Origin of the sequence: Pigmentiphaga sp. NML030171, from assembly GCF_002188635.1 — a bacterium.
Lineage (GTDB): Bacteria > Pseudomonadota > Gammaproteobacteria > Burkholderiales > Burkholderiaceae_B > Pigmentiphaga > Pigmentiphaga daeguensis.
Genome location: NZ_NINX01000046.1, coordinates 55,038 through 112,300 on the forward strand (window position 1 = coordinate 55,038; position 57,263 = coordinate 112,300).

Consider the following 57,263-nt stretch of genomic DNA (forward strand, 5'->3'; position numbering starts at 1 on the left):
CGTGCACGACCAGTGGGCCGTGGAATCGCAAGGCAAGATCCAGGACCGTACCCGCGAGCACCTGGGCTCCACCGACAAGGGCATCGTCGCCTATCGTCGCCTGCTGCTCGAGGCCATCGACCAGGCCGAGCGTGGCGAAAAGGCCCTAATGATGATCGATGAGTCGCAGGCGGGCGAATTCACCGGCCCGCCGTCCATCGACGGCATCGGCCCGGACGATACCTGGAGCGATTACTGGAAGGTCGCGGACGAGAAGCGCCGCAAGAGTTCCGAGTGGGCCGCGTAGGGGGCGACATGTCTTTCGTTGATCGGTTCGGCCTGTGGTCCGAGGTCCAGCAGCAAGCCGCGCGCGACGTCATCGCCGCCCTCGAGAGCGGCAAGCTGGATGTCGTGCGTTTTTCCTTCCCCGACCAGCACGGGATCCTGCGCGGCAAGACGCTGGTGGCCCAGGAGGCGGTGCGCGCGCTCAAGAGCGGCGTCACCATCACCACCACCATGTACGCCAAGGATACGTCGCACCGGACGGTGTTCCCGGTGTTCACGTCCGGCGGCGGCTTCAGCCGCCCCGAGATGCAGGGCGCCGCCGACGTGCTGATGGTGGCCGATCCCACCACGTTCAAGGTCCTGCCCTGGGCGCCCAATACCGGCTGGCTGTTGTGCGACACGTACTTCCAGACCGGCGTACCCGTGCCGTTCGATACCCGCCAGCTGTTCCGCAAGACGCTGGCGAACCTGAACGAAGCCGGGTATGGCCTGATCACGGGGCTGGAGGTCGAGTGCCACGTCTTCAGGGTGGCGCAGCATCACATGCGCCCGGAAGACGCGGGCCAGCCCGGCCAGCCAGGCGTGCCCCCGGATGTCGAACTGATGTCGCACGGCTACCAGTACCTGACCGAGCTGCGCTATGACGCGGTCGACGCGGTCATGGAACTGGTGCGCAAGACCACGCAGCAACTGGACCTCCCGCTGCGTTCGCTGGAAGTGGAGTTCGGTCCCAGCCAGTTCGAGTTCACCTTCGCGCCGGGCGATGCGCTCAAGACCGCCGACGACATGATCCTGTTCCGCAACGCGGTCAAGCAGGTCTGCCGCCGCGAAGGCTTCCATGCCACTTTCATGTGCCGCCCGCGCATCCCGAACGTCGTGTCCAGCGGCTGGCACCTGCATCAATCCCTGCGCCGCCTGTCCGACGGCAGCAATGCCTTCGTGCCCGCCGAGGCGGGCCAGGACCTGTCGCCGGTGGGGCGCCACTACCTGGGCGGGCTGCTCGCCCACGCCTGCGGCGCCACCGCGCTGTCCACGCCGACGCTCAACGGCTACAAGCGCTACCGGCCGTATTCGCTCGCGCCCGATCGGGCGATCTGGGGACGGGACAACCGTGGCGTCATGCTGCGCGTGCTGGGCGGCGTGGGCGACTCCGCGACCCGCATCGAGAACCGGGTGGGCGAACCCGCGGCGAATCCCTACCTGTATTTAGAGGTGGCTCCGGTTGTTTGGACAGTATTTTGAGATTTTAAGTGGAACGCTCCGGGCACATCATGCTGCCGTTTTAATCGCAGGCAGCATCGCGAAGTATGCCTCATCGGGGGTCTGATCGGCCAAACTGGAGTGAGGGCGCCTCTGGTTGTACAACTGGATATACGCCCCGATGGACTGCCTGGCCTGGCTGACCGATTCGTAGGCCTTCAGATACACCTCCTCGTACTTGATGCTGCGCCATACCCGTTCGACAAACACGTTGTCGCGCCAGCTTCCCTTGCCATCCATGGATAACCGGATGCCTCGGCTTTGTACCGCTTCAGTGAAGGCGCTGGCTGTGAATTGGCTGCCCTGATCGGTATTGACGATATCAGGCAACCCGTAGCGGGTAAAGGCTTCTTCCAAGGCGTCAACGGCATGCACCGCTTCCAGCGTGATGGCCACCCGATGAGCCAGAACCTTGCGACTGGCCCAGTCTACGACTGCGGTCAGATACACAAAGCCCCGAGCCATCGGGATATAGGTCGTATCCAGCGCCCACACCTGATTGGCCCGGTTAATCCGCATATCGCGCAGCAGGTACGGCCAAACTTTGTGCTGGACGTTGCGCCGGCTCGTGTTGGGCTTGCAATACAGCGCCTTAACGCCCATGCGTTTCATCAGGGTGCCCACGTGTCGTCGGCCGACCTCATGGCCGTCACGGCGCAGTAGCCGCGCCAGCATGCGGGCCCCGGCAAACGGAAACTCCAGATGCAGCTCGTCGATCCGGCGCATCAACATCAGATCTCTATCGTTGACAGGCCGGGCCTGATAATACACGCTCGATCGAGCAATCCCCACCAATTTGGCCTGGCGTGACACCGGCAGTGCATGCGTACGGTCTATCATCGCTTTGCGCTCAGCAATCCCGCCTTGGTGAGCGCGCTTTCTAAAAAATCATTCTCCAGCGTGAGCTGGCCGATCTTGGCATGTAGCACCTTCAGATCGGCCGGCGGCTCGTTGTTGCTCTGTCCTGCCGACCCGAATACGTCCGCCGCCTTCTCCTGCAACTGCCGCTTCCATTCCGTGATCTGGTTCGGATGCACATCAAATTGCTGAGCCAGTTCGGCCAGGGTGCGATCCCCCTTGACCGCCGCCAAGGCCACCTTGGCCTTGAACGCCGCTGAGTGTGTTCGTCTCGTTCTCTTGGTCATCTCTCTGGTTCCTTTACCGGCATTATCGCCGGATCAGGCCCAGAGCTCTCCACTTATCGGACTGTCTGAATTTCCGCCGCCACCTCTGTTTGGAGCCGGTGACGGTGCCGGCACCGCCCAGGCTGGTCAATGAGAGCATGTATTTGTCTCCCCTCTTGTTTGTGGGTTGTGAAATCAGGAACCGGCGCGGTCGCCGCGGACCGCGTCAGAACCACTTGAAATTCGCTCGTCGGTCGCGGCCGCAGCAACCTGCGAACTGTTCCGGCCGGTCACTTGCGCAGCGGCATAGATGGCGTCCACCCAGGTGCAGCGGTTGGCGATCAACATTCCAGCCACATCGAGCGTGCCGCCGCGGTTGATGTAGCCCAAAGCCCGCGTCTTCGAGGTGCCGCTGTCAATGCGGCGCAGCACACCCAGCATCGGCTCTGGGCGGGTATGGCTTATTAACACGCGAGGCAAGTGAGGCGGGAAGAGTGCTTGCAGGGCTTCGTCACCGACCACGAAGGTGGCCTCAAGGTCATCTCGCGGAATGCGCAGGCGGCCGGGTTCGATCACTACAGTGACGCACGACGCAAGTCCATGGCGCTCCAGGCGGGCGTGGGCTTTGAACGCTTCCTCCAACTGGTAGGCGCCAATCACCACGAACTGCAGTTGTGCTGTAGCCGGATCGCCGGCTACATGGGCTGCTCCGTGCTCAACCAGCGATTGAGCGGCGGCGGCGTTGAAGTGATTCGGCGTGTCGCGCTTGGAGACCACCACACAGGCCACTTGGCCCCGGCTGGCGTAGACCGCTCGCAGCGCGGCGGACGCCGTGTTGGCATCCACCGGGAACAACACGCGTGCGGTGTCCGACATCTCCCCCAGCAATGCTTCGCCAATGGTCGGGTCCTGGTGTGACTGCTCGTTCTTGCTGTTCTCCCAGGTGTGGGATGTGACGATCAGCGGGACGGAGATCCAGCCTGGCGGCTGGCCCAGTTCCTTCTGCCGACGCGCGAAGATGATCTCCTGGCGCATCAATCCAAGCATCTTGACCGCGAAGGCCTCGTAGCTGACGATCAGGTTCAGCCCCCCTTTGTTGGCGAGGGCGGCGGCCGCAACGGCTTCTTCATTGAGTGCGGTGACCACCGAGCCATCCGTCGATTCCGGGGCGCCGGGTTCGGGCACGTTGACGCGGTGCCTGAGCAGCGCCAGCGTGGCACCCATCTTGTTGCTGGCCAGTTCATCGGGATTGCCGATCCGGATGCGCAACTGTGGATTTGCCTGCACTAGCTCCACGAACCAACGGTCCAGTGCGGACATGGCGCTGCCCGATACCTCAGTTGGCGCCCAGGCCGGCATCGGCAGATGAGGGCTCGCTGGATGGCGTAGGGCCATGGGGTGCTCGCTTTCGCGCGAGCGCTGGCTCTGGCCGTGATTCGCAAGGACGGTGAGCGCGTTTTCCAGTTCGCTCTCGGGCACGAACAGCGCCGCAGCCCCTGCGTTGAAGGCCTCGCGTGCCTGCGCATCCTCGCGCGGATTGCCGTTCAGCGGCAGGTTGTGGGCGGCATTGGTCGCCGCGCCCGGGAAGCCAAAACCTTTCTCCGTCTCGGCGATCACGTAGGGCAGCTTGACCGGATAGCGCCGATCCGAGCGTGCGGCGAAGGCGCTCAGCGTGTCTTCGGCTTCAACAATGGCCCATGCGATCGCCATCGGATCACGTCCATCAACGATGATCGGATCGAAGCCGTTGTGGCGCAGGTCCTCGGCCAGCCAGGTAGCGCCACCTTCCTGCACGATCTGGGTGCGCTGCTCGATGCGCCGTCCGTTGAGAATCATGACCGGGATGGCGAAGCCGCAGTCCTCGGCGCGCCACCAGCGCGGCGCCCAGTCCGAGCCACGTTGTTCCTCGAAAGCGCCATCACTGAGGAATGCCACCAGGCTTTCTCCCGGCAACGGCGTGTGCACATACTGCAGCCCGGCGAACCCCAGATAGCCGCCTTCGGAGATCGCGCCGGCCGTGTTCGGCCCGGCATGGCTACCCAGCGGTACCGCGGGCCGACCCTGCTTATCGATGGCATAGGAGTAGAAGTCCGCGATCAGGAGCGACAGGCCCGCCTCGCTGCGGTCGTAGCGTCCACGCTGGGCGGCGGATACATCGCCGGTCAGTGCGTTCACCGCCTCGATCGCGGCCACGCAGTGCCCCTGCCCCATGAGCCAGCCGCGTGTCGTCCCGGTCAGCGCGTTGGCCAACAGATAACCCACGAAGGCTGGCACCATGTTGAGCGAGCCGCCGGTGTGGCCTTCGGGCGTTTGTTTGAAATCATCGGAGCCCAGTGGGCAGCCGCTTCGGTCGATGCGCCGGGCATAGGTCATATGCGCCACTACGCTCATGGCCGTGCAGGCCACCCGGTCGGCTGCAGCCAGCAGCGCATGGGCCGAGGCTTCGTCTGCTATACGCCTTTGCGCGACCAGACGTTGCACTAGGGCCTGCATACGTTCGATGGTTTCAGACCTGTGCGCGATGGGCCCGTAACCAGCACGCCAATCGGTTGCGAGGTTAGCTTGAGAGGACATTTCAGGTCTCCTTGAAAATAGTTGGATCGATAAAAAGATCAGCCTCGCGGATCGGTTTTCCCGCTAGAGAGAGCGTCGGCAATCAGCGAAGCGAGACCAATCCGGTTGCTCGGATGCGGTACTGCGTCGGTGGACGTAATTCGGGCAAACAACGGTGTCAATTGGGCCCAGGCATCCTCGGCGAACAGGGCATGCACCACTACGCACTCCGGCTTGCGCATTCCTTGCTCGGCGAGCTTGCGCGCCGCGACGGCGAGCGTGCGGCCTGATGATGCGATGTCGTCCACAAGCACCGGCGTTCTGCCGCGCCAGATCGACAGGTCGGGAACATCGATGTCCACGCTGCGATCGCCATGGCGTGTCTTGCGAAGCACAGCGTGCGGTACGCCGATGCGGGACGCGATGGCGCCGGCCCACTGCTCGCTTTCCTCGTCGGGGCCCACGATCAAAGGTTCTTCGACATGATTCGCGATCCAGTCGGCCAGCAGTGGTGCGGCATGCAAGGTGATGGTGGGGATCGTGTAGACCGCTGATAGTGTCGGATAGCGGTGCAGATGCGGATCCACCGTGAGCAGCTTGTCGAAGGTCGATGAGACCAGACGTGCGAAGGACCGCGACGTCACGCTTTCTCCGTCATGGAATCGCTTGTCCTGGCGCATGTAGGCCAGATACGGTGCGATCAGGTTCACCTCTTGCGCGCCAAGTTCGCGCGCCGCGTCAGCGGCAAAAGCCAGAAGCAGGAACTGCGGATCAGGATGGGCCAGCGTGCAAATCACATCCACGATCCGATCGGCAGGTTCGCCATGCAACCGGACATAGCTCTCGCCATCGGGGAATCGGCGCGTTTCGATGCGGCCGGCTTCGCTGCCGCATGCCTGCGCGATGCCGCGGGCCAGATCTTCATTGCCGGGTAGGGCCAGGGTGAGTCGTTGCATCCATTTATCTCCTTATTTGTTGTCCTTGGTCTCTTATCGAGCGCGGGTGCCTTATCGTTCAGCTCGCTGTGTTCACCTTGCCAACTGGCTAATGACGACGGCATTGGCAGTACTGCGTCGACGTGGTAGCTCCACAAGCAACCAGGCTCTTGTCATGAACAGCAACAGAGTGGCTTGCATGGCGTTCAAGGAATCGATCTGCATCAGAATCGCCGTCCTACGGTGATCGTTCCGTAGACCGGGATTTCCTTTTGTCCACGAAATTCGCGGGTGCGGTGGTAGCGGGCTATCGCGATGCGCCAGTTGCCCTGAGTCATCGCGATGCCATAGCCCACATCGGCCACGAATGGCCGTTTATCAACACTATGACTGGACTTGAACGTATTGCCGTCCAACGTGATGTCGTGCAAAACCCAGCGACCGTCGAGTGCCACGAACAGGTGCCCGTTCCAGTTGCTGCCAGCGGTCTTACGCACGGGCGAGGTGTTTTCTCCAGCCGGGCGCAGCGGTGCGGTGCCTAAGTCGTCCGGCAGGCGTAGGCCATAGCGCAGTTCTCCGCCGACATTCGCGTAGGTGGCGAAATTGCCCAAGCTGCCGCCCCAGTGGCGGGTCAGATCCCAACCCCAACCGCTGACGTTTTCTTGCCTGATGACTCGTGTTCGGCGTTCGTGGAGCAACTGCAGCACGGGTTCGTCGCGCAGTTGATGTCTCCAGCCATTGAATCTGTCCACTCCGACGGTGTCATGCCACCAGTTCTGGACTTGCCTGGCCTGGGAGGAGGGCCCCACCACCCCCACGCGGAGTTGCGAAGTGCGCAGCGTATCGCCCCGCCTCGCGTTATAGCCAAGGCTCAACATCAAGGCGCCCGCGAAAGGACGATCATCCTTGATGAGATCGCTGCGCGTTTTGTCGTTCGGGGTGTACATCATCTGCCCGAAGCCGATGGTCATGTTCTGTTCGTCGAAGCCTTGGGGTTGGAGCATCGTGAGAAAGCGATTCAGCCCACGGACGAGACGCGGTAGACAAGGGTCATCGCTATAGTCCACGAGGTTGGGGGAAACCCAACTGGCGAGAAACCCGTTGGAGTACCCTTGATCCTGTCCCATGCCGCCGAACATGTCGTTGTCGATCCGCAGATTGAGCGTTCCGGTCGAGCGCAGCGGATTGTCACGGTGGCAGGACTGTGCCTGCGCGCAGGCACTCAGCGACAGCAGCAGCAAGGTAGCTGCGACTCTAAGCCTCCATTCAGCGAGGTCAGTGGGCTGAACTTTCGTCACGCTGGCATGCCACCGTGCCCAGGGGTTGCAGTAGCAATGACAGAATGGGGCTGGCGTACCAGCATCACGGGAACCGGTGCGATCCGAGCGAGCTGCTCGGCATCGCTTCCCAGCAGCAGCCTGTCCACGCCCCGACGTCCGTGGGTGCCCAGCACCACCAGCTCGCATCCGGTAGCCAGTGCCTGCTGCGCGATAAGTACCGAGACGCGCTCGCCCTTGCTCTCCAGAAGGACGGTCTCTACCGTCAAGCCTTCCTGTCTCAGCCAGAGCGCCGCCTCGTCCAGCAGCTTCTGCCCGGCCGCCAGGAAGCCTGGCCTTACTTCTTCAAGGTAAATTCTCGGCCTCTCGAAGCCGTTGCTGTGCTTCATTTCCTCGATAATGTGCAGCAAGATGATGGTTGCACCGCTTAGGCGTGCCAGCACCGCGGCGTGGTGGAGGGCCAAATTGGCGGTAGAACTTCCGTCGAGCGGAACCAGCAGTCTTGAGTACATGAATGTCTCCAGTTATCAAAGTAGGTGGGGTGTCGAATAGATATTGCGCATAGCGTGTCGCAATAGCGGACGCGGTATGCGCGTATTCAGCTGCGTACATATTTCCCCGGGGCGTCGCAAATAGTGGGATATCCACGGGATTCGGCCCCCATGAGCGGAGGCGCAACACCTTCACCAGAGCGCTCTCGAAGCCATGCTGACCATGCCGGCCACCACGAATCTAGATGCGTCTGTGCAGTGGCTTGCCACTCGTCCGGCGCCATGTACCCCTCATTCACGGCGCGCGTATGGATTTGATACTGGCGCTTGCCTCGGCCAGGCTCGCTCACGATGCCGCCGTTGTGCCCTCCGGTGGTCAATACAAAAGTCAGTTCGGCTGAAGACAGGAGATGCAGCTTGTAGACGGAGCGCCACGGCGCAATATGATCGGAGGCAGTGCCGACGCAAAACATCGGTACGGTGATGTTTCCCACTGAAACCGGACGACCCAGGACGGGATAGCGCCCTGCGCTGAGATCATTATTCAGGTAAAGGCGTCGGAGATATTGCGAATGCATCTTCGCCGGCAGGCGAGTCCCATCGGCATTCCAAGCCATCAGGTCGGTCATTGGCCGACGATCGCCCAACACGTACTCGTCGATCATGCGAGACCATACAAGATCGTAGGCGCGCAGTAGCTGGAAAGCGCCACTCATCTGGCTTGAACTCAAGTAGCCTGTTTGAGCCATACTGGCCTCCAATAGCGCCACCTGGCTCTGGTTGATGAGAAGGCCAAGCTCGCCTGGCTCGCTGAAGTCCGTCTGCGCAGCCAGCAGGCTTACGGACGCCAGCCGCGTATCGCCATCGCGCGCCATGGCCGAGGCCCCAATAGACAGCAATGTCCCGCCCAGGCAATAGCCAGCCGCGTGGATTTCCTGCTCGGGGACGATGGATGTCACGGCGTCCAGCGCCGCACGCAAGCCGAGCTCAAGATACTCATCCATGCCCAAGTCTCGATCACCAGCATCCGGATTTTTCCAGGAGATGCAAAAAACCGTATGGCCTTGTGCAACGAGATACCGTATCAGCGAGTTATGGGGAGATAGATCGAGTACGTAGTACTTCATGATCCAGGCAGGAATGATCAGTATCGGCTCAGGATGGACTTTCTCGGTAGTGGGCGTGTATTGAATCAACTCGATTAATTGATTCCTCAGTACGACTTTTCCTTCCGTCACCGCCACGTCGCGCCCAACGACGAAGTTCTCGGTTCCCGCAGGAGGCTCACCGGATAGTTGTCGGCGCAGGTCATCGAGAAAGTTGGACATGCCACGCGCCAGGTTGGCGCCTTGTTCTTCTATCGTTTTTTTCAGGACAACGGGGTTAAAAAGCGCAGAATTGGTCGGCGATACCATTTCCAGCCATTGCTTTGCGCCAAACGCCAATAGGCGTTCGTGTTGTGGATCAACACCCCATACACCTTGCGTGGCTTGCTCCCACCATTTGGATTGAATAAGAAAGGAACTGCGGAAAAGGTTGTAGGGCCATTGATCCCATGCCGGATCGTTGAAACGACGGTCATTGGTAGGTGACGGTTCAGGAGATGCAACTTCCTGGTCCGGACTGACCAAGCTCTTTTTCAGCAGAGACATCCATTGCTCAGACAAGGAGCCTGCAAAAGACAAAAGCTCCGATTGCTTTCCGGGGCTGTTCGCTAAATGGCTTGCCCAGTCCGTCCAAGCCAACAGCGACGATTCAGGTGAAATTGAGGACCAAGCCTGGGCCCAAGCCATATGCGCTTGCATATCCAGTGCCGGAACGATTGTCGATGAAGTATTACCTTTCTTGTTTTTTGTCAAAACGCATTACCTCAATTGCTATTCAAATAGATGGAGCGCCCTCGTTTGAACACGGGGGTAGTTGTGCTCGCTTGTGTTCATGCACACCGGCACTCATGTCACCAGCGCTTTTGCGATGACACCGTGCCAGCGTGCTAGAGATGTCTCCGCCTGCCGGCGCATTCCGTTAATTCTTTCGTCTTAACCGGCCATCAGGCTGATCACCAGTGCGTTCGCAATGTCGATGACGAACCCGCACACCAGGGGCACCACAATGAACGCCTCGCGCGCAGCGCCATGCTCCCGAGTGACCGCCGTCATGTTGGCGATGGCGGTGGCGGTAGAGCCCAGCGCGATTCCGCCGAAACCGGCACACATCACTGCAGCCTGGTAATCCTTGCCCATTGCCCGAAAAACGATCAGAAAAACGAACGCGATGACCAAGATGATCTGCACCAGCATCGCCACCGTGATGAAGGCAAGCACAGGCTGCAGTTCCCAGAGCCTGAGCCCCATCAGCGCCATGGTCAGAAACAGGCCCAATGACATGTCGGAGACCAGGGCGATGCCTGGCTGCATGCTTGGCCAGTTCCATAAACGCCCGCGCCCACTCGGCCTCATCCAGTCGGCCACCATGCGCAGGAGAATTCCGGCCAGCAGGCAGCCCACAAAGGCGGGCAGCGTGACAGGGGTAAGCGCGACCAAGGCATTGATTCCTGAGCCCAACATCAAGGCTAAGTTGAGCCAGAGCAATGCCAGCAGCACGCCGTAGTAGTCCAGGCGGGCATGCTGCTCATCGCTGTGCAGCGTGCCAATTTCCAGGGCGCTGTCTCCGGAGGCTCGAAGTCGATGCCTGCGCATGAGCAGACCTGCGATCGGGCCGCCGATGGTGCAGGCCGCGATCAGGCCGATCATGTTCGCCGCCAACCCCAGTTCCTGCGCTTGCGCAATGCCGAGGTTTTGAACGAAGTAATCGGACCAGGCCAAGGTGGTGCCCACCCCTCCGGTCAGGGAAATCGAACCGACCATGAGACCGGCGCGCGGATCCAGGCCGAATGCGCGGGCCGTCTCCATCCCGACGAGGTTCTGCAGCACCATGAACCCGATGGCCAACCCCGACAGGATCAGCAAAGGCCGTCCACCATGGCGCAGTGTGCGGGCGTCGGTACTCAGTCCAATGGCGGCAAAGAAGTACAGCAGCAGCGCATCGCGCGCTTCCAGATCGAAACTGACCGTGACCCCCATCCCGTAGTACAGGACGAAGACAACCAAGGCGCAAGCCAAGCCGCCCACCAAGGATTCCGGGATGCTGTATCGACGCAAGATGCCCGAACGCGCTACCAAGCCCTTGCCCACAAACAACAGCAGAATGGCGAGCGTGAATCCATGGAAGGCATCGATCTTCATCGCACCTTCTCCCTGTCCAGGCAGGACAGCGCATGGCTGGCGGCGATCCACTCTTCATTGGTGGGTTCGATCGTCACGATGACCTGGCTGTGGTCGCTGGAAATCGTCGCCGCGTGGCTGGCATTGGCGTCGGTATCCAGGGCAATGTTCAGAAAACCCAGTGCCGCACCGATGCGCTCGCGAATGAACGCATTGTGTTCACCGACACCTGCCGTGAATACCAGCATGTCCAGACCGCCCAGAACAGCAACCAAGGCACCGATCTCGCGCACGATGCGACGCACGTAGAGGTCCAGCGCCAAGCGCGCTCGCTCACCCGTTTCACCTTCATCGTTCTCGTGCCGGACAATGACGCGCGGCTCGGCCGAGATTCCCGAAACGCCGAGCAGACCGGACTCGTGATAGAGGACACGCCCCACTTGTTCCAGTGAAAGCTTCTCGATCTCCATCAGGTAGAGCACGGCGCCTGGATCGAGCGCACCGGTGCGGGTGCCCATCATCAGCCCGTCAAGCGCGGAGAAACCCATGGTGGTGGCCACGCTTTTGAGTCCTTGCATGGCACACAGGCTGGCGCCACTGCCCAGGTGGGCAACGATGGTGCGCCTGCGCGCCGCGTCGCCATGGCGTTCGGGCAAAGCCTCAGCCATGTACTCATACGACAGGCCGTGAAATCCGTACCGGCGCAGACCGCGCTCCCATGCGGCGTAGGGCAACGGCAGGAGCTGCTCGAGCTTGGGGATGGTGTGATGGAAGCCGGTGTCGAAGCAGGCCACCTGAGGCAGCTCCGGCTGTTCGCGCAGCAGGATATCGATGGCCTCCAGCGCGAACGGCTGGTGCAGTGGCGCCAGCGGGATGTATCCCTGCAGATCGGTGAGCACCTGGGCGTCCACCCGCACTGGCTCGAAATACCTGCTGCCACCGTGGACGATCCGATGAGCGACCGCACCTATCCGGCGGCCGTCGAGCCGCTGACTGACGCGATCGCGGATGATGCGCAGCGCGGCACGATAGGGATGTGCCGTGTCCAGTTTGATCGGGAACGGCGCAACCCCGGTCTCTTCGAAATCCGGATCGGCGCCGCCGATTCCCAGCACTTTGCCATTCCACAACGCCTGGCGAGGCAGTGGCGTGGCCGAAGGGTCGAATACCGCAAACTTGATGCTGGATGAACCGCAGTTCAGTACAAGGATCAGTCCGTGCCCGGGGCGTCCGGAGCGGGCCGTGGTCGCATCCATCATGTCGTCCTCTTTTTGCCCGGTCCCGGTGACGTCGCCACGGTGTTCGGATATGCCTGCACGCTCATCGTCGTCAGATTCAGCGTGCCGTATAGCCGCCGTCGGCGATGAGCTGGGTGCCCGCAAAGAAGCTGCTTCCTTCCGATAGCAAAAACGCCACGGCATGGGCGATTTCGTCCGGGGTGCCCAGACGGCCGATCGGATGCAGGCCAACAGCCTCCTGAAGGGCCGATTCGTCGAGGAAATCCAGGATGGGCGTCCGCACGTAACCGGGATGGATCGAGTTGATCCGGACTCCCTTGGCCGCATAGGCCAGCGCTGCCGAGCGGGTCAGCCCGGTAACAGCGTGCTTGGCTGCGACGTACGCTGGGTTTCCTGCATCGCCGACCACCCCCAGGATCGAAGAGACGTTGACGATGGCGCCGCCACCCGAACGCAGGATGGCGGGAATCTGATGGCGCAGGCCATAGAACACGCCGTTCAGGTTGATATCGATTACCCGGCTCCAGGCGGCAGGATCCAGTTCCCCCACTGGGCTCTGGTCGCCACTGATACCGGCGTTGTTGACCGCAAAATGAAGGCCGCCGAACATATCGACTGCGCAGGCCACAGCAGCCTCAACGTCATTGATGCGTGCCACGTCGGCCACATTGGCCACGGCTTGGCCGCCATCGGCGCTGATGAGCTTGGCGACGCGCTGCGCATTGTCGGCGCTGACATCCGAGACGACGACACTCAAGCCGTTGCTCGCAAGAAGTCGCGCGATGGCCTCGCCAATGCCGGATCCTGCACCGGTGACCAGGGCTACGCGGCCAGAAAATGAGTACTTCATAGTGTTTCCTCCAATGGGGTGGATACGTTGCTGATAAGTCGATTCACGGGGGTGACAGCCGATAGTGGTGCGCCAGCATCAGTGCAATCGCGCATGAGGCGATGCGTGTATCGCGCGAGTCGGCGCGGCTGGTCAGAATGACCGGCACTTTCGCTCCGAGGACGATTCCGGCGCTGGCTGCGCCGCCCAGGAATATCAACTGCTTGGCAAGCATGTTGCCGCTCTCCAGGTCAGGCACGACAAGGATGTCGGCCTGCCCGGCGACCTCGGAGACGATCCCCTTGGTGCGCGCAGCGGCGATGGAGATCGCGTTGTCGAAGGCCAACGGCCCGTCGAGCAGGCCGCCAGTGATCTGGCCGCGATCGGCCATCTTGCACAGCGCCGCCGCGTCGAGCGTGGCCGTCATCGTCGGGCTGACCGTCTCGACTGCGGCCAGGATTGCGACCTTGGGTTCGCGCACGCCGATCACCTGCGCCAGCTCGATGGCGTTGCGGATGATGTCTGCCTTCTGTTCCAGAGTCGGGGCGATATTGATCGCTGCATCGGTGACGATGAACGGGCGCGGATAGGCCGGTGTCTGCAACAGGAAGCAATGGCTGACCCGGCGCTTGGTGCGCAACCCCGCTGCTGCCGAAACCAGCGCGGACATCAGTTCGTCGGTGTGCAGGCTCCCTTTCATCAGGGCTTCGACTTCACCTGCGGCTGCCAAGGCGACGGCTTGCTGCGCAGCGGCGTGGCTGTGCGGGACGTCCACAATGGCGACGTCGGCCAGATCCAGCCCGGCCTCGGTGGCGACTGCTTCGAGCCGCCCTCGTGGCCCGACCAGCACCGGCTCGATCAACCCCGCGTGGCGCGCTTCGAGCGCAGCGGACAGGCTGGGGACATCGCAGGGGTGGGCGACGGCTACCCGAATCGGTTGCAAGTGCGCGACATGCGCCAGCAGGTGCTGCAGGCCTGTGCGGCCCTGCGCATCCGGATGGATTTCCGGCAACGCCGTGCGCGTTCTTTCAATGCGCTCAGTGGGCGCTACGACCTCTACCTGGCCCTGGAAAACCGCCACCCCCTCCTGGCTGGTGCAGGTGCAGTCCAGCGTGACGTGATGGGTGGCCGTGTCTTTGCTGCTCACCTGCATCTGCACGGTCAGCCTGTCGCCGGGCCGAACGGCTCCGAGCAAGCGCAGGTTCTGGCTGACATATTGGGTTCCAGGCCCCGGCAGGCGTGTTCCCAGCACAGCCGAGATCAGGACGTTTGCACAAATGGCCTCCGTGGTGTCCCGCGAGGGCGAAGACACCGAAGATTCCGGATCCACATCGCCCGATTGCAGCGCGAACATGTGGATGTCTTGCGGCGAAAACGCGCGTTCGAGGCTGGCGCTGTCGCCGATGGCGATCTCGTCGAAGGTGCGGTTGCGCAGAACCTGCAATGCGTCGGCGGCGCCATCGACCGGTGCGGAGGACGTCGTCATTTGCCTTTCCCTCGCCGTGTTTGACTTGTCCGCGGGGCGGCTGGCGTCTTGGACACAGTTTTCTGCGTAGCAGTTTTCTTCTGAGGCGCCTTAGGCTTTGGAGAGGATGTCTTGGAGGTCGTGTTTATGGCCGGAGCGGAGGTGTCACTGGCGGAGCTCGGCATGGCTGGCGCCGCATTCGCATCCTCGACCGCAGCGGATGTGCCACTGGCAGAGCGTGGCATGGCGGTTGTCGACTTCGCGTCCACGACCGTAGCGGAGGTATCAGTGGCGGGACTTATCACGGCGGGCGCCGAAGCCGCCTGCGCTTGGCGCTCGGCCTGCTCGAACAAGGTAGAAACCTGTTCCAGCCTGGTTTGTTCTTGTGCGGACAGCACACCGCCGCTGCCAATCACTTGCACGATCATTCCCGCCACCTGGCGGATGTCATCAGGCGCTATGCCGTTGAGCAATCCGGGGATGGCGGACACCGTGGCGTCCTCGTCGAGCCTCATGAGCAAAGCCTGCCGACGAACGAGGTGGCGAAAGACCTGCATGTCGAAGTCGTTTGCCAAATGGGGGCGCGCGAGTTCCTCTGCGTGCCGGAAGTGCCGCCCGTCGGCCTCGCCACGCGCGGCCAGCACAAAGAACAGCGCCCGTATGGAGGCTTCGGTGATCCCGCCGCTGTGAATATCCGCTTCGAGCCGTGTCAACTCTTGCGCCAGATACTGGCGATGCTCGGGCGTCTCGCTGGGATGGGGTCGCGGCGGTGCATCGTCGTGCAGGCTCTGTCCAGTCATGGCCTGCACCAGCGGCAGGCTGTACAGCGTGTCAAACGCCTGTGCGTAGATCTGGTCGCGGCAATCACGGAATTGATCCAGCATCTGTTCGACGGCGGTGGAAAACTGCGCCTGCAGTTGCAGGAAAGGGTTGGCCTCGGAGACGGGCTGACGATGGTCGCGCACGTGTTGCGCAGCCTCATGTACTGCGGCGGCGAGCGGATGCCTGTCAGACCACAATTCATAGCCCATGCGCAGCGGATGCAGCGGCTCCAGCCACTTCGCACCCTGGTCCGTGACCAGGGCACGCATCCATGGCTGCACGAAGCTGCGGTAGCAAGCCAGGTTGACCTCGGAGATCCGCGCAACGGCGGCGAACCGGCGATCGTTCTCAGGGTCGGGACGGACGATCTCACGGACTTCATCGATGTTGCTGCGCTGGATCCGAGTCAGGTAGGCGTTCCCGGTCGGCTCGCCTTCCTGCGACCCGTCTGGATTTTCATCGACCAGCATGCGGTGGATACCGGCCGGCAGCACGTCGATGACGTCGATGTTGGCGGCGAACTCCTGGTGCTCTTTACGCCCGACGCTGCCGGAGACGAAGATACCCAGATGCCCGATGCTGTCATGGGTGGCGTAGACGATGGTCTGGTCATGCCCCATCACGTCCAGATCGTTGCGGTACAGATCGGTGATCCAGCCCAGGGCCTGGGGCGGTGGCGTGATGTTGTCCCCATAGGAGCAGAACACCACGATCGGCGAGCGAATATTGCGCAGGTCGATGCGCACGCCATCAGACGTCACCAGCTGCGCCGTACTCAGTTTGTTGCCGATGAACAGGTTATCGACGATGTACTGCATTTCCACGTCATTCAGGAAGACGTGGCCGCCCCAATACTTCTCGAACTGCAGGTGGCGGGGGCCCTCCGTGTCGACCTTGGCGTACAAGTTGTACTGTTTGCTCCACAGCGTATTGGCCGGGTCCAGGTTCTCGAAGTTCTGTACCAGCCAGGCGCCGTCGAAGCGGCCGGCGCCCAGATCGCTGGTCAATGCCGTCAACCAGCTACCGCCGGTCAGACCGCCCGCGTAGCGCATCGGCATGTCGCCCGCCCAGTACGACAGCGGCGCACCGGCCACGATGATCGGTCCGAACAGTTCGGGCCAGACGGCGGCTGCCATCAGGATCTGCCAGCCTGCCTGGCAATTGCCGATGACCGCAGGCTTGCCGCGGCTGTCGGGGTGCAGCTCGCCGACCTTGCGCACGAAGGCCGCTTCGGCGCGCATGACGTCTTCGACGGTCTGGCCGGGAACGGGATCGGGCAGAAAGCCTACGAAGTAGCAGGGATGGCCAGCCTTGAGGGCCGCGCCGACCTCGCTATCGGGTTTGAAGCCGCCGATGCCTGGGCCGTGGCCCGCGCGTGGATCGACCACCACGAACGGTCGCTTGTGGGGATCGCTCGGCGTGTCGGCTGGCGGCAGGATACGTACGAGGCCATAGTTGACCGGCTGCGGAAGGTCCAGCCCGGACATGATGACCTCAGAGGCGAAGTCGAGTACGTTCGGCGTCTGCTCCTGCAAATGCTCCTGGTACTGGTTGCCGCGTTGGCGGCGAACGTCGGCATACAGAATGGACCGCTGCCAGGCATCCACTGCATACTCGTTTGCCATCGCCGATAGTCGCAACGGGTCCCACAGCAACTGCCCCCAAGCGGCCGTTGGTGATGTCGTGGTGTCTTGATTCATGGCGATGGGCACTCCGTCTATGATGAAACTGAAAAATTGAATGAAAAGGGGCCGCAGGCACATCGTCTTGCCGGCCCTTCCTCACTCAGTACATGTGCTGGCCACCATTCATCGACACGTTGCTGCCGGTCATGAACCCCGCAGACTCACTGGCGATGAATGCAACCAGTGCGGCGATTTCCTCAGGCCGTCCCAGACGACCCACGGGAATACCGGCAGTCACTTGCTTGACCACTTCCTCCGACATGCTCGTCACCATCTTCGTATCCAGATACCCCGGCGAGACGGTGTTGACTGTCACACCCTTGCGCGCCACCTCTTGCGCAAGGGCTTTAGTGAAGCCATGCATGCCGGCTTTTGCGGCGGAGTAGTTGGTCTGGCCGAACTGCCCCTTGGAGCCGTTGATGGAGGAGATGTTGATGATCCGGCCCCAGCCCCTGTCGAGCATGCCGTCGATGAATGGCCGGGTCACGTTGAATACGGAATCGAGATTGACGCGCAGGACGGCATCCCAATCGGCGTAGCTCAGCTTGCGGAACGTGGCATCGCGCGTGATGCCCGCGTTGTTGACCAGGATGTCGATGCGATGCCCGTCTGTGTGGATGCGGTCAGCCAGTTCCTGGCAGCGGGCATGGTCGGCCACATCCGCGCCGTAGGCGGCGAAGTCGTAACCTTCGCCGGCTTGGGTTTTCAGCCACGCGCCAATGCTGGCATTGCCCGGCGAATGGACGATGAGCACGGTATGGCCCGCATCGTGCAGGGCCCGGGCAATGGCTTCGCCCAGGCCGCCGCTGCCGCCGGTGACCAGTGCAGTGCGTTGCTCAGCCGGCATTGCGACCACCTGTCTTGGCTGGTGCGTCCTTGTCCTGTGCCTTGGCCCACACCGCTCCCCATTGCTTGAAAATATCCTGGAACGGCAATATCGCATCTGCCTGGCCTACGGCCTGCGTGACTGATTTCTGCCAGTCCTGAATGGCTTGCTGCAGGCCTTGGGTGAAGGTGGTCTGATTCTTGATTGCGACTTGCGTTAGTGCCTGCGCGCCACCCATCTGGTGCTGAAACTGACGCCAGAAGGCCTGCGCGGGCAGCGTGGCCAACTCCTGCCAGTTCTGGGCCTTGAGCAGGCTTTCGATCTCAGTGCCGGACTCGGCAATGTTTTCGCTGCCCGCGCGCGTGGCGTTCTCCAGCCATTGCTGGCCGTTTTCCTGCATCAGGCGCTGCAGGCGCAGTTGCAGTTCCAGGTTCGCCTTGAAGAGGTTGAGGGGGATGGTTTCATTGCTCATGGTCAAACTCCTTGCTTGGGTTGAAATGCCCAATCGGGCGGTCAAACGATCAGGCCATCTGGCCGATCGTTTTGCGAAAGCGTGCCAACGACAGGAAAAACAGCACCGCGCCGATCAAGGCCAGCGCCAGGAAGGGCTGCCACACCGTCTCCAGCCCCGCGCCCCGATAAAGGATGGCCTGGCTCAATTCCACGAAATGGGTGGTGGGTGCGACCAGCATGATGTTCTGCACGATCTCGGGCATGCTTTCGCGTGGCGTAGTGCCACCCGACAGCATTTGCAGCGGCATGATGATGAGCATCATCAACATGCCAAACTGCGGCATGTTGCGCGCCAGCGTGGCGATGAAGATGCCCATCGACGTAGTGGCGAACAGACTGAGCGCTGCACCGGCGAAGAACAGCGCGATGGAGCCCTCGATGGGCACGCCCAGGACGCCGCGCACCATGAGGGTGAGCGACAGGAAGGAGGCGATCAGCACGACCAGGGCCATCGACCAGACCTTGGAGAGCATGATCTGGGCGGGAGTCACGGGCATCACCAGCAGGTGTTCGATGGTGCCGTGCTCGCGCTCGCGGATCAGTGCTGCGCCGGTCAGGATGATGGACAGCAGCGTGATGTGGTTGATGATCTGCACCACCGAGCCGAACCAAGCCTTGTCGAGGGCGGGGTTGAAGCGTGCGCGCAAGGCCAGATCCACAGGTGGCACGGTGGCGCCGCGATAACGTTTGACGAACTCGTTGACTTCACCGGTGAATATCTGCTGGATGTAACCACTGCCGGTGAAGGCCTGGCTCATGCGGGTGGCATCGACATTGAGCTGCGCGGCGGGAGATCGCCCTGCCAGCACGTCGCGCTGGAAGTTGGGCGGAATGACCAGGGCAAAGGTGTACTGCCCGGCATCCATGCCCGGATCCACGCTTCCATAGTCGATCATGGCCGGTGGCGTGAACTGCGGTGGGTAGAACGCCGAGGCAATCCGCTGGGAAAGCGCCGAATTGTCTTCATCGACGATGGCGATGGGCGCGTTGTGCAGCGTCTCCGGCATGGACGTGGCCGAGGTATAGACCGACGCGGTGAACACGTAGACGATGAGCACGATCATCATCGGATCGCGCCAAAGACTCCATAGCTCCTTGACACCGAGCTGGTAGATGTTGGCTAGGTTTCGTCTGCGCATCTCAGCGTTCCTGCTTTTTGAGTAGCAAAACGGCCGCGCCAAGAATCACCGGAACCGACAGGAGCATCGACCACAGCGGCCATGTCAGGTCGGGCAAGCCGAGCGCTTTGCTGAAAACGCCACGGCTGATGGAGATCATGTGCGTGGCGGGGTAGATCTCGCCGATGAACTTGCTGGAGCCTTCGAGCGAGGACACTGGATCGATCAGGCCGGCGAACTGGGTGGCCGGAATCAGGGTGCCGATCATGGCGAAGAACATGGCCGCGATCTGGCTGCGCGTGACGGCCGAGGCGAGCAGCCCCATGCCTGTCGCTGCGAAGGAGAAGATCAGCGCGGCCAGCGCCAAGGTCAAGAAGCTGCCCTTGACCGGCACACTGAAGATGGTGACCGCGAGCAGGCTCATCAGCAGGAAATTCACCATGGCCAGGCCGACATAAGGCAGTTGCTTGCCAAGCAGGAACTCGATGCGCGTTACCGGCGTCACGTACAGATTGGTGATCGAGCCTGTCTCTTTCTCGCGCACCACCGCCAGCGCGGTCAGCATCGCCGGCAGCATGAGCAGCAAGAGGGGAATCACGGCAGGCACCATCGCCGGCAGGCTCTTGACATCGGGGTTGTAGCGAAAGCGCGTCTCGACGCTCGCATTGCCTGCTGCGCTGGCGCCGCCGCGCTCGCTGGCCTGTACCAGCAGCCAGTGCTGGTGCATGCCCTGAACGTAGCCCTGCACGGTTTCGGCGCGCTGCGGCATGGCGCCGTCGAGCCACGCACCAATCTGCACGTTCTGGCCCCGCAATACATCGCGGGCAAAGCCAGCGGGGATTTCGATGGCCAATGACAGTTCGCCGCTGCGCATGCGCCGGTCGAGATCCTCGTAATCGACGATAGGCGGGTGCTCTGTGAAGTAGCGCGAGCCGGCCAGGTTCAGCGTGTAGCTTTGGCTGAGCGTGGTTTGGTCGCGATCGAGCACCGCATAGCTCAGGTCTTCGACGTCCAGGGTGATGCCGAAGCCGATCACGAACATCAGGAGCAGCGAACCGCCCAGCGCCAGGGTGGCGCGCACCGGATCGCGCTGCAGTTCCAGTGCTTCGCGCCACAGATAGCTGAGCATGCGGCGCAGGCTGAAGCCTTCAGCGTTGTGCCCGATGTGCTCAGTGTGTGTCGCTGGCGTCTGAATCGCCGTATTGGCGGCCTCGGTGGGGCCGGCGGGAGCGACCGTGCCGCCCTCCGCCTCGATGAGGTAGCCGATGAAGGCCTCTTCGAGGGTTTTAGCGCCGCGCTTCTCGACCAGCTTGGCGGGCACGTCGCTGTCGAGCACCTTGCCCGCATGCATCATTGACATGCGGTCGCAGCGTTCGGCCTCGTTCATGAAGTGGGTGGAAATGAAGACCGTCACCCGGTCGCGACGTGACAGCTCGATGAGCAGCCGCCAGAACGCATCGCGCGCTACTGGATCGACCCCGGAGGTCGGCTCGTCCAGAATCAACAGTTCGGGCTTGTGCACCATGGCGACTGCCAGCGACAGGCGCTGGCGTATGCCCAAAGGCAGGCTGGCCGGCAAGCTGTCGATGACTTCCACCAGGCCGAAGCGCTCCACCATCTCTTCGACGCGGCCCTGAATGTCCTTCGGGGGCACGCTGAACAGCTTGGCGTGCAACTCCAGGTTCTGGCGTACCGTGATTTCGCTGTAGAGCGAGAATGCCTGAGACATGTAGCCGACGCGGCGGCGGGTGTCCAAGTCATGCGGGTCCACCTCATGACCGAACAGCCAGGCTCGTCCCTCGCTCGCCGGCAGTAGCCCGGTGAGCATCTTCATCGTCGTAGACTTGCCGCAGCCGTTGGAGCCGAGGAAGCCGAAGATTTCACCGCGCCGGATGCGGAAGGACACGCTGTCGACGGCGACGAAGTCGCCAAAGCGCATGGTCAGCTCTTTGGCCTCGATGGCGATATCGTCGGCGCCGTCTTCCGGCAAGGGAGGAATGACCACCGGTTTGTGCCCGCGCTTTTTCTCTTCTGGGAGCAGGCGGATGAACGCCTCTTCCAGGTTCGGGCTGCCTGTTCTTTCCAGCAATTCCTTCGGTGTGCCGGTGGCGAGAACCTTGCCGTCGTCGATGGCGGCGAGCCAGTCGAAGCGCTGCGCCTCGTCCATGTAGGCGGTGGCCACGATCACGCTCATGCCGGGGCGGTCGGCGCGGATGCGTTCGATCAGATCCCAGAACTGTGCGCGCGCCAGCGGATCCACGCCGGTCGTCGGTTCATCGAGAATCAGGAAATCCGGGTCGTGAATCAGCGCGCAGCACAAGCCCAGCTTCTGCTTCATGCCCCCGGAGAGCTTGCCTGCCGGGCGTGCCAGGAATTTGAACAGGCCCGTGGCCTGGGTCAGCTCATCGATGCGCTGGCGGCGCTCGGGCGCGTCATGGCCGAACAGCCGCGCGAAGAATTGCAGATTCTCCTCGACCGAGAGCGTCGGATACAGGTTCTTGCCCAACCCCTGCGGCATGTAGGCGATGCGCGGGCACACCAGCTTGCGGTGGGCCTTGCTGGCCATGTCGCCACCGAGCACCTCGACCGTGCCTTCCTGGATGATGCGCACACCGGCCAGCAACGAGAGCAGGCTGGACTTACCCACGCCGTCGGGGCCGATCAGACCGACCATCCGTCCAGCGGGGATGTCCAGGTCAATGCCATCCAAGGCAATGACGTCGCGGTAGCGCAGTCTTACCTGGCGGACACTTGCAACGGTCGCGAGCTGCGCGCTGTGGCTCATACCTTACTCCGGCACACGAACGGAGAGGTTCTGAGGCCACTCGGCCTTGGCGTCGAGCTTGACCCAGGCTACGCCGGGCAGACCGGTCTTGACCTGGTTCAGGTGCTCACGCAGCAGCTCCTGCGAGATCTGTGCGCGCACGCGAAACATCAGCTTTTGCCGCTCGCTGGCGGTTTCAACCGTCTTGGGGGTGAACTGCGCTGCGCTGGCGACGAAGGAAACGGTGGCTGGAATCACATACTCGGGCGCGGCATCCAGAATGATGCGAACCTCCGAGCCCAGCGCAACGCGGCCGGCCACGGTTTCGGGCAGGAAGAAGGTGATGTACACGTCCGACAGATCAAGGAGGTTCAAGACACGTCCGCCCGCTCCAAGCACCTCGCCGGGTTGCGCGACACGCACCTGAACCCGTCCGTCGCGCGGAGACCGCAGTTCGCTGTCGCGGATGTCGGCTTCGATGCGGCTGATACTGGCCGTAGCGGCGGACACGCTGGACTGCGCGCCGACAAGCTGCGCCCTGGCGGCTTCGACCGCGGCGCGGGCAGCGGCGGCCTGTGCCTTGCTGGCCGCGAGGGTCGCCTGGGCGCCCTGTACGCGCGCCCGGTCATCGTCCAGTTCCTGGATCGAGGCGGCTCCCTCACTCGACAGCGTGCTGGAGCGTGTCAGGCGCCGTTGCGCGGCGTCCAGTTCCGACTCGCGCTGACCAACCAGAGCCAAGGCGGCAGTCACGTCGGCTTCACGCAGCGCCACCTGTGCCTGCGCCGCGGTCACCGAATGCTCAGCCTGCTGACGCATGGCCAGGGCCTCGTCGCGCTGCGCTTCTAGCGTTTCCAGCCGCATCTTGGCCAGTGGCTGGCCGGCTGTGACGAAATCGCCTTCACGCACCAGGATGTCTTCGATGCGGCCGGGAAGCTTGGTGGCCACGTCGATTTCGGTGGCTTCGATGCGGCCATTGCCGTTGACGAATCCTTCGCCCGGGCCGCTGTCGGTAAACCTCGTCCAGCTCCACCAGGCCAGCGCGGCAACAACCGCTGCAGCGAAAGCGACCAGGAGTTTTTTCTTGAGAGAGGGGGAGACAGTCATGGGTTCGGCGTGCCTTAACGGGTTGATGGGGTGGAAGCGGGAGTCGAGGCCGCACCCTGTGCCTCGCCGGCTGCGGCGAGGGTGCCGCCGCCGAGCGCGGCATACAGCGCCACCTGGCTGGACAGCAGCGCGCGGCGCGCCTGTACCAGTTGTTGCTGGGCTCCAAGCAAATCGCGTTGGGCATCCAGCACTTCCAAGAAGGCGGCCGAGCCGTTGTCGTAGCGCAACTTGGCCAGGCGTGCGCGTTCGCTTTGCGCTTCCAGGTTGGCTCTCTGGATCGTCAACTGCTCAGCCAGCCAGCGCTTTGCGCTCAGCGCATCGGCCACCTCGCGGAAGGCCGTTTGAATGGTTTTTTCGTATCCGGCGACGGCGATGTCGCGGCGCACTTCGCTCAGCTCCAGATTGGCGCGGCGGCGCCCGCCATCGAAGATGGGCAGCGACAGGGTGGGCATGAAGGTCCAGGCGCGACTGCCGGAATCGAACAAGCCATTCAAGTCGGAGCTGGCCGTGCCGAAGCTGCCGGTCAGCGCAATGCGCGGCAAGAACGCCGCGCGGGCCGCGCCGATGTGGGCATTGCTGGCACGCAATTGGTGTTCGGCGGAAATGATGTCCGGGCGACTGACCAGCAGCTCCGAAGGCAGACCGGCCCGCAGCTCAGCCAGAACCGTCGTTTCATCGAAGGGTGCCTTGGCGGGCAGCGGGCCGGGATCAGCGCCTACCAGCAGTGCCAGGGCGTGCAGTTGCGTGGTGCGAGCCTGCTCAAGCTGCGTCAGCAGCGCCCGAGCTTGGTTCAGCAGGGTCTGGACCTGTGTGAGATCCAGCTTCGAGGTCGAGCCGACTTCGACGCGGCGCCGGAAAATGCGATAGGACTCCTCGCGGGTGGTCACGGTTTGCCGTGCGATCGCCACGCGTTCGTCGATCTCGCGCAGGCCAAGATAGCCGTCTGCCACCTGGGCGATCAGCGCCAAATGGACGGCCTGGCGAGCCGCGTCGGAAGCCAGCCAAGTTTGCAGGGCGGCGTCTTCCAGGTTGCGGATCCGACCCCACAGATCCAGTTCCCAGGTGGTCAAACCCACCTCGGCCCGGTACTCGCCGCCCACCTGCGATCGGCCCGACATGTTCAGGTCGCCAGGGACGCGCGCGCGTCCACCTTGGGCGCCCACGCCCATGGCAGGAAAACGATCCGAGCGCTGAATGCGGAATGTGGCGCTGGCTTCCTCGACGCGCAGCGCGGCCACGCGCAGGTCGCGGTTGTTTTGCAGCGCGGTCTCGATGAGGCGTTGCAGCAGGGGGTCAGTGAAGTAGGCCTGCCAGGCAAGCTCTCCCGCGTGGGCGCCGTCGGTGCCTGATCCAAGATGCGCGGGCCAGGCTTCGGGCACAGGCAATGGCGGGGTGTCTGGCACCGGAGCGAGCGACATGCAGCCGGTCAAGACGACGGCGCTCAGGGCCAACGAGGCAGCGCGCAATCTGAACGCAGGAAACAACGGGGAAGTTGGGAGCATGGTCACGTTCCGTACAGGTATCGGGCTGAAGAGGGTCTGGTCGCAGAGCAGGGAATGGCTGCCACCCGCACAATGCGGGGCTCGTGGCTGGTGCCCGCAGGCCCTACTTTCTTGCTTGCAAGTGCTGTCAAACCCACTTCATCTCCTTGTTGATATGTGCATCCCGTGTCCCCCGGCTGGTTGATAGGGCGCGCTTCCTGTGTCGTAACCCGATGTGCCGGGTTCGCTCGCGCCCTGTGTTGATCTGCATCGTGAAACCTGAAAACAAACGACTGGACGATTGTTTTCAATTATACGTTATAATCCAAGAACCGTAATCAGCGGGCTCGTCGGTCATTGACGCAGGTCAATTCGAGCTGCCGGCTTGGGTTCAAGGAAGGCCCTGATTCTTGGTAGAGCCGGTGACCGGCCCATGGGAACACCCCTCAGATCTTTGAACAGAGCCTTTGAATGCCACCCAAGAAAGATGACGCGCCAGGCAACAAGCGCCGCTACCTGTCTTCTGCCGCCAGGAAAGAGGAAATACTCGACGCGGCCTTGGTCGAATTCGCGGATCGGACATACAACGCCGTGTCGATGGAGCGACTGGCGGAATGCGCGGGCTTGTCCAAGGCTGGCATCTATGCCCACTTCAAAAGCAAGGAAGAAATTTTTCACGCCTTGCTCGAACGTACGACGAAGCAGATTCGTGATTTCCAGGGCTGGCTCCCGGATGAGGATCTGACGTTGCCAGAGCTGGTAGATGTCTACCTGGATCGCCTGTACGCGACCTTCAGCTCCCCTGCCACGATGTCGATCTACCGGCTGCTTCTGGCCGAAAGCGCCCGAACTCCAGAGCTGGTGCAGCGTTGGCACAACGAAGTTGCGCTCGGGCTGAAAGAGCGGACGCAGACCATCATCCAACGCAACATACGCCGAGGCGTCATTCGCCCAGGCGTCTTGACCGAACACTTCTTCCCGTTGGCGCTCGCGCCCGCAGTGCTGTGGCTCAGTTCCTCGATGCTGTCCAAGGGCAGTCCTTCCATCTCGCTGGTGCAGTTACGGGATGCGCACCGGCAAATGTTGCTTGAGCTTTTTCAGCCTCAATGAGCGGAGTGATGCACAGAGTCCTGCGCGCCCTTGCAGGCTTGGCGATCGGCTTTGTGGTACTGCTGCTGACTGTGTGGGGTGCGCTGGCTCTGTGGCATCAGATGCCGGGACCTTCAGTGGTGCGATGGTTCGCCATTGCCATGTGGTCTACGTTGGGTGTGACCTTTGTCTTGTCGCGGGCGGGCTTGCTTGGGCGGCGCAATCGCAACATCGCCGGATTCGCATTTGTGATCGCAGCCGCCTCCCTGCTCATGTGGTGGGGGACGCTGCAGCCGTCACACCAGCGTGTATGGGCTGACGATGTCGCCCAGTTGCTGGAGGCCAGGATCGACGGCAACCATGTTCACCTGAATAATGTGCGCAACTTCCAGTGGCGCAGCGAAACCGACTACACTCCGCAGTGGGAGAGTCGCACATACGACCTGGATCGTCTGCGCAGCGCCGACTTGGTGCTTTCCTACTGGATGGGGCCGCACATCGCCCACACCCTGGTGTCGTTCGGCTTCGATGGCGGTGAACGCGTGGTGTTCTCGCTGGAAATTCGCAAGGAACGCCATGAGTCCTTCTCGGCGGTAGGAGGATTCTTCCGTCAGTTCGAGCAGATCCTGGTAGCCGCCGATGAGCGTGACATTGTGCGTACGCGCAGCAACGCGCGAGGCGAAGATGTTTATCTCTATCGCTTGCAGATGAGTCAGGCGAGTGCCCGCGCGTTGTTTCTGGAGTATCTGAACGCGGCCAATGAACTGCGGCAGAAACCGCGCTTTTACAACACGTTAACCAGTAACTGCACGACCATCGTATTCGAGCTGGCCCGGGTCATTGCGCCCGCATTGCCAATGGACTATCGCCTGCTGCTGTCTGGATATTTTGCGCGGTACGTCTACGACCTGCATGGATTGACGCCTGGCTATCGTTACGGTGAATTGCAGGCACTGGGGCATATCAACGAACGTGCCCTTGCTTCCGATGTGTCAGAGGATGACTTCTCGATGTCGATTCGACAAGGCGTGCCAGGCATCCCTGCCAACGAGGTGAATCCATGAGGTTCCCGCAGGCCTGCCTTCTCATTGCATGCGCCGCTCTTGCTCCGCTGCTGCTGGGGGGCTGCTCGATCCTGCGCGAGTTCGGCCCAGTGGTTGAAGTTCATACGCTACCTGCCAGGGAGGCCATCGAACTCAAGCGCGGCGACATCCTGACACGTGGCAAGCTCAGCGATGCGACTGTCCAGACCATCAGGGTGGCGGCATTGGATGAGCAGGCATGCGCAAAGCCGATCTCCTCGGAGTGCGCGGAGGCCTTGGCTACCGTGACGGGGGTTGCCACGGATAGACGCCTGGCTGCACTGTCCGAACTATGGCTGGCGCAGGCTCAGACCATGAAGCCCGGTTCAGCGCAGCAAGCCGCCTGGCTTGAGACGATTCGCTATGCCTATGCTTATCTGTTCCTTGGTGACCATACTCCGGGAGAGCGGGCCTTCGAGGATCGCCAGACCCAAGTGCGGGATTGGTATAACTATGCCGTCGAGCATGCGGCCACCGGCATGTTCGAAGTTCGGCAACAAATGCCGACGCAGTTGCCCGACCAGACCAGTTGGAACATTGCAGGCTGGGAACTGAAGCTGGATATGCGCGGCGCGCGCTTACCGGGCAGTACGGCGGTGCCAGCCGAACTCCTGCCAGCCTCGTCCCTGTCTTTCCGTGGATTGCGTAGCCTCTACCGGCGCGACGGCTTTGGCGCCGAGCTTGTGGCGGTCATTCCGGACGAGTCCCTGAGCGCCGCCCCAACTCGGGGTGGTCGCCCAGCGGCAAAGCGTGATCAGCAACCGCTGCCCTGGAGCGAGATGCCCGCGCCGTCCATGACGGTTCTGCTGCATCCCGACGGAGACAACTTGGACAGTGTGCTGCATGCTCGTATAGCCCGTCTGACGGTGCATGACCCCTATGTGGAATCGGCCATTATGCTGCGCGGCCAACGTGTGCCGCTGGCGGCCAATTTCACGGCCGGCTATGGCGTATGGCTGGCCCGTGCCAATTTCAACCGCCAGTCGCTGCGCAGCCTGCTCGGGCGCGAGGGTGGCATCGACCGCCCGCACGTCTACTTGATGCAGCCCTACGATCCGAACAGGCGGATCATCGTCATGCTGCACGGACTGGCCAGCAGCCCTGAAGCCTGGGTGGAACTCGCCAACGAAATCCTGGGCGATGAGGCCCTGCGCCAGCATTACCAGATCTGGCAGGTCTACTACCCGACCAACATGCCAGTCGCGTTGAACCACGCCATGATTCGCAGGGCGCTCGGGGAGACGCTGACGCATTTCGACCCATCCGGCCAAGCGCCGGCGTCGTCCGACCTCGTGCTGGTGGGGCATAGCATGGGCGGGGTCATCGCGCGGTTGATGGTGTCGTCAACCGATCAATCGCTGGTGCAATTGGCTGCGGATCACAGTCGGTTGACGCCGCAGCAGATCAGGCGCATTGATCCCATGTTGCGCTTCGAGCCCTTCCCGAATGTCAGCAGTGCCATCTTCATCGCGGCGCCTCATCGGGGCACATCGGTCGCGGGTGGACGCCTGGGGCGCTGGATGGCGGGATTTATCCGCTTTCCCATTACGGTGCTCGAAGAACTCGCCCACACGCTGGTGCCCGATGCGGCTGCCAGCAGCCATGAAAGCCTGGGGCATATCCCCAATAGCGTCGACAATCTCGACGAAAACGATCCATTCGTGCGCACGGCTGCGGACTTTCCCATCTCTACCCAGGTGCGCTATCACTCGATCGTGGCCCAGGCCAATGCCGAAGTGGCCCTCGCTGATTCCGATGATGGTCTCGTGCCTTACCGCAGCGCTCATCTTCCCGGGGCGCAATCCGAGAAAATCATCATTTCAGGACACAGCGTGCAACAGAGCGCGGCGGCAGTGCTGGAAATCCAGCGCATTCTGAGAGAGGACATTGCTCTGCGGGAAGCGCATTTCATGCAGCCATAGACAACTGCCATCTGCTGTACGCAGCCGAGCTGATTTGGGCAAGCTTCTATCTTTCAGATGGGCGTAGTGCACTCCTCTGTAATGCGTAGGTCGTAGGTTCGATTCCTATTTCCGGCACCAGATTTAAGCTAACAAGCTGTAAGAAAGTATCGAAAAATCAAGGGGTGGGCCGGGTTCCCGTCCAGCCCCTTTTTTCATGCCCTCCCGGTCCGTCCCGGTGTTAGTGCCGACCCAAAACTGACCATCTGGGGGTGCGGACGAAAACTTGGACTACCAGGAGGTAGTTCATGTATTCCTACGAAGATCGAATTCGAGCGGTTGAGCTCTATATCAAGCTGGGCAGGCGCGTCAGGCCCACGATCCGCCAGCTGGGTTATCCAACAAAGAATTCTCTGAAGGGCTGGTACAACGAATACCAGCAGAAGCTCGACTTGCCAGCGGGCTATGCGGGCCGGAGACCCAAGTTCTCGAAGGAACAGAAGGCGGCAGCTATCGAGCATTACCTCGCTCACGACCGCTGCATTGCGGCCACCATGAGGGCACTGGGCTACCCCTGCAGAGGGACGCTAACCGCTTGGATTCGCGAGGCCCTTCCTGAAGCCAGAAGGCGTGTCGTCGGCAGTACGGTGCGACGAAGGTATTCCGGGGAGCTGATGCAAGCAGGAGTCATGGAACTCTGCACTCGCGAGGAAAGTGCCCAGGCTGTAGCCGACAAGTTCGGCGTGTGCCGGCCAACGCTGTACAACTGGAAGAACCAACTTCTGGGACGTGAAGCACCCGCATCCATGAAACGTACCAATCCATCTTCGCCTTCGCAGGAGCGCGATGAGCTCGAGCGCCAGGTTGAGTCCCTGCGCCGCGAAGTCAGGCAACTGCGCCTCGAGCAGGATCTTTTGAACAAGGCCAACGAACTGTTAAAAAAAGGCCTGGGCGTCGACCTGCAGCTCCTGTCCAACCGGGAGAAGACACTGCTGATTGACGCCCTCAGGGAGCACTATGGCCTGCCAGAGCTCCTTGCACAGTTGGATCTTGCGCGCAGTTCGTATTTCTATCACCGGGCCCGCGCAGCGGTGGGCGACAAGTACCTGAAGGTTCGGCAATCCATCACCGACATCTTTGAGTCGAACCACCGCTGCTATGGCTACCGCAGGCTGCAGGCATCTCTGACCAGGCAGGACGTCACGATCTCAGAGAAGGTTGTACAGCGGTTGATGAAGCAGGAAAGCCTGGTTGTTCCAAGGCCCAGAAAGCGCCGCTATGCGTCTTACCTTGGCGAAATCAGCCCAGCGCCTGAGAACCTCATCGATCGCGACTTCCAGGCCGCGGTGCCCAACGCGAAATGGCTCACGGACATCACGGAGTTCCAGATCCCGGCTGGCAAGGTGTACCTCTCGCCCATCATCGACTGCTTCGACGGAATGGTCGTCAGCTGGACCATTGGGACCAGTCCGGACGCGGAGTTGGTCAACACGATGCTGGACGCAGCCATCGAGACGTTGGCCGACACGGCTGATCGTCCCGTGGTCCACTCCGATCGGGGCGGCCACTACCGCTGGCCGGGTTGGCTCTCAAGAATGAGCAACGCGAACTTCATCCGCTCGATGTCTCGCAAAGCATGCTCACCTGATAACGCTGCCTGCGAAGGCTTCTTCGGTCGGCTGAAGAATGAGCTGTTCTATCCTCGGGACTGGAAGACCGCCACCATTGAGCAGTTCGTCGAGGCGGTCGACTCGTACATCCGCTGGTACAACGAGAAGCGGATCAAGATCTCTCTCGGCTCCCTCAGCCCGATCGAATACCGGGTGAGCCTTGGACTTGCGGCATAAACCAGTCCAAGTTTTTATCCGCACCCCCGGGGATTGATGCGGACGATTTCCTGATGATCCTATCGATGCTAGCCGCCGCCATGCGCCATGAGCCGGTCGATAAGCGGCGAGAGAGAGGCGAACGTGCCCTAACCATGCTCAGTTCCAGCATATTTATATCTCAGCGGCCGAGCTGCTGACCGACCAAAAGGAAACACGAAATGCAAATGGTTCAATTATTCCAGTGGGGCTCAATTTTACTGTGGGCTCTCATCATTGTTTTGCTGCTTACGGTCTGGAAGGGAAATCGGCACTTCCTGTGGAGCATCCTTGCGATCACTCTTAACTTCACGTTAGAACCAATATACGATCAATACTTTGCGATTGCCTATTCAAAGGAGTTCATCCCGCTTCTGCCGCGGGTTGATCTGCCGCTCATGGTTCCGTTCGCCTATGGCACGCTCTACACAGTGCCGTTGCTGATTTCGCTGTGGTTCTTCGGTAAATTTCCCAAGGTGCCTGCATGGGCGAAGCTACTCGGTATGTGGGTTTTCATGTGGGCAACGAATATGGCTCAAGAAGGGATGACCACCAGCGGCGGGGCCTGGGACTACTATGGTTGGACGCCGGCCAGTTTCGGTTTGGGTAACCAGCCGTGGATTGTGCCTGTTGGTGTTGCGTTGAACCTACCGGCTTTTTACTTCAGCCATGTCTACGCCACCCGAGTTTCGGAGCGCTTGGGCACAGGGATGCAGAAGTTCCTGATGCATCTTGGTGTGTTTTTCGCCGCAACGCTCGTTGTGTGGATTGCCAATGTGCTCATTTTGGCACTCTATGGCGGGCCCCACTAATCCAGGCTAGCCTGTAAGCCACTACGGGCATGTATGTAGCGACATTAAATGCGAGCGCGTTGAAGTAAAAAAAGAGAACTAACGCGCAGGGCGTGGTGCCGCTGGCCATGGCGATTCAGAACACCGTGACACGGCGTTTGGTCAAACGTCACCACTGTCGTAGGTTTTCTCTAAGGAAACTCTGAACAACCGCTTGTAATTCGACGGTTATCCATAAACGGGCTGACTTTCACGAAAAACACGATGCAGACTCGAGAAACGCTCTGGATATCAGCGGACTTGCCCCCACCGGGGCTCCGCCTGGAGCGTTTTCGCCCATCATGGACGCACCTCGACTGCCGTCATCGCCAACTGATGGCGCGCCATCCACAGATTGCTCAGCGCAAACAGTGTGATGATCTGCGCGGTGTTTTTCACCAGCCCGCGATAGCGCACCTTGCTATAACCGAACTGGCGTTTGAGTACGCGAAATGGATGTTCCACCTTGGCCCGGATGCGCGCCTTCACGTGCTCGAATTCACCGATAAGCGTGCCGAGCTTGCTCGCGGGCAAGGCGCGACGACGACCGGGTTTCATGGCCACATTCCAGCGCGCGGAGCAACCGCGATTCTCCTCGCGCTTTTCTACGCCGGTATAGCCCGAATCGCCAAACACCTCGCTCTCTTGTCCATGCAGAAGGGCATGGGCCTGCGTGATGTCGTGCGCATTGGCCGGCGTGCCGGTCACGGTATGCACGAGTCCCGAATCGGCATCAACCCCGATATGGGCCTTCATGCCGAAGTGCCACTCGTTGCCTTTCTTCGTCTGGTGCATCTCGGGATCGCGTGCCCCACTCTGGTTTTTGGTCGAACTGGGTGCGCTGATGATCGTGGCGTCCACAATCGTGCCTTGGCGCAGCAGCAGACCGCGCTCACTGAGCAGTGTGTTGACTTGCGCCAGCAACTGCTCGGCCAGTCGGTGCTTCTCCAGCAGGTGACGAAAGTTCAGAATCGTCGTCTCGTCCGGCACCGAACCACGTGCGAGCGACAGGCCCGCAAACCGGCGCATCGAGGCGATGTCGTACAGAGCCTCTTCCATGGCTGGGTCGCTCAGGCTAAACCATTGCTGCATGAAATGAATGCGCAGCATCGTCTCCAGCGGATACGGACGGCGACCATTACCCGGCTTCGGGTAAACCGGTTCGATCAACGACACCAGTCGTGCCCACGGGACCACCCTATCCATTTCAGCCAGGAACACCTCACGCCGGTTCGCTTGCGCTTGCCTGCGTACTCCGCGTCGGAAAAGCTCAGCTGCTTCATCGGGCTTCCATCATCTCATCTGTTCAACACGTTCGACTATATCCGGACGAACTTGTTCAGAGTTTCCCTAACAACCGGAGCTCCAATGCGAAGCAAGCATCTACTGGATCCAGAACTCGCGCCCGTGGTCAAACTCGCGTCTGATGCTGGTATCAAGCCAGGCGGGCAATCTCCGATGATGGCTGCGCTGCTGGCACAGCCGCAGCCTACGTCCGACCAAGTTGAAGCGCGTGAAGTAAAGATCCCCGGGCCCGACGGCGCACCCGATGTTCGGGCCCTACTATATTTGCCTAAGAACGCGGTCGGTTGTCGCGGGGCGATCTTGCATATCCATGGTGGCGGTTACGTATCTGGCGCCCCCGAAATGAACGCGGCGAGCAATCTAAATAACGCTGAGGCTCTGAACTCAGTTGTCTTGTCCGTTGACTATCGGCTCGCACCGGAAACAAAATTTCCTGGTGCGATCGAAGATTGTTATGCGGCGCTGGCTTGGATTCATGAGCACGCCTCTGAATTGGCAGTCGACCGCACCCGTATTCTTGTCAGCGGTGACAGCGCAGGCGGCGGCCTCGCGGCGGCGCTGGCATTGCTCGCGCGCGATAGGGGTAAGTATGCGATCGCCTACCAGCATCTGGTCTTCCCAATGATCGATGACCGCACGGCGATTGATCCCGACGTATCACCCTATGCAGGGGAGTTCATCTGGACGCAGGCCTCAGATCTGTATGGCTGGACATCATTGCTCAATTGCGCGCCCGGCTCGCGCGAGGTGTCCTGCTACGCCGCTGCGGCACGGGCAGAAGATCTTGCGGGATTGCCACCCACATTCATCATGTGCGGGGCACTAGACCTATTCCTTGAGGAGAGCCTCGAATATGCCCGACGGTTAATGCGGGCTGGGGTGCCCGTCGAAATGCACATCTACCCTGGCGCTCCACACGGGTTTCAGATGGTGCAGACAGCAGTGGTGAGCCAACAGGCAGTTCGCGACTCCACGGCAGCGTTGTCAAAAGCATTACGAGGGACGAGACACGAATGAGCGGTGATCCGCTGCTCATTCGGCGCAAATGCGATCAGCATGGATTTCTTTGAAACTGGTCGTTTTGCGTCGTATTGACGCGCAGAAGCGGCGCTCCGCACTAGTAGCTATAGTGCGGCGCCCTTTCGCCTTGAGAAGGCGTGGCGACGGTGGCGAAACATTGTCTTAAGAAGGCGACAGTCATCAGGGCGGCCTCTACGTCGGTTTGTCGCTATATTGCGTTTGCTCAAGGAAATCCACAATCCGTTCGTGGTAGTCCTGTCGATGACTCGGACGTCCACTGCCCGCCAAGGAATGCGTGCCCCCAGGGTAAAGGACCATCGTGGCGTCGGCCTTGCCACTGCGCACTAGAGCGGATTTCACCCGTTGGGTGCTGGCCCGGCTGCGCCACCATCGCTTCGACACCGTCGCCCAGGTCGATGCAGCCATCACCGAACTGCTATCGAGCGTGAACGACCGGCCGTTTCAGAAGCTGCCCGGCAGCCGCGCCAGCGTGTTCGCCGAACTGGATGCGCCGACACTGATGTCGCTGCCGCGCCAACCCTATGAGCTTGCCCGCTTCAAGACGGTGAAGGTCCACATCGACTACCACGTCGAGATGGAGGGCCACCGCTACAGCGTGCCGCATGCGCTCGTCGGCCAGGCCCTGGAGGCGCGCCTCACCCGCCACGGCGTGGAGTTGCTGCTGCGCGGCCAGCGCGTGGCCGCCCACGCTCGCAACGAGCGCCGCGGCGGCTACACCACGGTGGAGGCCCACATGCCTGCTGCCCACCGCGCCCACCTGGAGTGGACGCCTCAGCGGCTGATCGATTGGGGCCAACGCATCGGCATGGCATGCGGCGAACTCATCACCCGGCTGCTGCAGACCTACAAGCATCCCGAACACGGCTACCGCTCCTGCCTGGGACTGCTGAACCTGTCGCGCCGATATGGCGAGGCACGGCTGGAGGCGGCCTGCGAACGGGCCCTCGCGCTGGGTGCCTTCCGCTACCGCCATGTGCGCGACCTGCTGGCCAACAACCGTGACCAGGTGCCGCTGGATGCCGAAGCCGAATGGACCAGTCCGACGCACGCCAACCTGCGCGGACCGGGCTACTACCAGTGAGGACGACCGACCTCACCAGCCCAGAGCCCACCATGAACCCATCCAATCCATTGCACCCACACGCCATGCTCAACAACGCCACCCTGACCCAACTGCGCGCGCTCAAACTGCAGGGCTTCGCCGACGCCTTGCAGCAGCAGCAAGAACAGGCCGACTGCCTGAACCTGTCGTTCGACGAGCGACTGGCCCTGCTGGTCGAGCGCGAGGTCTACGCCCGAGGCGACCGCAAGCGGGCTCGGCTGCTGCAGCGTGCCCAGCTGAAGTACCCCACGGCCACCTTGGAGGACGCCAGCTTCGAGACGGTGCGCGGCATCGACAGGTCCACCTTGATGGGCGTCGCACTGTCGACCTGGATCGAGCGGGGCGAGACGCTGACCTTCGCCGGCGCCACCGGGCTGGGCAAGACGTGGCTGGCCTGCGCGCTGGCCCAGTACGCCTGTCGCCAGGGACACTCGGCGCTGTACCTGAGGGTGCCACGTCTGGCCGAGGAGCTTCGCATCCTCCACGGCGCAGGCACCTTCCGACGTTGGCTCGAGCAGCTTGCCAAGGTCGACGTGTTGATCCTGGACGATTGGGGGACGGGTCCGATGGACAGTGTCACCCGGGGTGACCTGCTGGAGGTCATTGATGACCGGGTAGGCCACCGCGCGACGATCATCACGCACCAGTTGCCCATCGAGCATTGGCACGCCTGGCTGGGCGACGCCACGATCGCCGACGCCATCCTCGACCGATTGATGCAAAGCTGCCGGCGCTTCAATCTCGAGGGCGAGTCGCGTCGCACCGGCAAGGCCGCGCGGGCGGCAGCCAAGTCAACAAGGGCAGTTCAGGAGGCCAGCCAATGATCTGAGCGAACCTGACCGCCCCTAAACTCTGCCCCCTGCGCAGCACCGCCATCGACCTGGGCGGTCACGATCACCGAAACGCGTGGTCACGTTGCCGAAATGACGCCGAATTCACCGCTCGGCGTGCCGGTCACGATGGACCGAAATGGGCGGTCACGTTCGCCGAAATACGCATTTTCTACCTGCGGCCTCCCATGGACGTGGAGATCGACCCGAAGACCGGGATCCTCCATGCCTACGCGAAGATCTTCGACAACTCCTGGTATCCCCACTCCCCAGGGTTTTTGCCCACGGCAGTGGTGGGTGCATCCCCGCTGGGAAAGGGATCAGCGGTGGTTGGGGTGGAGCACGGAGGCCGTTACCACGCTGCCTTGCGCCTGAAGCCTGAAGACGTGGCTGAGCTGAACCGGGTCGGGCGCGACGCTACCGGGGATCGAATCTTTTTCAAGGTCCTGAAGGGTGGCCTTCAGCCCAACGGCCTGCCAGACATCGTTCTCCAAGTCGACCGTTTGGAGATCGGCTACAAAAACCAGGTCATCGGCATTACCCCATCCAAAGACAAGGACGCTTGAATGAAGCCACAGACGAAGTTTGCCGCAGCCCTGGGGGTGCAGCCGGGTTGCCCCGTGCAGGTCACGTAAGGAACTGGCGCAAGCGCCGAGCTGCTGGGCCACTCCCAGCGATAGGGGTTGTTCGTCTTCCCCACCAGGTCGGATGCGCAGGCCTGGCGACAAACCGCCATGGATGTGCCCCCACCGGTCCAGTTGTAGTCGCAGTAGTGCATACCCGCGTAACCCTTCGGGAGCAACTTGACAGGTCGGTTGCGTTTGGGCTGTTCCCATCAAATCAACGACAGATACGGATTGTTTGGAGGCACCTCCGTAAACAACAAATGGGGGTCTTGCAAAAGGTAGCCATGCAGGCGCCGTGATTTTCGCGGACCTGTCACTTCGCTGGCCCAGATGTTCAAGCCGTTGGGATGCTTGCGATGCAACTGCACCCGCTCGAAGCGCTTTTGCACCCATTGCCAATCTTGTTGGCTCTCCTGCTTTGCCAGCATGCCCACTTGTGGGTGTTCTTGTGCGTACCGCTGGAACACGCCAGGGCTGACCAGATACGCGGTGTCGCTCACGGTATGCACGAGCGCCTTCGCATCATTGATGATGAGCTTGCGTAAAGCGATACCCTGGCGCAGCCACTCCATGAAATGCTCACCGGATGGCCGTGCGCTTAAGGGTGGCGGTGCAGCTATGGCCGTGGATACAGGCGACGTTGGCGAGGTCACAGCCATAGTCGGCATAGGAGCCTCGGAGCGTGCGGCAGATGTGTTGGCTGTATCGGCCTGCTCATTGTGAGAAACGTCGGGCGGATCGCCCATGCCTACCATAGCTAACATGTCTTCCATGGCATCGGGCATGGCCGGGGAAGCGGGCGGGGGAGCCTGGGCAGCGATGTCGCCGCTTTCCTCCCAACGCTTCGGCTCCTGACCCTCGGCGGCTGGCTTTGTCGCGATCGCGGCCGGGGGTACGAAAGCATCGGTATCTTTGGCTGCAGGCGCTACGTCGATTACCACGGTGCCAGCGAACGGTGTCGGCCGCTGGCCAGATTCCCAGATCAGCGCAGGAGCGATGCGCAGCAGCGTGAACGAGTGAGACCAGCCGCTGGGGCTGGTCACGGTCGCCCGCCAGACCGCCTTGTCGTCCGGTGTGGGCTGCAACATACCGTGGTCCTGCAGCACATTGAACACCGCCGTGTTGTTCGCCGGGATGCCATCGATGCCCTGGGATAGCAGGTGCGCACGCAGCTTGTCGGAGACCGTCTTGCTCACCAGCCACAGCGCGTCCTCGGTGAGCCAGCCATCGGAGGCCTCGGGCTGGTTCAGTTTCAACTCTTCCTTGAGCAGATAGCGCAGCCCGTCGAGTAGCTTGCGTTGCAGCGCATGCTTGGGTGCGGCCATGGCGCGCGCCGGATCGCCGCCCAGCTCCTGCGCTACCGAGGCACGGTCGGCTTGCACGACAAGCTCGCCCAGCACGCCGGCGTGCTCGTACTGGCCGGCCAGGACGTAGAGCAGCGGTCCCCACAGGTCGGGATAGCCACTGAGCCAGTCCAGGGCATCACTGTCGAGGAGTTGGCGGTAGAGCAAACCTGTCGCAGCGCTGTGGAGCCGATATTCTCGATCGTCGCGGTAGCGGAAGCGGTATGGCTGGTGCAGCGGGCCATGCCAGGGGTGCCACAGCGAGCCGTCGGCCAGTTCGACGTGCAGATCGACGGCGATCTTGCCGATGTCATGCAGCAGCGCGGCATAGGCGACTGCGGCAGTCCAGGCTTCAGACTGCGCCGCCTGGTCTTCGGGGCTGGCCCCGATGGGCAGCAGATGCGACTGCCGCAGCTTCAGGCTGTAGGCGACGATTTCCAGGCCGTGGTCGAGCATGCCGCCGGGGTAAGCGTGATGATGCGCCTCGGAAGCCGGGAAAGCCTGGACCAGCTCGGCGTAGCGTTCCAGTGGCGCCCGGTACAAGGTGGCGAACTGCTTACGTGAGAGCGACGTGCGCTGCCAGATGTGCTCCAGCAGTTTCTGCCGGCGCGGGGTGGCCAGCAGCGATGCGGCCGACTCGGGCCGCATCAACCCTTTCGGGAGGTCGGATGCGGGAGGTGGCGTCGGAGCGGTAGCGACCGCGGGCCGTTTTCGCTGGAACAGAGAGAGCATGCGGATGTCCTGTCGCGGGCCGAGCGGGGTGCCTTTTTGCCTTTTCGAGGTAGGGCCATTCCCCTTGCAACCCATTCCCTCGCCATTTCGACCCTTTACAGCCTTTGGGTATAGGGCGACGGGTGCTGACCGTCCACCGCCAATGCGGGTTGCGGAAGGGCCGTATTGATACAGGAAGGCTGGCTGTTCACGCCCTACGATGGGCCGATTCTTGGACTCGGGAGAACGCTGTGAGGCCTCAGATTGACAAAGTAAGGAAATTTCCTTACCATGCAGGTATCGCAATCAGGAGAGTCGCCATGCCTGCCATCCACGAAGTCGCCACGCTGACCTCTAAAGGCCAGATCACGCTGCCCAAGCCCATCCGGCAGGCGCTCGGCGTCGATGCCGGCGGCAAGCTCGCGTTCGATCTGCGGGGCAGCGAAGTCGTCGTCACCCGTGTTGATGCCGAGCACGAGGACCCCGCCATTGGCGCGTTTCTGAGCCTGCTGGCCCGCGACATCGAAGCTGGCCGGAACGTCCGGGGCCTGCCCGAGGATCTGGCGCGCGCCATGCTGGAGCATGCTGGCCACGGTGTGAACCTGGACGAGGAGATCGACGGGAAAGTGGAACTCTGATGCAACGGCATGGCTGGACGCTGCTCTTCCACGACTGCGTGATCGAGCAGTTGCAGAAACTGCATGCGGCCGCGAGGCGCGCGCAGGAGAATGACCCGGCGGGCTTCGAGTCCAATGCCAACGTCAAGCTCTTCCGGGCCCTGAGCCAGTTGATGTTGGATGTGGTGCCAGGCGATCCGGCACGCGACGAGTACCGCCAGGGCAACACCTTGGGACCTGCCCACCGCCACTGGCGAAGGGCCAAGATCGGACGGCGGTTCCGGCTGTTCTTCCGGTACGACTCGAAGGCGAAGGTCATTGTGTACGCCTGGGTCAACGATGAACAGACCCTGCGGTCTTCGGGTAGCAAATCGGACCCGTATGTCGTGTTCGAGAAGATGCTCGGACGCGGGAACCCACCAGACGACTGGCACGCGCTGATACAGGCAAGCAAGCAGGATTGGAGCAAACTGGAATAGGCATCCCTCAGTAGCAGGAGACGACCATGAACACCACGACACGCATCAGCACCGCAGAACGCCTCGGCCGCACCTTGGGTCGCGGATGGCGTGCCTACGTGCGCGGCGAACGCCGGGCATCGAGTTGGTTGGTGTCCAAGGGGATGCCGGCGGCCGGTGCCACCGCGTTCGTGTGGGTGGTCAAGCTGGTTGCGCTCGGGGTGCTGCTGTACACCACCTTCTGGCTGGCGGTGTTGCTACTGCTGGGCGTTGCGGCGGCATGGTTGGCTGGCAATTCGGCTAGGGATGATGACCGCTGGGCGCAACAGGATGAACTGCGCAATGGCGAGGCGGGCTTTGGCCTGTATTCTTCCAATGGCCAGCGGCTCGACCCTCACGACCCGAACGATCCGTTCGATGACTGAGGTTTGGACTGTCCGTCACAGAACCTTGCCGGCTACCTTGTTTACACCTGACCCGGCGCTATCACGCGCTTCCTTGGAGCCGACAGCAAGGTTCTGAGCAATCACCCCAGCCTTAACTCCGACCCACCCCAAGGCAGCGACCCAAAACGTCGGCAGGACCAGAAACATCGTGCCCGTGACGAACATTAGGAGCATGTCACCGAAGGCGTTGTTCAGTCCTACCAACGGGTCGAAATTGGTGTGCGGCCGGTTCCAGCCGAACCCCCAGCCATAGAGCGCGTCGAGGATGGTGCTGTCAATCCAGCGTGCAAGCTGAAACCAGAAGTCCGTGAAGAACAGCGCGAACTGCACGACGCTGACCGTGACCACCGTCTTCAGGTCATAGGTGCCCACGACCAGCACGAGCGGGATGCAGATAACCAGTGCCATCTTGAGCAATGCAAGCACCATGGGCAGGGCCTGCCTCGCGACGTCCATGGCTGGAAACGCGGCAATCGCGCCGACTGCCATCCCAACATCGCCCGTGGCCCGCGTCACAATGTTCGGCAGGGTCTTGTCGATCTGGCCGCCGTAGTCGGTATAGACGCTGCCCTGGTTCAATTTCTGCTGCCGCGGTGACGCGATCGTGCGGATTACCGAGTCGTCCACCTCGGCTCGGCTCAGGAACCCGGCCCAGCCCGCCAGGCGATTGAGCAGGCTCGGGTCCACCTGTCCCAGCAAGCGTGCCCGCAGGCCATTACCGCCATCGGCCCACCATTGCCTGCAGGTCGGGTAGCCACCGCCACTGGATACCTGAGCCAGCCCGGCGTCGCGGTTGCTGTCATAGGGCCAGTCATCGCGCGGCGTGCTGGAACGGTACGTGTCGTAGTAGCCGTTCGTGTCGGTGAAGAACCGCGATCCGATCCAGGTCACGTCGTGCATCTGCTGCTCATCGAGCTGAGGGCGCTGCATGAACAATTTGGCCCGTGCAGGCCCATAGCAATCCCGCGAGAAATCCGCTACTTCCTGAGCCAGCACCGGGTCATCGATGCGCGTGGCGTCGATCTCCATGCGCATCTGCCGCAGGTCCGTGCCACACGGGATCGCCGCCACCGAGGCGCTCGTGACGGCGCGCGAGAGTGCATGCATGAACGCCCACCAGACGGGCACCTTCGCCGACTGGTTGTTGATGGTGCTGAAGGACTGCGACCAGCCGGTATCCGTGGGCTGCGGCACGCTGACCTGGCACTGGGCCGAGCGCGAGCTGTCGTACTGGATGGTGTTCAGGTCCACGTCGATGAACGGAATGCCGGCGAACATCACCACCACGATGGCGACGAAGACCCGGTTCTCGATGCGGGCGGCGCTCAGCACGCCTTTATTGCCCTCGTCGGCACCTTCCGCACGGGCCTTCAACCACTCCTGCACGATGATGGCGACGAAAGGCAGCGCGAATACCCCGCTGGATACCAGCACCGCCCAGATGCCGTTGTTGACGATCCAGGACACCAGCGTCAGGTAGTACTCCAGGTAGTCGGTCGTGAAAAGCGTCATCGCGCCATCTCCCCTCAACCGGCCTGCATCAGCAGGCTGGCTTCCAGCGCCACGATGGCGACGACGCCCGCGACCTCGGTGCGCACCAGGCGGCGCCGCGCCTGGGCGTCGTCCTCACGTACCAGCAGCCGGCGCCGCATCCAGACCCAGCCATAGGCCGTCGCCCCGTACAGGCACAACCGCCACACGAAGAAGTAGCCCGATGCGGCCGCGAGCCACCGCTCCCAGCCGGCCACGCTCCCGACCAGGTAGATGCCGGCGACGTTGGCCCCCACCGCAGCGGCGACGATCACCACCGCCCACAGCAGTGCTTTCGCCGCGCGCCGGCTGAACAGCCAGCGCAAGGGGCGCCAGGTCATGCGCATTGCGCTCATGGCCGGACTCCCGGATTGCCCTTCTGCAACTGGTCGAGGCGGTCGGGCACCGGATCGCCCTCGTAGATGCCGCGCGAGCCGGCCGCGCGCGTACCATGGCGCTGGATGATCGCCATCGGCGAGTTGTTCGCCAGCTCGCGGCGCAGCTCCAGCTCCGTTTTCAGGTTGCGGATCTCCCGGTCGAGCGTGTCGCTCTCGTGGTTCACAGCCTCGACCGCCAACTCGTTGGCCGCCACGTTGGGCTCCTTCTTTCCCGTGAGCAGCGTGCGCTGGAGCAACAAGGCCTTCTCCAGCACCGACGACAGCGCCACCTCGGACGCAAGGCGCCGCGCCAGCAGGTCCTGGTCCGGCTCGTCGCGCAGCGCCTCGATGACGCCGCGCGTGATCGGCAGCGACGTGCTGCCGGCCTCGCGCAAGTTCTCGAAGGTGGTGTTGCGCACGCCGGAAACCAGTTCCTGCAAGACTTCCAGTTTGGCTTCGTACTCCTCCTGGATCAGCGGCGTCAGCCCGACGCCGGGCACCGTCTCGGTCTTGGTGCAGGAATCGCACGTGCGCTGCACCTGTTCCCCGAGGACCCGGGTGGCCCATTCGGTCGCCTGCTGCGGCGACGTCCAGGTCTGGCAGGACAGGCTCGCGCAACTGGCGGGCGCGATGGAGGATGTGTCCGTCACGCCGCGCCCGTTGACCAGGTTGTAGCCCGCGCGGGTGACGTCGCCGACCACCCGAATGGCGGACTGGCCTGCGCCACCGGCATTGCTGCCGCCCACCCAGGGAACGCCGTCGTTGCCGCGGCGCGTCTCAGCCTGCTCGACGGCCGAAACGGCATCGTTGCTGCCAACCGCGTCACGCAGGGCCATGCCTTCGGCCATCTGGCTCCAGCCAAGCTGGCCGCCCGCCGTCTCGGCCATCTTCTCGGCCATCGCGCGGCACGTCAGCTTGGAGCGGTCGAAGTCCAGCCGCGCCTGCAGCACGCCGTTGGTCAGCAGGTTGTACAGGCCGGGATCGGCGCGCTGAATGATCAGCGCCGGCAGGGACGCCACCGCGCTGGTGGCACTCTGGATCACGTTGCTCATGATCTGCTGGAAGCCGTTCGTGATGCCGTTGAGCTGGTTGCGCAGCGTGGTCTGGATGCTCATGTCGCCGCAGATCAGGTTGCTGTTCCACCCCAAGCCGACCCCGATGGAGCGCATGCCAGCCGCGCGGCCCATGGACACCGCGCTGCCGCCTCCGATCGAGTACATGACGTCATCGCCAATGACGGGGCCGCTGTTCTGGTATCCGACCTGCGCCCACGCCAGGCCGCAGACCAGAGCGAGCGTGCCGGCCAGCGCCGTCGGGCGCAGCAAGTAGCACGTCTTGGCGGAAAGGTTCATCGGTTCAGGACGCTTCATCGTGGCACCTCAGAGGAAATCGACGCTGCCCAGGAACACCTGCCCGCGGCGTTCGCAGCAGGCATACGGCCGCCACAGCGCCCAGGCGTAGTCGCCTTGCTGGGCCTGGGTCAGCGTGCCGCTGTGGGGGAAGACCACGCAGGTGTTCGACAGACGAGGGGTCAGCTCCTGCCACTTCCCGGTGGAGGTATCGCCTTCGACCAGCGCCCCGGCCGGCCAGTAGCCGTCACGGGCGTTGGCGAGCAGTGGCTGGTACACGTGCAACTGCCCGCGGCGCGTGACGACATCGCCCGCGCGCTGGGCCACCACCGCCCCGGATTTGTGGTCGTCGGTCTGGTGCAGGAAGCCACCGCGTGGATAGACATTGCCCCAGAGGTTCATCGTGGTGCGCGCACCGACCTCACGCATGCCCGGAATCAACGCCTCCGGGTAGGCCATCTCGGGCACGTTGTAGCGCCAGGCCAGCGTGTCCAGGGTGCTGAGCAGATACGGCATGAAGGCCGTGCCCGCGCCTTGGCAGAAGTAGCCGGAGGACGAGGCGAACTGGTTGAACACCTCGCCGCCGGGATGGCCGATAACATCGCTGTTCTTGAATTTGGCGAGGTTGTTTTCATGATCCTCGTTCGTGGTGCCGTCCCCGCCGGCCTGGGCCGAAGGATTGGGCGTGCTCATGGCGCGCACTTCAACCCAGGGGTTCTCGCCGGTGTTCGAGTACGACGACACCACTGCATCGGGGATGTAGTGCCTGACCTTGACGGAGGTACGCACCGTGCAGCCGGTCCAGGTGCAATAGAGCCAGTAGCAGATACCCACCACCCGGTATTCCAGGCAATCGGGCGAAGCCACTGAACCCACGATGGTTGCCGTGTTCAGGGCGTAGCTGCCCGTGGCGCTAAGCAGCAGCACGGACGCGACAGCAGCTCGCATGCGGCGCAGAAGGTCGAATGGGTGGATCACGGTTCGGTCCTCCGGTGCTGTTCGATCCGCGCGATGGCGCGGGCCACGTCCGGCTCGCCATAGACCACATAGCGCTGGTCCACCACGACGGCCGGGACGGCGGTGATGCCCAGGCTCCATGCGTCCGTCACGCCCTGGTAGGCCGTCGCGATGCGCCGCTGAAGGTCAGTGCCTCCCTGGGTCAGCCGACGCTTGACCAGGGCTGTCGCCTGGTCGGGGTCGGTGGGCAGATTCGCCGAAAGCTCGGCCTCGATGCGCGGCGCTTCATCCAGCTCGATCAGCCGTTCGCCGCCCATGGTCTTGACCGGGTGGTGGCCGTCGGTGACGACCACCACGTCGGCGGCGAAGGTGACCGGGCTGAACACCGCCAGGGACGCCGGCAGCGCCACGGCCAGGCCAAGGGTTCGCCAGCCTGGTGCGAACCGGGTAAAAGCTGCTGGCATGTCATGCGCCCCGGAAGTTGATCAGGGCCATAGTCAAACGCCGAACCCCATGCGGTCCCAACAAACAATGCGCATCGCGGCCACCCCGCATACCTGCTTGTGTCGCCGCGAAGAAAAAGCGGAGGCCGAAGCCTCCGCGCTGATCAACGAAGCAGTGCAACACTTACAGCAGGCCGGACTCCGCAAAGGAGAACGGGGCACCCTGGCCGACGATGATGTGGTCCAGTACCCGCACATCGATGAGCGCCAGCGCGGCCTGCAGTTGCTGGGTCAGCACGCGATCCGCGATCGACGGCTCGGACATGCCCGAGGGGTGCTGATGTGCGAAGACCACCGCAGCGGCATTCAATTCCAGCACACGCTGTACGACGACACGCGGATAGACCGAAGTCGAGTTGATCGTGCCCCTGAACAACGGCTCGTAGGCCAGCACCTGATGCATGCTGTCAAGGAATACAGCGACGAATATTTCGTTGGGCTCGGCCACCAGCTTCACGTGCAGGTAGTCGCGCACGGCCGTGGGGTCGAGGAGTTTCGGACCCGCTTTGAAAACCCGCTTCTCCAGCAGTGCAATGGCTTGCTGGATGATCCAGTCCTCGTGCTGGGCAGCGATGGCGGAAAGCGACTCCAGGCAGGAGTCATTGACGACGAAAGACATGGCGAACCTCCAAATGGTGAGATCGGAGGGCGCGCGCCCGGGGAGGGCAAGCCCTCCTGGGGAACGAACAAGGTGCATCCATCACCGCGGGAGCGGTGATCGTTCGCGGCCAGGATGCGAGGCGAACGGGTTGCGGTCAGCGCAGCGGACTGCGCCGTAGCCTTGAAGACCGGGGCTACCTGGGCATGTCGCCGACGACGTCGGCAGGCATTTCCGATGTAGGTGTGGCGGCGGGATCGCGGGCCGCGAGCATGTCCATGGCCGACAGCAAGGCATCGCCCTCGATCGGACCCTGCAGCAGGATAGCCTTGCCGGTTTCGCGATCGTGTAGCCGCAGCGACGGCGTGGCGGTCACGCCGCTGTTCGTGGCTTCCGCAGTTTGGGCGCGAATCGCCGCGTCGGGCCGCTCGCTCGCGATGCACTGCTCGATGGGTGGCGTAAGGTCGGGGTAGCGCAGGTCCTCGGGCAAGCCCTGACCGTCGCTGCGCGTGTGGGCATATACCCACTCGACGGCCTGCCAGAAGGCGGCATGACCGCTGGCTTGGCCCGCGCATTCCGCCAGGCGCGCTTCCGCGGACGCGGCCGGCTCATGCGCTGCCAACGGGAGGTGATGCCATTGCAAGGCCACGTCCGCATTGCCGGCCACCCAACGCTTGAGCACTGGGAAATAGGACCGGCAGAACGGGCATTCGAGGTCCGCGTAGAGCGTCAGCGTGAAGCGTCCTTCCGGATTGCCCATCTGCCACGGAGGCCCAGCCACCTGCGTCTCGCTGACTGGCGCTGAAGTCTGAGGCGTGGACTGCCCGGGCCAACGGGACACGAGCCAGATCAGCAGCAGTGCAACCAGCGCTGCGGCCACTGTCCAAGGCCAGCTGGGCCGCCAGTGCCGACGGCGGAACGCCTGCACCTGCATCGGAATGGAAGGACGTTTCTGTTCCATGGCGTTCTCCGGTGTACGGCAGATTCAGGGCAGGTCCAGGGTCGGCGACTCGATGCCACGTGCCCGGTCGATCTTCTCAGCCACCTTGAAGGCGGCATCCAGCTCGCTGACGCCGTGCTGCTGCATGAGTTGGTAGCGTTCTGCCTTCTCCTCGGGCTCGGTTTGCGCGAGCGCGAGGTAGAGACTTGGCGGCACGGCGCGGAACAGCACTTCCATGCTCTTGGAGAGGATGACGCCCTCGGTGAACTTGCCCGCTTCCTTGCGTGCGGAGAGCATCAGCGCCTTCTGCGCCGGCGAGAGTTCGCGGAAGCGCGCGATCTTCTCCACCTCGTCCGGCGGCATCGACAGGCACACCCACCACTCGATCATGTTGAGCATCGGCTCCGCTGCACGTGGCAGGTCGTCGATGTTCTGCGTCGCCAGCCAGAACCAGGCGCCCAACTTGCGCCACATTTTTGTAATTTTCACGACATAGGGCGCGAGCAGCGGGTTCTTGGTGATGATGTGACCTTCGTCGGTCACGTTGACGATCGGCCGTCCCAGGTACTGGTCGCGCTCGGCGATGTTGTTCACCGTGCTGATCAGGCTGATGTAGGCGATGGAGAGCTGCGCGTTGTAGCCCTCGCGGGCATAGGTCGCCAGATCGACCAGCGTGATGTCGGCCTCGGGCCACGGCGTGCCGTCGCGGTCGAACATCTCGCCGTCCGTGCCTTGGCAGAACATGTCCATCGCGTCCGCCATCTCCAGCAGCCGCGCACGGCGCATCTCGGGCAACGTCGGGTCCTGGCCACGGATGCGCAGTGCATTGCGCACATCGCGCGTGAGCACGGTGCGCTTCTCCGCCACGCAATGTTCGGCGGCGTCGAGGATGCACTGGCGGATCAGCGAGCGGTCGGCCCGCGTCATCCGCGCTTCTTCCTTGTCTTCGCCGCCCGTGATCATCAGCCGTGCCGTGATCTCCAGTTCGCCGAGCACGTCGCGCTGCTCATCCGCCTCCATGGCCGAGGCATCCGGTGGCTGGTCTTCGTCCAGGGCATCGGCATCGAGCGTCTGCACGTCGCTGGGCGTTTCGATCAGCCGGCGTGCGTCGGCGAACGGCGCCAGGCTGATGCCCGATCCGGGGGCCAGCTTGACCCGGTTCACGGTCAGGCCCAGGCGCCGCGCGAAGTCGCTGAACAGGCCGAAGCTGTTGCCGGCTTCCACGATGAAAAGCCGCGGCCGGTAGATGGCCGTCACCTGGTTCAGCAGGTTGTTGAGCGTGGCGGACTTGCCCGAGCCCGTAGGGCCAAACAGAAACAGATGGGCATTCATCTGCCGATCCAACCTGTTCAAGGGGTCGAACGTAATCGGGCCGCCTCCGCGATTGAACATCGTGATGCCGGGGTGCCCCGTGCCCTGGGCGCGGCCCCACACCGGCGACAGGTTCGCCGCGTGCTGGGCGAACATCAGCTGCGTGTACCAGCGGCGCCGATCCTTGCCGGGGTTGTAGCAGCACGGCAGCCAGCGCAGGTAGCTGTTGAGCGGCGCCACCTCGTCGTCCTCGCGCACCGGTTGCAAGCCGGCGTTGAGCATGACGTTCGCCAGGTCCAGGCCGCGCCGATCCAGTTCCGCCTCGTCGCGCCCGCGCAGGTAGAACGCCAGCGTGCCCCGGTAGAGCTTGTGCGCGCTGCCGATCAGGGAGCGGGCCTCGTGCACGTCCTTGAGGGTCTGCTCCGACGCCAGCGTCTCGCCCACGGCCTTCTTCGCCAGGTGGTTCAGATCCGATTCCAGGACATCCTGCGGCGTGGCGACCATCGTGAGACACATCAAGGTGTCCTCGGGCATCTGGTCGAACAGCGTGTTGATCGCGTCCCCCTTGCGGGTCTCGCCGGTCAGGTGCCCCGTGCCGGGCGGCATGCGCAGCCGGTCGGTGATCAGCACGCGGTGCGGCATGCCGTCGAAGTACCAGGCCCCTTGCGCCACGTCCGAGCGCGGCTGCCCGAAGAACAACCGCTGGCTGAAATCCCGCCCGCTCGCCAACTCGATCTCGCCGGCCTCGGTCTCGTCCGGGTAGCGCGCCAGCGAGTAGAAGCGCTCCCGGTCCTCCGCCCCAGGACCGAGCAGCGTGGGGCGCGGGTTGAACCATCGCAGCAGCCAGTCGTGAACGTCCGCTGCAACCATGCGCCGGGCCTGGATGCCGGCATTCGCCAGCCCGCCGCACAGGCGATCGCAAACGATGCCCAGCATCTGCTCGGGTGTCTGGCCGCGGCGGTTTGCCTGTCCCTGACCGCTCGCGCGGCGGTACACCACCATGCGCACGCGCCGCGTCTGGCCGCGCCAGCGCAGCCGCGTGACCACCGTGTCCTCGAACAGGCCGCCGGGCTTGGCCACAGCGCGCATGTGGTGGCCGAAGAAGCGCAGGTAGAACTCGGTGAACGCCGAGCCGCGCGCACGTGGCTGCACGTAGTCGCGCAGCGTCTGCATGTACTGGTCGAAGCTCGGTTCGTCCTGGGCATAGAGCTGGAGCACCCAGGGGTTCTCGTCCAGTTCATCGAAACTGTCTTGGAGTGCGTTTTCCAGGGCATCGCGGGCGTGGGCGAGCCAGCCAGGCTCCCGGCCTTCGGTGCCCAGCGGCACCAGCTCGAAGAACGCCGCCACCGATTGGCCGTCCTCCAGGAGCATCGATTTCGACTCGGGCATGAACTCCACCCAGGGCAGCAGTTCCACGAAGGACGGCGCAACGTCGTACAGCGCCTGCTCGTCGGCCAGGGTCGCTGGCTTGCGGCCGTGGACTGCCGAACCGGGTTCGGGGATGCCGGCCTGGCGCAAGGCCTCGACGTGGCGCTGCCAGCTGTCCGGCTGCTCATCGCTGGCCGGGTTGCTAGAGCCGACGCCGGCCAGCTTCGGCCAGGGGAGTTTCCACCGCATCAGTAGTTATATGGACGCCTCCCGTTTGCCAAGAACGTCTTCTGTGATGTCACAACAGGACACGGCTGCAGTTTTATATCCGGCCTGTGTCGCAGGTCAGATACCTGCTGGCCCTGATGGAATTCGCCGACCCACGTCTCATTTCCTCCATGGACTCGAAGTCCAACTACTGATTCAGACTTGGTGGGTCGCGGTCCGACCTGTTTGCCATCACTTCTTACGTACCTTGCGCAACCTTTCAGCTGTCCACCCTCTGTTGAAATTGATCGGGAGTATGCGGGAGCCGGTCAAACCGGCCGAACTGCATACCCAACTTGATACGTGCGTTGGTAAGCCAAGAGCGCCCACAACGTTCGTGCCATCTTGTTAGCCAATGCCACCACAGCAATGTTCATTGGACGACGCTTGGACAAATTCACCGCCCATTCGGGCGGCGCTTTACTGCTCGTGAGAACAGCACGGGCGCCATGAATCAATAGCGTGCGTAGATAGGTATCTCCGCGCTTACTGATTCCGAGCAGCTTCACTCGCCCGCCTGTTCCTATTTGACGAGGTACCAACCCTAACCAGGCCGCGAATTCGCGGCCCGATCTGAATGCTTTGGGGTCGCCCATCGTCGCAACGGTTGCCGTTGCAGTCAGCAAGCCGACCCCTGGGATCGCGGCGATTCGTTTGCAGGCTTCATCTTCTTTGTGCCACTCACGCAATCGACGTTCGATATCCAACACTTGCCTATCAAGTTCCTTGATTCGTGCATATTGTTCGCGGAGTGTATCGATCAACACTCCAGGCAGTAGCTCTGCCACGCGCTCGAATGCCCCAGGCAACATTTTGGCCAGTGCATCACGCCCAAGCGGCATTACCTCTCCGTATTCCGTCAGCAATCCTCGTAATGCGTTGATCTGGGCGGTGCGAAACTTGACCAACTGTTGACGCATCCGATGCAAGGCCAACACAGCCTGCTGGGCCTCCGTCTTGATTGCCACCTCTCGTATCCCTGGTTGCTGTACTGCTACCCATATTGCCTTGGCGTCTGCCATGTCACTCTTGTTCCCGCCCGCGAACGGTTTGACCATTTGTGCAGGTAGCAACTTGACCGTATGCCCCATAGCGGTGAGTTGGCGGGCCCAATGCTGCGCACCTCCACATGCTTCCATGCCGATCAGGCATGGCTCACGATTGACGAAGTACTGCAGGAAGCGAGCACGTTTGACCTGAACGCTCACAACCTCGCCCGTCACGCTGCTTACTTCGTGGATCTGAAACACGCTTTTTGCGATATCGACGCCAACAACGGTATTCGCCATGATCACGACTCCAGTTTGGTCCAAGACAACTTTGGTTTAGCACGGACCAGGCAGCAGTTGCGGTTCCGTGGGCGCACTACCGCTGTCTCAACTTCGGGGTGGGAGGCGTCCATTACATTTCCTCCACGCGCTCGCCCGGCATCGCGTACTGGATGCGCTGGTAGAGCGGGAAGACGGTCGTGTAGCCGGGCACCGGCACGGGATCGGTGCCGGCCAGGTGCGGGTACACGTACATCACGAGATCGGGATTGGGCAGGCGCTGGAACTGGCGGTGAACCTCATTGCGCGCGGTGCGCGTGTAGCGCATCTGCTCGACAGGTGCGGCCTGCACGTCGGCGTCGGTCAGGGGCCGACGCAGGCTCTGGCGCGCATCGAGCAACTGGCGGCCGGCGTTCCGTCCGGCTGCGCCACCGCCGTCGCCGGCCTCCTGCTGCCAGATGTCCATCATCGTGCGGTCACCGTGGGTCAACAGCTTTTCCTTGCTGGTGGCGCAGCCGGCGAGCACCGCGACGGCGAGGGCCAGTGCTAGGCCACGGGCCAGGTTAGTCAAGTTCAAGGGCATGGCTTTCTCCTGCGCGGTGATCGACCTTGCGGCCTTCGGGATCGAAGTCGATGGCGAGCGGCTTTTCGAGGTGGACGGCAACCTTGGCGCCGGGTTGGACATAGACGGCGGCGAAGGCTTGGCCGTAGAGCTTGTTGACCCAGGCCGACATGTCCCGGACACCGCCCGCGAGAATCTGGCCGACCGCTTCTTGGCCGGTGATGCCCACGGTGCCGATGGAGCCGTCCGAGCCGACATAGGACATGCGGCCGCTGCCACTCTCGATGAGCGAGGCCACACCGGCACCGGCCGCGGTGATTAGGGCCTGCGAGCCGAGGTATTGCTGGGCGTTGCTGCGCCGCTCGCCGCTGACGCAAGGAATGCCGTGGGGATCGCTGATCCAGCCCAAGCCGTCGCGCTGTTGGTTGTTCTGCTGGTTGCCCTCGCGGTCTTCGGGGATCGTGCGAATCGTGCCGTCGTTGAAGACGAACGTGATGCTGCGCACCTGACCTCGCACGCACGAGAGCGTCCAGTCGCCCGAGGCGGTGCCGCTGAACACGGCGCCGGCCACGTCGGGAATGTCGATGCCATTGGCGGTCAGGTTGTCCGGCCCGACCAGAACTTTGAACGGATAGGGATCGTTGACCGTGCCGTCGATCGGCACGCGGCCGATCAGGGCCGTCATCGCCACCGATCCCATTAGCGTCGAGTTGGTCGGCACGGTATAGACCGGCTTGGCATTCTTGACCCCGGCGGCGCGGGCGCCCGCGTTGGCCACGGTTTCAGCGGTGGTTTCGAGCGTGCTCTGCGCCGGGCCGAAGCTCGTGGGGAAGCTCATGCCGCCGCTCGCGCCACGCCCCCCGTTGCGCCCCTCGGCGGGCTTTGCGTCGTCCGGCTCGACCCACCGCACGCCGCCCTCCATGCCGGCCTCGTCGCCGCCCTGCAGCCCCAGGCCCACGGGCAGGTCCGCATGGCCGCCGCCGCGCCCGCCGATGCTGTCCAGGCGCCGCTGCAGGTCGGCGAGCAGCCCTTCGGTCTGCTGGCGCGCGCTGGCCGCCTGCTCTTGGTCGCGGCGCAGGTTGGACCGCTCGGATTCGAGCGCCGAGTTGATGCGCTGGTCGATGGAGTTCTCGCGCTGGCGCAGCCGCTGGTTCTCTTCACGCTGCGACTTGTTGTCCGAGAGCGCGGTCTGAAGCTCGGTGCGCAACTGCTTCACTTGGGCAACGAGCGTCGCCACGGTGTCGCGCGGGGTGTCGCCTTCGATGCCCAGCGCCTTCATTTCCTCGGGCGTGAGCTGGGCGCCGTTGTCCGCCGCGGGTGGCGCCGTGCCGCCTCCACCCGAGAACAGCCGGATACCGGCGAACAGCACCAGGATGGCGACAGGGATCATCAGCCACTTGAGCAGGCCGTTACTGCGCATGGCGGGCCTCCTTGGCGTTCTCGTCGCCGTCCGGCTGCGGCAGATGCACGGCAGGGTCGAAGCGGTGAATCGCCGGCAGCAGCGACTGCGCGAGGCCGCGGCCGCGCGTGACCAGGTACAGCACGGTCGTGTCCTCGGTCGTGCCGCGCGGGCCCAGCGCCTCGTGCTGGAAGGTGGCGGTGAGGAAATCGCCTTGCAGCACGCGCGGGTCGAGCGCGACCCAGTCGGCGCCGGTGTTGGTGAGGCGCACGGCAGTCACCCATTGGTCTTCCAGGCGCCACGACGCGAGCACGGCCGCGCGCACCGGCAGCGTTGGCATCAGTGTGTCCAGGTCGAGGTCGCGGGGAAGGTTGACCCGCATGACGCCCGGAAGCGGCTCGACGGTGCGCAGCGGTGCGTAGAGGTTCTGCGCGGCGAAGCGCGTCAGCACGACAGGGACCGGAGTTTCGCGCCGCGCGGTCCGCGCACCTGCCTGGCCCTGGGCGCGTGCCGGGGCCTCGGCACTGTCGGCCTGCTCGCCATAGCGTCCCGGTGCGCTGTCACCCTCGACGATGCGCACCGGCTCCAGCTCGGCTTCCCCGTCCTTGGGCGGTTCGGCTGCGATGTCCAGCAGGATCAGCGCGCCCGTGTCGGCGTCCTGCAGTTGCAACCGCGTGGGCTCGATCGGCTCGCTGGCACGCAGGTACACCGCGCCGCCCGCACTCTGCACGCGCAGGCGTTTGCCCACGCCTGCGGGCACGCCCACGCGCACGTTCCGGTCGATGAATACGATGCGTTCCTGACCGACCTTCAGCGGCACTGCCAGTGGCATGCGTTCCCAACGCAGGATCTCCACCGCCTGGGCGACGGGTGCCGCGGCCACGGCCAGTAGCCCCAGCAGCGCGAGTACAGGATGCTTCATGGGGTGTTTCCTCCTTGAGGCGCTTGCGGATTCAGGCCACTCGGCGCCGGGCGCGCCGGCTCCGGTGCACTGATGCGCTGGGGCGCGCCTTCGTAGCAGTCCAGCGCCAGGCCGAACGGGTTGCGGGCGGGATCGACGTCCACCCGCGTGACCTTGATCGGATAGCGCACCAGGGCGCGTTTGACCTGCTCGGCGCCGTAGTACTCGTCCGCCGTGATGTCCAGCGTCACCACCCAGTCGCGATCGGATACGGTGCGCACGCGCGCCGTGGGGTCGTCGCCATAGCCGCGGCCGGGAATCTCGTAGATGCCGCGCACGCGCTGACGCAGCTCGCCCGTGGAGCGGCGGTAGTCATAGTCCGCCCGCAGGAAGGCCTGGCAGGACGGGGTGAGGTACGGCGAGAGCGTATGGAGGTTGCGCGAGTAGTCTTCTTCGCCATTGGTCGGCCAGCGGTTCAGCGTCTGGAACACGTAGAACGTGAACGCATAGACCGATTCGGGCGGCACTTCCCACCACTTGCGGGTACTGCCAGAGCGCAGGTCGGGCGGGACGTGGATGGTCAGGTCGCGCGGCGCGCTCCACCAGCCGCCGCCCATGACCAGGGCGACAATGACCAGCGCGCCCGCGCCCAGGCGCAAGGTCTTGATGTGCGCCTGCAGGTGGGCGATCTCGTTCTTGAAGCGGCTCATCGCATGCTCCTGCGGGTGGACCAGAAGCCCGAGCGCGAGATCAGCACGTGGCCGCCCACCCAGCCGGCCATCAGCGGATGGCGCGTTGCGATGCGCCACTGCAACTGTCGATACAGCCAGGTGTCGGGGCGCCCACGCTTGAGGCGGCGCAGGATGCCGCCGCCGATGAACACGCCCAAGGCCACGCCCAGGACAACGAACGTCGGTGCGATGGCGATCGTGCGGAACACCCACGAAAGCGGCGCGCCGACCAGCAGGCCGGCCGCGCCGGACAGGCCGCAGCAGATCCACAGCTCGTCGGCGGTGAGGCCGCGCACGACCACGGGATGGCGGTTGAGCCGGTGCGGAAGGAACGTGACCGTCCCGTCCGCACGGACGTGCTGCTGCTCGGACATACCGGCCTCGCTTACAGGATGCCGGTGGCTTCGGTGAGCAGCCAGATGCCGATCACGAGCAGCACGGCGCCGATGGCGACCGTGAGGCCGAATTGGCCCCACGTCTTGCGGCCGGTGTGGATCTCCGCGTAGGTGCCGTAGGCGTGGTAGCAGACGCCGATGAACATCGACGCCACCACCAGCAGGGCCACGAGCATGATGATGTCGTAGCCGTAGTTGCGGATGGTCTCCATGATGCCGTTGCCGGTGCCGCGCGTCGGGTTCTCCAACTGCGGCAGACCTTGCGCGAACGACAGTGCGGGCAGCGCGGCGGCGCCCAGGGCCACGGCGGCGCGCTGGGCAAAACGGGAAGTGAGGTTGCGGTTGTGCATGGTCGGGCCTTTCATGTCAGGACAGGAGGAAGAAACTCAGGACGAGGTACATCGCGACGAAGCGGATGCAGACGCCGAGGAACTGGCGCTGGTTGAGGCGGCTCTCGGACCACCCCACATAGGCCGTTCGGATGGCCCAGACGCCCCACACGAGCAGGACCGCGAACACGACGCCGACCAGGACGGTCGCCATCGCGGAAGGCGCGATACCGCTGTTGGCTTGAAATGCCGAGACCTGGGCGCCGTTCATTGCTCGCCCTCCGCAGTCGTCTTCGGCGATGGCGAAGCGGCCCGCTCGGTGCGGTAGTCGCCGGCCAGTTCGGAGGGGTCGCGCGGCTGAGCGCGTGATGGCGTCAGGTGGAACTGGATGCCGGCGCGCACGCGCGCCAGGTCAGCCAGCAGCCGTGGGTAATCGAAGTGGTAGCGCTCGCCCGGCTGGATGGGGGCATGCGCGGCGCTGTCCGCGACGGTGCGTTCCAGCGCGTCGAGCTGGCGCAGCGCGGCGACCAACTCCTGGCGCTGCGCCGGGGACTCGGCCAATGCCATCGGGGACTGGCCCAGCACGAGGGCCGTCACGAAAAAAGTGGGCACGCCGCGATGCGCGGCGCGCAGCCAGATCGAAGCCACCATCGCGCCATTCCTGTGTGATCAGCAATGGGTTGATCGTGGAGATCAGGGCTGTTTCAGGCCGCAAACAATAGGAACTGGCGGACGACCGGATTGGGCATGCTGCGAGCGAACCTACAAAAGCCCGGGTCGCGTTTCGATTATTGCGTTTTTCGAGTATTTCGAATATGATCGGCTCTGCAACCGTTTTCGCTTAGGAGCTACCCATGACCACCGCCACTGCCCAATCCAAGATGACCCTTCCCGCCGCGGGAGAGGTGAAGGCAGCCGTCCAGGGTCAACGTGCCTTGGCGGCTTACCTCGCAACCCAGTTCGAGACGCAGCACATCCAGATCTTTGATGACCACAAACAGGCTCATCAGGTGGAACTGCCTACCTCGGCTTTACGCCTGCTGGTCGACATCCTGGCCGAGTTGGCCGATGGCAATGCAGTAAAGGTGGTGCCCGTCCATGCAGAGCTGACGACCCAAGAGGCGGCGGACTTGCTCAACGTGTCCCGTCCCCATTTCGTCAAGCTGCTCGAAGATGGGGTGTTGGCATTTCATCGCACCGGCAAGCACCGCAGGGTGAGGTTCGCCGATCTGATGCAGTACAAGGAAGCGCGCGAGCGCGCCAGTGAGCAGGCGATGGCCGAACTCGCTCAGCAGTCGCAAGAGTTGGGAATGGGATACGAATGAGGCATTCCCCATTCACCGCCGTCTACGACGCGTGCGTTCTATATCCCGCGCCACTGCGGGATTTCCTGATGTGGCTCGGCCTGTCTGGCCGCTTCCGGGCGCGGTGGAGCCAAGCCATTCATGAGGAGTGGAAACGCAACCTGTTGATCAACCGCCCCGATCTCACCCGGGTTCAGGTCGACAGGACGTCGGATCTCATGGACCGGGCAATTCCGGACGGCTTGGTGGAGGGCTACGAAGCGCTCGTGGCAGGCCTGACATTGCCCGATCCGGACGACCGGCACGTCCTGGCTGCGGCGATTCGCTGCGGTGCGAGCGTGATTGTGACGTTCAACGAACGGGATTTCCCGAACGATCTGCTGGCTCCGTACGGCATCGAATCGCAGCACCCCGATGAGTTTGTGGACAACCTACTGGATCTGGACGCGGCCGCCGTGGTGTCGGCTGCGCAGCGCCAGCGTGCCCAACTCAAGCATCCGCCGATCGAGGTGGACCGCTATCTCGAAATCCTGCTGCGCCAAGGCCTTGTGCAAACGACCAAGGTGCTGGCGACCTATCGCACCATTCTCTGACCCGCCGAGAGCCACGGATGACCAAGAATCCTTCATCAGACGCCACTTTGCCGAAAGGCATCCATCGAAGCTGGAAGCTGCCGGACACGTCGCTGGGCGCCCTGTGGGATTCCATCGTCATGGACGAAGCTCTCAAGAAGCAGTTGCTGTCACAGGCGATCGTCAACTTCACGGTGCGCCCCAAGGTGGAGCGCACGGTACTCCCCCTGCACGGCGTGATCTTGTTGGTCGGCCCGCCGGGGACTGGGAAGACCTCCTTGGCACGGGGCTTGGCGCATCGTGTGGCCGAATCTTTTTCTTCTGCGAAGTTTCGATTGCTGGAAGTAGAGCCTCACACGCTGACGAGCTCTGCAATGGGAAAG

Annotated in this window: 51 protein-coding genes and 2 pseudogenes (2 of these 53 cut by a window edge); 17 read left to right on the forward strand and 36 right to left on the reverse strand. The window is 62.9% G+C overall.

Annotation, left to right across the window (positions count from 1 at the left end; translation table 11 throughout):
* Positions 1-286, forward strand: partial view of an aromatic ring-hydroxylating dioxygenase subunit alpha gene (locus CDO46_RS23535; RefSeq protein WP_087841030.1) — the final stretch only. Its footprint begins 1,019 nt before the window's first position; 286 of the gene's 1,305 nt are visible here — the last part of the coding sequence; its start codon lies off the left edge, out of view; its stop codon occupies positions 284-286.
* A gap of 8 nt (positions 287-294) precedes the next feature.
* Positions 295-1,470: pseudogene (locus CDO46_RS23540) on the forward strand (glutamine synthetase); the annotation flags it as partial.
* Positions 1,471-1,533: 63 nt separating this feature from the next.
* Here the strand turns inward: CDO46_RS23540 and CDO46_RS23545 are convergent.
* The 17 genes from CDO46_RS23545 to CDO46_RS23625 all read right to left on the reverse strand — a co-directional run bounded on the left by CDO46_RS23545 (position 1,534) and on the right by CDO46_RS23625 (position 24,994).
* Positions 1,534-2,669 (reverse strand): IS3 family transposase gene (locus tag CDO46_RS23545; protein WP_087841031.1). Its coding sequence is split into 2 segments (ribosomal slippage): positions 1,534-2,414 and positions 2,414-2,669, totalling 1,137 coding nucleotides; the frame shifts between segments, so codons are not numbered across the junction.
* 174 nt (positions 2,670-2,843) lie between these two features.
* Entirely contained in the window at positions 2,844-5,222 is a 2,379-nt protein-coding gene (locus CDO46_RS23550) for a xylulose 5-phosphate 3-epimerase (protein ID WP_087841032.1), read from the reverse strand.
* A gap of 38 nt (positions 5,223-5,260) precedes the next feature.
* Positions 5,261-6,157 carry a ribose-phosphate pyrophosphokinase gene (locus CDO46_RS23555; protein ID WP_003050021.1) on the reverse strand — a complete coding sequence of 299 codons (897 nt, stop codon included), beginning with the start codon at positions 6,155-6,157 and terminating at the stop codon, positions 5,261-5,263.
* A gap of 203 nt (positions 6,158-6,360) precedes the next feature.
* Positions 6,361-7,377: a lipid A deacylase LpxR family protein gene (locus CDO46_RS23560; RefSeq protein WP_003296535.1), complete on the reverse strand. Its 1,017-nt coding sequence runs from the start codon at positions 7,375-7,377 to the stop codon at positions 6,361-6,363.
* A 53-nt stretch (positions 7,378-7,430) separates the two neighbouring features.
* Positions 7,431-7,925, reverse strand: coding sequence for a universal stress protein (locus tag CDO46_RS23565; RefSeq protein ID WP_012112369.1), 495 nt, complete (start codon positions 7,923-7,925; stop codon positions 7,431-7,433).
* Between the two features lie 86 nt (positions 7,926-8,011).
* Entirely contained in the window at positions 8,012-9,763 is a 1,752-nt protein-coding gene (locus tag CDO46_RS23570; protein WP_254914666.1) for an alpha/beta hydrolase, read from the reverse strand.
* A gap of 180 nt (positions 9,764-9,943) precedes the next feature.
* Positions 9,944-11,149, reverse strand: a complete 1,206-nt coding sequence (gene gltS / locus CDO46_RS23575) for a sodium/glutamate symporter (protein WP_015879522.1) — start codon at positions 11,147-11,149, stop codon at positions 9,944-9,946.
* On the reverse strand, positions 11,146-12,387 hold the full coding sequence (locus CDO46_RS23580; RefSeq protein WP_015879521.1) for an acetate/propionate family kinase: 1,242 nt from the start codon (positions 12,385-12,387) through the stop codon (positions 11,146-11,148). The genes gltS and CDO46_RS23580 overlap by 4 nt, the downstream gene beginning before the upstream one ends.
* A 76-nt stretch (positions 12,388-12,463) precedes the next feature.
* Positions 12,464-13,216, reverse strand: a complete 753-nt coding sequence (locus CDO46_RS23585; protein ID WP_046482860.1) for an SDR family NAD(P)-dependent oxidoreductase — start codon at positions 13,214-13,216, stop codon at positions 12,464-12,466.
* Between the two features lie 43 nt (positions 13,217-13,259).
* Positions 13,260-14,681, reverse strand: a complete 1,422-nt coding sequence (locus tag CDO46_RS23590; RefSeq protein WP_015879519.1) for a bifunctional enoyl-CoA hydratase/phosphate acetyltransferase — start codon at positions 14,679-14,681, stop codon at positions 13,260-13,262.
* Positions 14,678-17,107 carry a DUF3141 domain-containing protein gene (locus tag CDO46_RS23595; RefSeq protein ID WP_254914670.1) on the reverse strand — a complete coding sequence of 810 codons (2,430 nt, stop codon included), beginning with the start codon at positions 17,105-17,107 and terminating at the stop codon, positions 14,678-14,680. The genes CDO46_RS23590 and CDO46_RS23595 overlap by 4 nt, the downstream gene beginning before the upstream one ends.
* Before the next feature lie 160 nt (positions 17,108-17,267).
* On the reverse strand, positions 17,268-18,014 hold the full coding sequence (phbB, locus tag CDO46_RS23600; RefSeq protein WP_054667832.1) for an acetoacetyl-CoA reductase: 747 nt from the start codon (positions 18,012-18,014) through the stop codon (positions 17,268-17,270).
* Complete coding sequence (locus CDO46_RS23605; RefSeq protein ID WP_044396478.1) at positions 18,004-18,465, reverse strand: phasin family protein; 462 nt, start codon at positions 18,463-18,465, stop codon at positions 18,004-18,006. Before CDO46_RS23605 ends, phbB begins: the two co-directional genes overlap by 11 nt.
* A gap of 49 nt (positions 18,466-18,514) precedes the next feature.
* A complete protein-coding gene (locus tag CDO46_RS23610; protein WP_087841034.1) occupies positions 18,515-19,645 on the reverse strand; it encodes an ABC transporter permease in 1,131 nt (376 codons plus the stop codon).
* Position 19,646: 1 nt separating this feature from the next.
* Positions 19,647-22,409 carry a ribosome-associated ATPase/putative transporter RbbA gene (gene rbbA, locus CDO46_RS23615; RefSeq protein ID WP_087841035.1) on the reverse strand — a complete coding sequence of 921 codons (2,763 nt, stop codon included), beginning with the start codon at positions 22,407-22,409 and terminating at the stop codon, positions 19,647-19,649.
* A gap of 3 nt (positions 22,410-22,412) precedes the next feature.
* Positions 22,413-23,492 (reverse strand): HlyD family secretion protein, encoded by a 1,080-nt coding sequence (locus tag CDO46_RS23620; protein ID WP_087841036.1) that lies wholly within the window; start codon positions 23,490-23,492, stop codon positions 22,413-22,415.
* Positions 23,493-23,506: 14 nt separating this feature from the next.
* Positions 23,507-24,994, reverse strand: a complete 1,488-nt coding sequence (locus tag CDO46_RS23625) for an efflux transporter outer membrane subunit (RefSeq protein WP_087841037.1) — start codon at positions 24,992-24,994, stop codon at positions 23,507-23,509.
* Positions 24,995-25,444: 450 nt separating this feature from the next.
* Between CDO46_RS23625 and CDO46_RS23630 the strand changes: the two genes are divergently transcribed.
* From CDO46_RS23630 to CDO46_RS23650, 5 genes are all read left to right on the forward strand, one after another.
* Entirely contained in the window at positions 25,445-26,083 is a 639-nt protein-coding gene (locus CDO46_RS23630) for a TetR/AcrR family transcriptional regulator (RefSeq protein ID WP_087841038.1), read from the forward strand.
* A gap of 8 nt (positions 26,084-26,091) precedes the next feature.
* On the forward strand, positions 26,092-27,126 hold the full coding sequence (locus CDO46_RS23635) for a DUF4105 domain-containing protein (protein WP_087841039.1): 1,035 nt from the start codon (positions 26,092-26,094) through the stop codon (positions 27,124-27,126).
* Positions 27,123-29,066, forward strand: coding sequence for a triacylglycerol lipase (locus tag CDO46_RS23640; RefSeq protein ID WP_087841040.1), 1,944 nt, complete (start codon positions 27,123-27,125; stop codon positions 29,064-29,066). The genes CDO46_RS23635 and CDO46_RS23640 overlap by 4 nt, the downstream gene beginning before the upstream one ends.
* A gap of 287 nt (positions 29,067-29,353) precedes the next feature.
* Positions 29,354-30,892 carry an IS3 family transposase gene (locus CDO46_RS23645; RefSeq protein WP_087841041.1) on the forward strand — a complete coding sequence of 513 codons (1,539 nt, stop codon included), beginning with the start codon at positions 29,354-29,356 and terminating at the stop codon, positions 30,890-30,892.
* A gap of 200 nt (positions 30,893-31,092) precedes the next feature.
* Complete coding sequence (locus CDO46_RS23650) at positions 31,093-31,722, forward strand: hypothetical protein (RefSeq protein ID WP_087841042.1); 630 nt, start codon at positions 31,093-31,095, stop codon at positions 31,720-31,722.
* 318 nt (positions 31,723-32,040) lie between these two features.
* Here the strand turns inward: CDO46_RS23650 and CDO46_RS23655 are convergent.
* Positions 32,041-33,023 (reverse strand): IS5 family transposase gene (locus tag CDO46_RS23655; protein WP_254914667.1). Its coding sequence is split into 2 segments (ribosomal slippage): positions 32,041-32,972 and positions 32,972-33,023, totalling 984 coding nucleotides; the frame shifts between segments, so codons are not numbered across the junction.
* An 85-nt stretch (positions 33,024-33,108) separates the two neighbouring features.
* Here CDO46_RS23655 and CDO46_RS23660 point away from each other — a divergent pair.
* From CDO46_RS23660 to CDO46_RS23675, 4 genes and pseudogenes are all read left to right on the forward strand, one after another.
* Positions 33,109-34,062 (forward strand): alpha/beta hydrolase, encoded by a 954-nt coding sequence (locus CDO46_RS23660; RefSeq protein WP_087841044.1) that lies wholly within the window; start codon positions 33,109-33,111, stop codon positions 34,060-34,062.
* 364 nt (positions 34,063-34,426) lie between these two features.
* A pseudogene (locus CDO46_RS23665) lies at positions 34,427-35,167 on the forward strand (IS21 family transposase); the annotation flags it as partial.
* 65 nt (positions 35,168-35,232) lie between these two features.
* Positions 35,233-36,012 carry an IS21-like element helper ATPase IstB gene (istB, locus tag CDO46_RS23670; protein WP_012112352.1) on the forward strand — a complete coding sequence of 260 codons (780 nt, stop codon included), beginning with the start codon at positions 35,233-35,235 and terminating at the stop codon, positions 36,010-36,012.
* Between the two features lie 194 nt (positions 36,013-36,206).
* Positions 36,207-36,584, forward strand: coding sequence for a hypothetical protein (locus CDO46_RS23675; protein ID WP_012112351.1), 378 nt, complete (start codon positions 36,207-36,209; stop codon positions 36,582-36,584).
* A 269-nt stretch (positions 36,585-36,853) separates the two neighbouring features.
* On the opposite strand, the gene mobH is transcribed toward CDO46_RS23675, so the two are convergent.
* Complete coding sequence (gene mobH, locus CDO46_RS23680) at positions 36,854-38,719, reverse strand: MobH family relaxase (RefSeq protein WP_087841045.1); 1,866 nt, start codon at positions 38,717-38,719, stop codon at positions 36,854-36,856.
* Positions 38,720-39,018: 299 nt separating this feature from the next.
* Here mobH and CDO46_RS23685 point away from each other — a divergent pair, with 299 nt between their 5' ends.
* From CDO46_RS23685 to CDO46_RS23695, 3 genes are read left to right on the forward strand one after another with little or no spacing between them, the layout of a single operon-like run.
* Complete coding sequence (locus tag CDO46_RS23685; protein WP_023098543.1) at positions 39,019-39,336, forward strand: type II toxin-antitoxin system PrlF family antitoxin; 318 nt, start codon at positions 39,019-39,021, stop codon at positions 39,334-39,336.
* Complete coding sequence (locus CDO46_RS23690) at positions 39,336-39,794, forward strand: type II toxin-antitoxin system YhaV family toxin (RefSeq protein WP_009518525.1); 459 nt, start codon at positions 39,336-39,338, stop codon at positions 39,792-39,794. Before CDO46_RS23685 ends, CDO46_RS23690 begins: the two co-directional genes overlap by 1 nt.
* 26 nt (positions 39,795-39,820) lie before the next feature.
* Entirely contained in the window at positions 39,821-40,198 is a 378-nt protein-coding gene (locus CDO46_RS23695; protein WP_009518524.1) for a DUF3742 family protein, read from the forward strand.
* A gap of 15 nt (positions 40,199-40,213) precedes the next feature.
* Here CDO46_RS23695 and CDO46_RS23700 read toward each other — a convergent pair whose 3' ends face one another.
* The 17 genes from CDO46_RS23700 to CDO46_RS23780 all read right to left on the reverse strand — a co-directional run bounded on the left by CDO46_RS23700 (position 40,214) and on the right by CDO46_RS23780 (position 55,655).
* Positions 40,214-41,731 carry a conjugal transfer protein TraG N-terminal domain-containing protein gene (locus CDO46_RS23700; protein ID WP_009518523.1) on the reverse strand — a complete coding sequence of 506 codons (1,518 nt, stop codon included), beginning with the start codon at positions 41,729-41,731 and terminating at the stop codon, positions 40,214-40,216.
* 14 nt (positions 41,732-41,745) lie between these two features.
* Positions 41,746-42,105, reverse strand: a complete 360-nt coding sequence (locus CDO46_RS23705) for a hypothetical protein (RefSeq protein ID WP_009518522.1) — start codon at positions 42,103-42,105, stop codon at positions 41,746-41,748.
* On the reverse strand, positions 42,102-43,496 hold the full coding sequence (locus tag CDO46_RS23710; RefSeq protein ID WP_042178560.1) for an integrating conjugative element protein: 1,395 nt from the start codon (positions 43,494-43,496) through the stop codon (positions 42,102-42,104). The genes CDO46_RS23705 and CDO46_RS23710 overlap by 4 nt, the downstream gene beginning before the upstream one ends.
* A 9-nt stretch (positions 43,497-43,505) precedes the next feature.
* Positions 43,506-44,453, reverse strand: coding sequence for a TIGR03756 family integrating conjugative element protein (locus CDO46_RS23715; protein ID WP_009518520.1), 948 nt, complete (start codon positions 44,451-44,453; stop codon positions 43,506-43,508).
* Complete coding sequence (locus CDO46_RS23720) at positions 44,450-44,896, reverse strand: TIGR03757 family integrating conjugative element protein (protein WP_009518519.1); 447 nt, start codon at positions 44,894-44,896, stop codon at positions 44,450-44,452. The genes CDO46_RS23715 and CDO46_RS23720 overlap by 4 nt, the downstream gene beginning before the upstream one ends.
* A 163-nt stretch (positions 44,897-45,059) precedes the next feature.
* Complete coding sequence (gene radC / locus CDO46_RS23725; protein ID WP_009518518.1) at positions 45,060-45,554, reverse strand: DNA repair protein RadC; 495 nt, start codon at positions 45,552-45,554, stop codon at positions 45,060-45,062.
* A gap of 175 nt (positions 45,555-45,729) precedes the next feature.
* The gene (locus CDO46_RS23730; protein WP_023098544.1) at positions 45,730-46,494 is read right to left on the reverse strand and encodes a thioredoxin domain-containing protein; all 765 of its coding nucleotides are present in this window, start codon (positions 46,492-46,494) and stop codon (positions 45,730-45,732) included.
* 24 nt (positions 46,495-46,518) lie between these two features.
* Positions 46,519-49,401 (reverse strand): conjugative transfer ATPase, encoded by a 2,883-nt coding sequence (locus tag CDO46_RS23735; RefSeq protein ID WP_042178564.1) that lies wholly within the window; start codon positions 49,399-49,401, stop codon positions 46,519-46,521.
* A 287-nt stretch (positions 49,402-49,688) separates the two neighbouring features.
* Positions 49,689-50,708, reverse strand: coding sequence for an IS110 family transposase (locus CDO46_RS23740; RefSeq protein WP_140416911.1), 1,020 nt, complete (start codon positions 50,706-50,708; stop codon positions 49,689-49,691).
* Between the two features lie 112 nt (positions 50,709-50,820).
* Positions 50,821-51,270: a TIGR03751 family conjugal transfer lipoprotein gene (locus CDO46_RS23745; protein ID WP_087841047.1), complete on the reverse strand. Its 450-nt coding sequence runs from the start codon at positions 51,268-51,270 to the stop codon at positions 50,821-50,823.
* Positions 51,251-52,669 carry a TIGR03752 family integrating conjugative element protein gene (locus CDO46_RS23750; protein ID WP_003109776.1) on the reverse strand — a complete coding sequence of 473 codons (1,419 nt, stop codon included), beginning with the start codon at positions 52,667-52,669 and terminating at the stop codon, positions 51,251-51,253. The genes CDO46_RS23745 and CDO46_RS23750 overlap by 20 nt, the downstream gene beginning before the upstream one ends.
* Positions 52,659-53,570, reverse strand: a complete 912-nt coding sequence (locus CDO46_RS23755) for a TIGR03749 family integrating conjugative element protein (protein WP_003105643.1) — start codon at positions 53,568-53,570, stop codon at positions 52,659-52,661. The genes CDO46_RS23750 and CDO46_RS23755 overlap by 11 nt, the downstream gene beginning before the upstream one ends.
* On the reverse strand, positions 53,567-54,259 hold the full coding sequence (locus CDO46_RS23760) for a PFL_4703 family integrating conjugative element protein (RefSeq protein ID WP_058160815.1): 693 nt from the start codon (positions 54,257-54,259) through the stop codon (positions 53,567-53,569). Before CDO46_RS23760 ends, CDO46_RS23755 begins: the two co-directional genes overlap by 4 nt.
* Positions 54,256-54,654, reverse strand: coding sequence for a TIGR03750 family conjugal transfer protein (locus CDO46_RS23765; protein ID WP_003105639.1), 399 nt, complete (start codon positions 54,652-54,654; stop codon positions 54,256-54,258). The genes CDO46_RS23760 and CDO46_RS23765 overlap by 4 nt, the downstream gene beginning before the upstream one ends.
* Before the next feature lie 11 nt (positions 54,655-54,665).
* On the reverse strand, positions 54,666-55,025 hold the full coding sequence (locus CDO46_RS23770) for a TIGR03745 family integrating conjugative element membrane protein (protein WP_003090173.1): 360 nt from the start codon (positions 55,023-55,025) through the stop codon (positions 54,666-54,668).
* Positions 55,026-55,041: 16 nt separating this feature from the next.
* On the reverse strand, positions 55,042-55,275 hold the full coding sequence (locus CDO46_RS23775; protein ID WP_003050225.1) for a TIGR03758 family integrating conjugative element protein: 234 nt from the start codon (positions 55,273-55,275) through the stop codon (positions 55,042-55,044).
* Positions 55,272-55,655 (reverse strand): RAQPRD family integrative conjugative element protein, encoded by a 384-nt coding sequence (locus CDO46_RS23780; RefSeq protein ID WP_003120001.1) that lies wholly within the window; start codon positions 55,653-55,655, stop codon positions 55,272-55,274. The genes CDO46_RS23775 and CDO46_RS23780 overlap by 4 nt, the downstream gene beginning before the upstream one ends.
* Before the next feature lie 203 nt (positions 55,656-55,858).
* On the opposite strand from CDO46_RS23780, the gene CDO46_RS23785 reads away from it, so the two are divergent.
* The 3 genes in view from CDO46_RS23785 to CDO46_RS23795 are tightly spaced (at most 17 nt apart) and all read left to right on the forward strand, a layout consistent with a single transcriptional unit that may run on beyond the window.
* Positions 55,859-56,329, forward strand: coding sequence for a helix-turn-helix domain-containing protein (locus CDO46_RS23785; RefSeq protein WP_003050245.1), 471 nt, complete (start codon positions 55,859-55,861; stop codon positions 56,327-56,329).
* Positions 56,326-56,901, forward strand: coding sequence for a PIN domain-containing protein (locus tag CDO46_RS23790; RefSeq protein ID WP_003109777.1), 576 nt, complete (start codon positions 56,326-56,328; stop codon positions 56,899-56,901). Before CDO46_RS23785 ends, CDO46_RS23790 begins: the two co-directional genes overlap by 4 nt.
* Positions 56,902-56,918: 17 nt before the next feature.
* Positions 56,919-57,263: the start of an AAA family ATPase gene (locus tag CDO46_RS23795; RefSeq protein ID WP_003120002.1), read on the forward strand. 570 nt of this gene lie beyond the right edge of the window; only the first 345 of its 915 coding nucleotides appear in the window; the start codon lies at positions 56,919-56,921; its stop codon lies off the right edge, out of view.

Excerpts from the sequence above, each read along its gene's own strand:
- CDO46_RS23550 (WP_087841032.1), bottom strand. The coding sequence starts at position 5,222 with ATGTCCTCTCAAGCTAACCTCGCAACCGATTGGCGTGCTGGTTACGGG.
- CDO46_RS23555 (WP_003050021.1), bottom strand. The coding sequence starts at position 6,157 with ATGCAACGACTCACCCTGGCCCTACCCGGCAATGAAGATCTGGCCCGC.
- CDO46_RS23565 (WP_012112369.1), bottom strand. The coding sequence starts at position 7,925 with ATGTACTCAAGACTGCTGGTTCCGCTCGACGGAAGTTCTACCGCCAAT.
- gltS (WP_015879522.1), bottom strand. The coding sequence starts at position 11,149 with ATGAAGATCGATGCCTTCCATGGATTCACGCTCGCCATTCTGCTGTTG.
- CDO46_RS23580 (WP_015879521.1), bottom strand. The coding sequence starts at position 12,387 with ATGATGGATGCGACCACGGCCCGCTCCGGACGCCCCGGGCACGGACTG.
- CDO46_RS23585 (WP_046482860.1), bottom strand. The coding sequence starts at position 13,216 with ATGAAGTACTCATTTTCTGGCCGCGTAGCCCTGGTCACCGGTGCAGGA.
- CDO46_RS23590 (WP_015879519.1), bottom strand. The coding sequence starts at position 14,681 with ATGACGACGTCCTCCGCACCGGTCGATGGCGCCGCCGACGCATTGCAG.
- CDO46_RS23595 (WP_254914670.1), bottom strand. The coding sequence starts at position 17,107 with ATGGCAAACGAGTATGCAGTGGATGCCTGGCAGCGGTCCATTCTGTAT.
- phbB (WP_054667832.1), bottom strand. The coding sequence starts at position 18,014 with ATGCCGGCTGAGCAACGCACTGCACTGGTCACCGGCGGCAGCGGCGGC.
- CDO46_RS23605 (WP_044396478.1), bottom strand. The coding sequence starts at position 18,465 with ATGAGCAATGAAACCATCCCCCTCAACCTCTTCAAGGCGAACCTGGAA.
- CDO46_RS23610 (WP_087841034.1), bottom strand. The coding sequence starts at position 19,645 with ATGCGCAGACGAAACCTAGCCAACATCTACCAGCTCGGTGTCAAGGAG.
- rbbA (WP_087841035.1), bottom strand. The coding sequence starts at position 22,409 with ATGAGCCACAGCGCGCAGCTCGCGACCGTTGCAAGTGTCCGCCAGGTA.
- CDO46_RS23620 (WP_087841036.1), bottom strand. The coding sequence starts at position 23,492 with ATGACTGTCTCCCCCTCTCTCAAGAAAAAACTCCTGGTCGCTTTCGCT.
- CDO46_RS23625 (WP_087841037.1), bottom strand. The coding sequence starts at position 24,994 with ATGCTCCCAACTTCCCCGTTGTTTCCTGCGTTCAGATTGCGCGCTGCC.
- CDO46_RS23630 (WP_087841038.1), top strand. The coding sequence starts at position 25,445 with ATGCCACCCAAGAAAGATGACGCGCCAGGCAACAAGCGCCGCTACCTG.
- CDO46_RS23635 (WP_087841039.1), top strand. The coding sequence starts at position 26,092 with ATGCACAGAGTCCTGCGCGCCCTTGCAGGCTTGGCGATCGGCTTTGTG.
- CDO46_RS23640 (WP_087841040.1), top strand. The coding sequence starts at position 27,123 with ATGAGGTTCCCGCAGGCCTGCCTTCTCATTGCATGCGCCGCTCTTGCT.
- CDO46_RS23645 (WP_087841041.1), top strand. The coding sequence starts at position 29,354 with ATGTATTCCTACGAAGATCGAATTCGAGCGGTTGAGCTCTATATCAAG.
- CDO46_RS23650 (WP_087841042.1), top strand. The coding sequence starts at position 31,093 with ATGCAAATGGTTCAATTATTCCAGTGGGGCTCAATTTTACTGTGGGCT.
- CDO46_RS23660 (WP_087841044.1), top strand. The coding sequence starts at position 33,109 with ATGCGAAGCAAGCATCTACTGGATCCAGAACTCGCGCCCGTGGTCAAA.
- istB (WP_012112352.1), top strand. The coding sequence starts at position 35,233 with ATGCTCAACAACGCCACCCTGACCCAACTGCGCGCGCTCAAACTGCAG.
- CDO46_RS23675 (WP_012112351.1), top strand. The coding sequence starts at position 36,207 with ATGGACGTGGAGATCGACCCGAAGACCGGGATCCTCCATGCCTACGCG.
- mobH (WP_087841045.1), bottom strand. The coding sequence starts at position 38,719 with ATGCTCTCTCTGTTCCAGCGAAAACGGCCCGCGGTCGCTACCGCTCCG.
- CDO46_RS23685 (WP_023098543.1), top strand. The coding sequence starts at position 39,019 with ATGCCTGCCATCCACGAAGTCGCCACGCTGACCTCTAAAGGCCAGATC.
- CDO46_RS23690 (WP_009518525.1), top strand. The coding sequence starts at position 39,336 with ATGCAACGGCATGGCTGGACGCTGCTCTTCCACGACTGCGTGATCGAG.
- CDO46_RS23695 (WP_009518524.1), top strand. The coding sequence starts at position 39,821 with ATGAACACCACGACACGCATCAGCACCGCAGAACGCCTCGGCCGCACC.
- CDO46_RS23700 (WP_009518523.1), bottom strand. The coding sequence starts at position 41,731 with ATGACGCTTTTCACGACCGACTACCTGGAGTACTACCTGACGCTGGTG.
- CDO46_RS23705 (WP_009518522.1), bottom strand. The coding sequence starts at position 42,105 with ATGAGCGCAATGCGCATGACCTGGCGCCCCTTGCGCTGGCTGTTCAGC.
- CDO46_RS23710 (WP_042178560.1), bottom strand. The coding sequence starts at position 43,496 with ATGAAGCGTCCTGAACCGATGAACCTTTCCGCCAAGACGTGCTACTTG.
- CDO46_RS23720 (WP_009518519.1), bottom strand. The coding sequence starts at position 44,896 with ATGCCAGCAGCTTTTACCCGGTTCGCACCAGGCTGGCGAACCCTTGGC.
- radC (WP_009518518.1), bottom strand. The coding sequence starts at position 45,554 with ATGTCTTTCGTCGTCAATGACTCCTGCCTGGAGTCGCTTTCCGCCATC.
- CDO46_RS23730 (WP_023098544.1), bottom strand. The coding sequence starts at position 46,494 with ATGGAACAGAAACGTCCTTCCATTCCGATGCAGGTGCAGGCGTTCCGC.
- CDO46_RS23735 (WP_042178564.1), bottom strand. The coding sequence starts at position 49,401 with ATGCGGTGGAAACTCCCCTGGCCGAAGCTGGCCGGCGTCGGCTCTAGC.
- CDO46_RS23740 (WP_140416911.1), bottom strand. The coding sequence starts at position 50,708 with ATGGCGAATACCGTTGTTGGCGTCGATATCGCAAAAAGCGTGTTTCAG.
- CDO46_RS23745 (WP_087841047.1), bottom strand. The coding sequence starts at position 51,270 with ATGCCCTTGAACTTGACTAACCTGGCCCGTGGCCTAGCACTGGCCCTC.
- CDO46_RS23750 (WP_003109776.1), bottom strand. The coding sequence starts at position 52,669 with ATGCGCAGTAACGGCCTGCTCAAGTGGCTGATGATCCCTGTCGCCATC.
- CDO46_RS23755 (WP_003105643.1), bottom strand. The coding sequence starts at position 53,570 with ATGAAGCATCCTGTACTCGCGCTGCTGGGGCTACTGGCCGTGGCCGCG.
- CDO46_RS23760 (WP_058160815.1), bottom strand. The coding sequence starts at position 54,259 with ATGAGCCGCTTCAAGAACGAGATCGCCCACCTGCAGGCGCACATCAAG.
- CDO46_RS23765 (WP_003105639.1), bottom strand. The coding sequence starts at position 54,654 with ATGTCCGAGCAGCAGCACGTCCGTGCGGACGGGACGGTCACGTTCCTT.
- CDO46_RS23770 (WP_003090173.1), bottom strand. The coding sequence starts at position 55,025 with ATGCACAACCGCAACCTCACTTCCCGTTTTGCCCAGCGCGCCGCCGTG.
- CDO46_RS23775 (WP_003050225.1), bottom strand. The coding sequence starts at position 55,275 with ATGAACGGCGCCCAGGTCTCGGCATTTCAAGCCAACAGCGGTATCGCG.
- CDO46_RS23780 (WP_003120001.1), bottom strand. The coding sequence starts at position 55,655 with ATGGTGGCTTCGATCTGGCTGCGCGCCGCGCATCGCGGCGTGCCCACT.
- CDO46_RS23785 (WP_003050245.1), top strand. The coding sequence starts at position 55,859 with ATGACCACCGCCACTGCCCAATCCAAGATGACCCTTCCCGCCGCGGGA.
- CDO46_RS23790 (WP_003109777.1), top strand. The coding sequence starts at position 56,326 with ATGAGGCATTCCCCATTCACCGCCGTCTACGACGCGTGCGTTCTATAT.